We start from the raw sequence: 57,671 nt of genomic DNA on the forward strand, positions 1-57,671 counted from the left end.
CGCCCGGTCCGCGCCCGGGGCCGCCCCCGAACCCGCCCGGCCCGTCCGGCCCGCGGCCGAACCCGCCGGGGCGCTCGAAGCCACCCGGTCCGCCGAACCCGCCACCGGCCCGGCCGTGTTCCCCGCCCGTCGGCGTGCGGGTGTCGATGTCGAAGCGCGGCGCACCGCCCGGCTGCCCCCCCGGCGCACGCCCGTCGAGGCCACGTCCGTCAAGGGCACGTCCATTGAGGTGCGGTCCATCGAGCCCTCGTCCGTCATGACCGTGTCCGTCGAGCCTCGGCAGCGATCCGCGATCGGGTCCGGTCTGGAGATCCGGATGCTCGCTGCCGCGCGCGTCGATGCGCAGGCTCCGCAGGCTGAGGCGTCCGTCACGCGACGGCTCGGCGGTGACGATGGCGCGCACGCTGCCGCGGCGCGGCACACCGGAATCGGCCCGGCCCGCGACGTCGAGGCCGGAGCCGAGCCGGAGCCGTCCGGCGTCGCGCCCGACATAGGCCTCGATCGAGACCCGCCGCAGGCCCGGGACGAAGAGCGCGGGCGCCTCCTCGATCCCCGTCACGGTCAGGCCGGACCCGGCCGGCTCGCCCAGGACGACGGCGCGACGGCCCACCTGCCGAGCGTCGATGCCGAGGAGGCGCAGGTCACCGATCATCGGCGTCCCGTCGGGGCCGCGCCGGACGAGGCCGGCGACCCGCGCCGTCCCGTCCGGGCGGTGCTCGACCAGGCTGGCGACCACGATCCCGTCGGGGCGGCGCAGCCCGGCCACCGCGACCCGGTCGCCGACCGCCCAGCCCTCGCGCTGCGCCGCCGGCAGGGCGACGCGCTGCCCGAGGACGGTCAGCCCGCCCGGCCGAACCGCCTCGACCGGGCCGACGACCTCGCTGGTGACGTCGATGCGGCGGGTGGCGAGGGTCTTGCCCGCTTCCAAGGCGACCACGCGGACCACGTGCCCGATCCGCAGGTCGCTCGCGGCCGCCGGCCGTCCGTCGATCCGGACGAGGACGTCGGCCGGATAGGTGATGCGCAGGTCGTTGACGACGATCGAGCCGAACCGGCGGATCGTCCCGATCACGCCGGTGCCGCCGAGGCCGCGGTCGCCCTCCTGCTCCTGCCCGTCGCCGGGCGGGGGGCTCGGGCGGGCGCCGGTGCCGCCGATGCCCTGGTCGCGGATCGGCGGCTGCGGGTCGGCCTGGGCCGTCGATGCCAGGACGAAGGGCGCCGAGGCGAGCAGGCGCAGGGCATCGCGGCGGTTCGGTGCGCGCATGGCGGGCGCCCTCACGCCTTCGCCGCTGCGGGCGGCGCGTCCTCGGCGTAGATGTAGACGCCGAAATTCCAGCGATGGCTGCCGCCGGCATCCGTCTCGCAGGCCGCGTGGGCCTCGCGGTTGGCCTGCTGCAGGGCCTCCATGGCGATCTCGCGGGCGCGGACCTCCAGGCGCTCGGCCAGATCCTTCGACAGGCCGTCGTAATGCACCGCGCGCTCCAGGAAGCGCGGGTCGGGGGCGGTGATGTTGGCGACGCTCGCGGCGATGTGGTCGTGCAGGTTGCGGCCGAAGTAATAGAGCTGCGACTCGCCACCGCCCTTCGGGACGTAGGCCGCCTCGGCGAGGACGATGTGGCCGTCGCCATCGGCGACGACGAGCCCCCGGTCGAGCCACTCGTCGAGGACCGCGCGCGGACGCAGGTCGCGGGTCACGGCCGTGACGAGATCCTCGAAGGACGGCCCCTTCCCCTCGCCGGCCCGCGTCAGCGGCCGGGGATGGCCCTCGGCATCGGTGAAGGCGGGGTCGGCGAGCCAGCGCGCGATGATCCGGCTGCTGCGCGACACCGAGGACGGCACGGCGCTCACCGGCGCGCCCGCCCCGCGCAGGCGGCTGACCTCCTTGCGGTGGATTCCCGTGAGCAGGCTGACGCGGCTGTCGGTCTGCTCCTTGCCCGGCAGTGCGAAATCGTACTCGGCCACGTTCACGTAGAGTTCGCGCAGGAGGGTGGTCAGGGCCGGGAAGGTGATGCCGCGGGCCACGAACAGGCGCACGAGCGGCCGCAGCAGACGCGCGACGGGCGCATGCAGGTTCGCGCCCTCGGCGGGCGTCTCGGAGGAATCGACCATCGCAGGACCATAGCCATCAGCCCGTGGGACACAATCCCACGCCGTGCGCCGCCGCACAAAATCCCATGCGTATCCAATTGACGTGGGAAATTTACCCACGTATCGCTGGGCCCGCCGATCCTGCACCGGAGCGCCGTGATGGCCGAGACGAGGTTCCCGACGACGACCGGATCGCTGCCGCCGCTGCGATCGCCAGCGACGCGCGTCAGGACGATCCCGGCCGGCCGGCCCATCGCCATGATCGCCCGTGGGCTCGCGGTCGTCGCCGGCCTCGGCCTGTCCGGGCTCGGATTGCACCACGCCGGCCGCCCGGCGCCCGAGCGGATCGACGTCGCGGAGACCCCGGCTCCGATGCGGGTCGCCGCACATCGGCGTCCGGCCCTCGACCGGATGGCGTCGGCCCTCGACCAATCGCGGGCCGAGTGATGTCCGGCGCCGCGGCGCTGTCGCCCCGCCCCCGCACCCGGCGCGCCGTCCGGGAGCGGCCCGCCCTCCTCATCGACCTCCTGCTCTGTGCCGTCCCGGCCGTCGCCACGGTGGTGCTGCTCGTGCTCGCCCTGCGGGGGTGAGCGACCCGCGCCCCGGCGCTCACGATGCGTTAACCGCGCCGGCCCATCCTGGCGGCCGGACACAGCCCCAGACAGGAGGATCGCGATGTCGTCGATCTCGACCGGGCCGGCTCCGGTCTTTCCGTCACCGAAGGTTCGCGCCCACGACCGCATCGCGGCGCAGGCGGCCTCCGGTGCGATCAGCGGCACCGACCAGACCGCGCTGGATACGGCCGTCGACAGCATCGACGCCGCCCTGAAGGGGTCGGACGGCCCCGGCGCGGCCACTTCCGCGCGCCTCGACCCGGCGGACCTGAAGGCGCGGATCGACGACCTCATCGGGCAGCAGGTCCAGGGCGGGCGCCTGACGAGCGATCAGGCCGAGACCCTGAAGTCGGTCCTCGGCGGAGAGGCCGGAGGATCGTCCGGGGCGGGCCTCGCCGCCGCGCCCGCGGCCGACACCACGGCCCAGAGCACCAACGATCTCCTGGCGACCTTCGTGCGGCACTTGCAGGCGCGCCAGGACCAGACGAGCCCCTACGGCGCCGCCGGCACCCGTGCGAACACCCCTTCGGCCAGCGCCCTGCTGATGAACTTCAAGGTCTGAACCCGGTCCCGATCAGGCCCTCGACGGGGGAGCCCCGGCGGATCGGGGCGAATCCCGGCCCGTCAGCCCGGGGGCACCGTCTCGGAGAGCTTGCCGGCGATCCAGGCCTGGGCCTCGTCGAGGTCGGCGAAGATCGGCGCATGCAGGCCGTCGACGCGCCCGAACCCGACTTCGAGGAACCAGTGGCCCGCCACGGACTCGTGCTCGCTGGAGAGTTGCACGAGCACGGCGACGAGCATGCCATCCACGAAAACCAACCGGCTCTCTTGGTCCTTGCTGCCCGTCGCAATCTGAACGGGCTGGAGTTTCATGGTCATGCCGAAGCCCGCGTCCCCGGAAGCAGGTATTTCGAGTTGAATTCCGCGATGGACTTCAGACGCTGACGATCGAGAATTTTCAGGGTCCGCCCTTTGAGTTCAATCACGCCTCGGCGCCGGAGTTCCTGAAGCGAGCGATTCACGTGCACGTTCGAGAGGCCGACCGTGTCCGCGAGATCCAATTGGGTGATCGGAAATTCGTAGGAATCCTCGCTGGCGTAGCCGACGACCTGCAACCGCACGAGGAGTTCGCAGAACAGGTGCGCGATGCGCTCGATCGCGGAGCGGCATCCGACATTGACGAGCCATTCGCGCAGCGTCGCCTCGTCCACCAGCGTGGCGAGACGCAGCGCCCGGGCGATGGCCGGATGGTCTTCCAGGAGGGTCCGCACCACCTCGACCGGCAGGCGCACCACGCGGCAGGCCGACATCGTCGTGATGGTGTGGTCCATCTGAGCGAGCAGCGCCACGTCGAGGTCGCAGGTGTCGCCGGGAACGAGATAGGCGGTGATCTGGCGCGCTCCGTTCGCCCGGTGCTTCTGGCGGCAGGCGATGCCGTCCATGATGAGGATCACGCCGTCCGGCGCGTCGCCTTCGCGGATCAGGTCGACGCGCGGTCCGATGGTGTGACCCTGGCCGCTGACGCGTTCGAGCACGGCCCGATCGTCCCCGGAGAGCGGCCCGAACCCTTCCAGCTTGCGGATCAGCGGGTTGGACGCCGCGGTGGTCGGAATCTGGGAAAGAGACGGCAAGACGATGTCCGTGATCCTGGCGGCGATGTCGGGTTGCGATCGCCCGCGCCCGGCGGCGCGACGATCGGCGGTCGGGCGGGTTGTCCGGGCGGGAGGATGGCGGGCGGAACGGAAAGGAGGGTCTCGCGAGACTGGCGGCGGCGGCGCCCTCCGCCGGTCGTGAGATGTACGTCCGTTCGCCGCCCCGACACGGATTCCTGTCGCGCTCCTAACGGTCACCACCGCCGAACGGCTCCCGATTGGGCACATAATTATCGCGGACGCCGAGGAGACGTAAGATCGGGACTTTGATCCGTCCGATTCCCAACAGTTAACCTATGTTTATGCACAGCAAACGCTCGGTCTGAGTCGCGTTTTCGAGCGTTCACAGCTGCGATTGATCCAGCGCGGAACCTTCGCTATGGCCGAGACCCGGCGCGAGAAGCTTGTTTCTCTCTGCCGAGAGAGGAAGCTCTGTCGTTCTGGAATGCCGATCTCGTCGCGTAATCGTTTGCTGCGAACGCTCTCGTCGGACGACCTAGCCCTGCTCCGGCCGCGGCTGCGGCGCCTGGAACTGACCGCCCGTGAGGTACTCGTCCCCTGCGGCGCAGAGCTGGAGCGGACCTATTTCGTGGAAACCGGTCTCGTCTCGGTCATCATGCAGGGCGGGGCGACCCGGCTCGAAGTCGGGATGATCGGTCCGGAGGGGTTCGTCGGGGCCTCCACGGTCATCCTCGGGTCGCGGACCTCTCCCTACGAACACATCGTGCAGATCGGCGGCTGGGCGCTCGCGATCGACTTGCCCGATCTGCACGCCGCGATGGAGCGCAGTGAATCGCTGCGCCGCCACCTGTTCCGCTTCGTGCAGGCGGAGCTGTTCCAGGCCCGCCAGACCGCCTTCGTCAATGCCAGCTTCGGGATCGAGACCCGCCTCGCCCGTTGGCTCCTGATGTGCCACGACCGGGTCGAGGGCGACGAACTCCTCCTCACCCACGAGGTCCTGGCGCTGATGCTGGGGGCGCAGCGCTCGGGCGTGACCCTGGCCGTCCAGAGCCTCGAGGGCGCCGGCTACATCCGGGCCCGGCGCGGGCGGATCACCATCACCGATCGCGACCGCCTGCGCGCGGCGGCCGGGGGCAGCTACGGACCGGCCGAAGCCGCCTATCGGTGCCTGATGGAGGGCGGGCCGGAGGGCGACCGGCCGGAGGCCTGACGGCGAGCGGCCCGGCCGGACGCTACGGGACCAGGGTCGGCCGGTCCGCCGGCTCCTCCGGCCGCGCCGGTTCCACGTCGTCCGGGGACGGAACGTAGGCGCACCACGCACATTGGCCGGCCTCCGCTCCCCGGGGCGTATTGGCCTGGGAGCAGAGCGGGCAGACGGTCAGGCGAAGCCGGGCGCCGCGAAGAACGCCGTGGCCGCGCCCGCGAAAGGTGATCTCGCGATCCTGGGAAATGGTCGGGGTTCCGAATGCTCGTGGAGGCGGGTGCTCGTGGAGGGACTCCGAGATCGCCGGCCGGTCCGTCGGGCCGGCGAGCGGTCGGGGTAGGAGGCGGCGCCGGCGTCCGAAGGACCGGCCGGTGATCGGTCCGGTCTTCACCCGGCGACGGCCCGAGCGTTAGCGGATGTGCCGCGCCGGTGCAAAGGCGATTGCTGCAGCGCAACGTCTCGCCCGGCAAAACATTCTTTGGCATTGTCCGGCAAAGGAACGGGGTCTGGCAACCGATGGCGAGACGCACGAGATCCGACCGGCGGAACGCGAGCATGGGCCTTTGACGTCGACAGAACTCCGCTCCTGGATGCTGATCGTCCTGGGACTGGCGGCTCTCGCCGCCGCATGGTTCCTGCTGCCGGTCCAGGCCTGGCTCCAGGCCTTCGGGGCCTGGGCGGCCGCGCTCGGGCCCTTCGGACCCATCGCCTTCGCGGCCCTCTTTGTCCTGGCCACGCTGCTGGTGGTGCCGGGCACCCCCCTGACCATCGCGTGCGCCCTCGCCTTCGGCTGGTGGTCCCTGCCCCTCGTCCTCGTGTCGGCGACCATCGGCTCCGTCCTGGCCTTCCTCGCCGCGCGCGGCATCCTGCGCCAGCGGGTCGAGCGCCTCATCGCCCGCCGCCCCGCCATGGGCGCGACCATGGAGGCGGTGGGCGATGGCGGCTGGCGCCTCCTGACCCTGATGCGCGTCAGCCCCTTCGTGCCGTTCAACGTCCAGAACTACGTGCTCGGCCTGACGCGGGTCCGCATGCGGGACTTCCTCGTCTCCACCCTCCTGGGCATGGTGCCGGGCACGGTGCTCTGCGTCTATCTCGGGGTGATCGGCCGCAGCGCCGGCAATCCGGCGGCCCATTGGATTCCCCTCGGGCTCGGCCTGGTCGCGACGCTGGCGGCAATCGCGGTGACCCGGCGGCGCGTGAAGGCCAAGCTCGCCGCGCGCGGCCTGCAGCTGGCCCCGCGCGGGACGGCGCCGTCGCGCATCCACCCGCCGGACCCGCCCCACCCCGCCGCGCGCTGGCTTCGCCCGGGCCACACCTGCTGGCGCATCGAGCAGGCCGAACGGGTCGCGCTGCTCCATGACGGGGCCGCCTACTTCGCCGCGGCCCGCGCGGCGATGCTGGCCGCCCGCCACTCCGTCCTCCTGGTCGGCTGGAGCTTCGACCCGCGCCTGCGCCTCGCGCCGGACGGCAGCCACGCGCCCGAGGGCGAGACCCTGGAGGACCTGCTGCGCCGGATGCGGGCCTGCCGGCCCGACCTCGCGATCCATCTCCTGATCTGGGACATGCCCTGGCCGCTCTCGGCCGGGCGCGACCTGACGCCGGAGGCGATCCGGGAGCGGCTCGGCCCCGGCATCACCTACCGGGTCGACGCGACCCTGCCGACCGGCGCCTGCCAGCACCAGAAGATCCTCGTCGTGGACGACGCCGTGGCCTTCTGCGGCGGCGGCGATTTCGAGGCCAACCGCTGGGACACGCCCGCCCATCGCGACCGGGACCCGCGCCGGCGCCTGCCGAGCGGCGAAACCTACCCACCGCGCCACGACATCATGATGGCGGTCGAGGGACCGGCCGCGGCGGCCCTCGGCGATCTGGCCCGCCAGCGCTGGCTCGATGCCACGGGCGAGCGCCTGGCGCCCCCGCCCATGCGCGGCGACACGGCCTGGCCCGAGACCCTGACCCCGCTCCTCGTCGACACCCCGGTGGCGCTGGCGCGCACCTGGCCGGAAACCGCCCGGCGGGAGGCGGTGCGGGAGAACGCCGAGCTGTACGGCGCCGCCATCCGCGGCGCCCGCCGGGTGATCTACCTGGAGAACCAGTACCTCACGGCGCCGCTGATCGGCGACGCGCTGGTGGCGCGGCTGGCCGAGCCGGAGGGACCCGAGATCATCATCGTGGTGGCCGAGCGCAGCCCGAACGGCTTCGACCGCCTGACCATGGACAGTGCCCGGCGGGGGCTGATCCGCCGGCTCCGCGCGGCCGACCGCCACGATCGCCTGCGCATCCTGGCGCCGCACACGCCGGAGGGCCGGCCGATCCTGGTCCACTCCAAGGTCGGCATCTTCGACGACCGGCTGGTGCGCGTCGGCTCGACCAACCTCAACAACCGCTCGCTCGGCTACGACAGCGAATGCGACCTCGCCATCGAGGCGGCCCCGGGGGTGGACGACCCGATCCTGCGCACGGCTATCACCCGCCTGCGCGACGGCCTCGTCGCACACCATGCGGGCTGTCCACGGGAGGTCTTCGAAGAGGCCGTGCGCCGGCGCGGCTCCCTGCGGGCGGTCCTCGACGATCCGGCGCTCGTGGCCCCGCGACGGCTCTGCCGTGTCGTCGCCTCGCGGCGGGGCCTGGTCGCCCGCCTGGTGGAGGCCTGGCACCTCGGCGACCCCGTCGGCACCCAGGATGCCTGGCGGCCTTGGCGCCGGGGTTCGGCCCTGCAGGCCCTGCGCGGCCGGGACCTGCCCGAGACCGCGCTCGCGGCTCAGGCCCCGGAGGCGACGGCCGGCGCCTCCTGAGGCCTGTCGGCGGCGTTCGCCCCCGCCTCGACGGTCAGCGTCGCCAGGAGCGGCCGGTGATCGGAGGCGTGCCGCGCCGCGCCGTCGCCCAGCACCGAGACCCGGTCCACGGCGAGGGCGGGGCCCACGAAGACGTGGTCGAGGCGCAGCACCGGACAGCGGCTCGGGAAGGTCGCGCGGCCGGACCGGGTCCGCGCCAGGGCGCGCGCATCCGCGAGGCGCGCCGTGATCTGGCGATAGGCCCGGGACCACGGCGTCGCGTTGAAGTCCCCGGCCAGCACCACCGGCCCCGCCGCGAGGGCCGCCGTGACCCAGTCGGGGCCGAGGAGCGCGGCGAGCTGCGCCCCCCGCTCGGGCGCGACCAGACCCAGATGGGTGTTGAGGACCTGGAGCCGATGGGCGCCGACCTGGACCTCGACCCAGAGCGCGCCGCGCGGTTCGAGGCCGGGGCGCCCGGCGAGCCCCGGCAGGGCGCCGGCCCTGACGAGCCGCGAGGGCCGCGCGGTCAGGATCGCGTCGCCGTAGCGCTCCGCCGCGACGTGCAGGGCGGCGTGGAAATGGTGCCGCATCCCCAGGATGTCGGCGATGTCTCGGGCCTGGTCGGCCCCGCCGGTGCGGGCGCGGCCGAGATCGACCTCCTGCAGCGCGACGATCTCGGCGCCGCTGGACCGGATGGCGGAGGCCACACGCCCCAGGTCGACCCGCCCGTCGCTGCCGCGTCCGTGACGGATGTTGTAGGTGAGGAGGCGCAGGGGCGTCGCGGCCACGCTCAGGCCGAGGGCTCCGCGAGCCGGGTGCGGTGCCGGTCGAGGGCCGCGCGCAGGTGCGGCAGGAACGGCGAGCGGCTGTCCCAGCGCCCGACCGCCTCCTGGAGCCGGTCCAGGGCCTCGATCTGCGCCGACAGGCCCTGCGCCTGCGAGAGATAGGCCCAGATCGCATCCTCCGCCTCGCCGATATCGACGGGCTGCTCGGCGATCAGGAGGCCCTGGAAGCGCTGAAGCGTGTGCTCGAGATCGGCCATGTCCAACTCTCCGGATCTTCCCTGCCTGCGGACGGCACCGGGCGTCTCGCGCCCTGCCCGCCCGGCCGTGCCGAGCCCCTGATATGGAGCGGCGGGCGCGGCCGGGGAGGCTGGGCTACGCATCACGTCATCCCGGATTCGCGCCGGTCTCCCGCAGCAGCCGGTTCGGATCGGGGATGCGGGTTCAACCGGTCCCGGTGCCGCCCTGTTCGGCCGCGACGCCGGCGCACCCGGCTCCGACCGGGGTGGGACTTGACCGATTCGTGGCTATTGACCGATTTTTGGGCATGACGGGGCCCGGTCGGTGGGCGGCGGGGCGCCGAGCCGCATCGGCGTGGACGGCGGCGAGAACCGGGTTCGGGCTTGGCCCGATCCATGCCAAGGTGATCCGTGCCAAGGTGTCGCCAGCCGCCTGGGATGTAAGCGCGAAGAGGATGGGTGCCTTGTTGAAGTCCACGGTCAAAGCGTTCGTCTCGGCCACCGCCCTCGCCGGACTGGTCGGCCTCACCGCCACGGTGCCGGCCGCGGCCGCGAACGTCTTCCGCTTCGCCTTCCAGGGCGACATCAAGTCCCTCGACCCCTACTCCCTGAAGGAAAGCTTCACGATCGGGATGCACGGCGCGGTCTTCGACTCGCTGATCACGCGCGACAAGGATCTGAAGCTCGCCCCCATGCTGGCGGAATCCTGGGAGAATCCGGAGCCGACGCGCTGGCGCTTCCATCTGCGCAAGGGCGTGAAGTTCCACGACGGCTCGGATTTCACGGCCGACGACGTGATCTTCTCGGCTACCCGCGTGCGGGCGCCGGGCTCGAACTTCACCACCAACGTGCCGTCCGACGCCGAGTGGGTGAAGATCGACGACCACACCGTCGACATGAAGCTCAAGGGCCCCAACCCCATCGCCCTGTACCAGTTCTCCACCTGGTACATCATGTCGAAATCCTGGGCCGAGAAGAACGGCGCCGTCGCCCCCACCCTGCCGAGCGCGACTTCGACCAGCTACGCCGCCCTGCACGAGAACGGCACTGGGCCGTTCATCATCACCGAGCACCAGCCCGGCGTGCGCACGGTGTTCAAGAAGAACCCCAACTACTGGGGCAAGGTGGAATCGAACCTCGACGAGGCGGTCTTCACCACCATCCAGAACGACGCCACCCGGGTCGCCGCCCTGATCTCCGGCGAGGTCGACTGGATCGACCCCGTGCCGCTGCAGGACGCCCAACGGGTGAATGCCAGCGGCACCGCCACCGTCATGGCCGGGCCGGAGCTGCGCACGATCTTCCTCGGCATGGACCAGTCCCGCGACGAGCTGAAGGATTCGAACGTCAAGGGCAAGAACCCGTTCAAGGATGTGCGCGTGCGCGAGGCCTTCTACCGGGCCATCGACGAGGAGACGATCGCCAAGCGCGTCATGCGCGGGCAGGCCGTGCCCTCCGCCCTGCTGATCGCGCCGGTGCTGTTCCCCCGCGCCGGCGAGTTCAAGCGGCCCGACTACGACCCGAAGCGCGCCAAGGCGCTCCTCACGGAGGCCGGCTATCCGGACGGCTTCTCGCTGGGGATGGACTGCCCCAACGACCGCTACGTCAACGACGAGGCGATCTGCCAGGCGGTGGTCTCGATGCTGGCCCGGGTCGGCGTGAAGGTGAACCTCAACGCGCAGCCCAAGGCCAAGTACTTCGCCAAGGTCCTGGCGCCGGCCTACGACACCTCGTTCTACCTCGTCGGCTGGACCCCCTCCTCCCAGGATTCGCACAACATCCTGTTCGAGATCGCCGGCTGCCGGGGCGGCTCCAAGCCCGGACGCGGCAACTGGAACCTCGGCAATTACTGCAACCCGAAGGTGGACGCGCTCGCCGATTCCGTCGAGGCCGAGAGCGACCAGACCAAGCGCAACGCCGAGATCAAGGAGGGCTTCGACACCATCCAGGCCGATTGGGGCTTCATCCCCCTGCACCAGCAGGCCCTGGCTTGGGGCGTCTCGAAGAAGGTCACCCTGGTCCAGCGGCCGGACAACATGCTGATGCTGTACTGGGTCTCGAAGCAGCCGTGACATTCATGGCCGATCGGTTTCAGGATGTAGCACCGCCCCGCGTCTCCGCCCGGCGGGGACAGGGCGATCGCATCCGCTTGTGTGTCCGCCGAGATGGCTCGTGCAGCACCCTGTCATCCCGGGGCCGCACAGCGGAGCCCGGGATCCAGACACGAAGGTGGTGCAGGACTTTACACCGTCGGCGGTCCTGGATTCCGGGCTCGCCTGCGGCGCCCCGGAATGACGGCGCGCCACGTTCTGCGATCGCTCGGCGTGCCGGTCTTGGCGATGTGCACGACCGGATCGCCCGCCGATGATCGCCTTCGTCCTCCAGCGTCTGCTCCAGTCCGTCGCCGTGCTGTTCGCGGTCGGGCTGATTGCCTTCTCGATGTTCCGCTTCGCCGGCGATCCGGTGAACCAGATCGTGGGCGTCGACACGCCCTACGCGGAGCGCGTCGCCATCCGGAAGGACCTCGGCCTCGACGACGCGGTCGCGGTCCAGTTCCTGCGCTACGCCGGCAACGTGGCCCGCGGCGAGTTCGGCACCTCCTACCAGTTCCGCCAGCCGGTCTCGGCGCTGCTGGCCGAGCGCATGCCCGCCACCCTCGAACTCGCCCTCTGCGCCACGCTCTTCGCCCTCTCCGTCGGCATCCTGATGGGGGTCTACTGCGCCCTGCGGCGCGACACCTGGCTCGCCAAGGTCTTCCTTGCCATCTCCCTCGTCGGCATCAGCCTGCCGACCTTCCTGATCGGTATCCTGCTGATCTTCCTGTTCTCGGTGACGCTGGGCTGGCTGCCCTCCTTCGGGCGCGGCGACACCGTGCGGCTCGGCTGGTGGACCACCGGCTTCCTCACCGCCTCGGGCCTGCGCGCGCTGATCCTGCCCTCCGTCACCCTCGGGCTGTTCCAGATGACCCTGATCATGCGGCTGGTGCGCGCCGAGATGCTGGAGGTCCTGCGCACCGACTACATCCGCTTCGCCCGGGCGCGGGGGCTGACCACCCGCTCGATCCATCTCGGCCACGCCCTGAAGAACACCCTGGTCCCGGTCATCACCATCGCGGGGCTGCAGCTCGGCTCGGTCATCGCCTTCTCGATCATCACCGAGACGGTGTTCCAGTGGCCCGGCATGGGCCTGCTCTTCGTCCAGGCCGTGCAGAACGTCGATATCCCGATCATGGCGGCCTACCTGCTGCTGGTCGCCGCCATCTTCGTCGTCATCAACCTCGTGGTGGACGTGCTCTACACCATCGTCGATCCCCGCCTGCGCCTGTCCACGGGACGCGCCGCATGAGCGCTTCCGTGCAGGACGCTCCCCTCCTCCCGCCGGCGCCGGCCAAGCGCTCGATGCTCGCGCGCGTCCTCGATTCCGACGTCTATGCCAGCTTCCGAAGCTCGAAGCTCGCCATGGGCGCCTTCGCGGTGACGCTGGTCCTCGCCCTGCTGGCGCTGGCGGCCCCCTGGATCTCGCCGCAGAACCCCTACGACCCGGCCCAGCTCGAGCTCATCAACTCGAACCTGCCGCCGCTCTGGTACGCCGACGGCGTCGCCCCCTTCACCCTCGGCACCGACGACCAGGGCCGCGACGTGCTCTCGGCGGTGTTCTACGGCCTCCGGCTGTCCCTGGTGGTGGGCCTCCTCGGCGTCCTGGTCTCCGGCGCGCTCGGCATCCTGCTCGGGCTGGTGGCGGGCTATTTCGGCGGCTTCGTCGATACGCTGATCATGCGGATCGCCGACGTGCAGCTCACCTTCCCGGCGATCCTGATCGCCCTGGTGGTGGACGGCGTCGCCAAGGCGGCCCTGGGGAGCCAGATGGACACGAACGCCGCCATCGGCCTCATCGTGCTCTCGATCGGGCTGTCGTTCTGGGTGCAGTACGCCCGCACCGTGCGCTCCTCGGTGCTGGTGGAGAAGAACAAGGACTACGTCCAGGCCGGGCGGCTCATCGGCCTGTCCTCGCCGGTCATCATGGTCCGGCACGTCCTGCCCAACGTGCTCGGGCCGGTCTTCGTCATCGCCACCATCAACCTCGCGCTCGCCATCATCACCGAGGCGACGCTGTCGTTCCTGGGCACCGGCCTGCCCGACTCGATGCCGTCGCTGGGCACCCTGATCCGCACCGGCAACCGCTTCCTGTTCTCCGGCGAGTGGTGGATCGTCGCCTTCCCGGGCCTGGCGCTGGCCGGCCTCGTCCTGGCGATCAACCTCCTGGGCGACTGGCTGCGCGACGCCCTGAACCCGAAACTCCAGTGATCGCGCCGGCATGACACAGCTGCCATGACAGAGCCCGTCCTCTCGGTCCGCAACCTGCGCGTCGCCTTCGCGGGCCGCCGCGGCACCCTCACGGCCATCGACGACGTCTCCTTCGACATCGCCCGGGGCGAGATCCTCGGCGTCGTCGGCGAATCCGGGGCGGGCAAGTCCGTCACGGGCTCGGCGGTGATCGGCCTCATCGATCCGCCCGGCGCCATCGTTGGTGGGCAGATCCTGCTCCGGGGCGAGCGCATCGACACGCTGTCGCCGGAGGCCATGCGGCGCATCCGGGGCCGGCGCATCGGCATGATCTTCCAGGACCCGCTCACCAGCCTCAACCCGCTCTACCGCGTCGGCCGGCAGATCGTTGAGACCATCCGCACCCATACCGACCTCTCCGAGAAGGCGGCGCGCCGGCGCGCCATCGACCTCCTGGCGGAGGTCGGCATCCCGGCGCCGGAGCGGCGGATCGACGGCTATCCGCACGAATTCTCCGGCGGCATGCGCCAGCGCGTGGTGATCGCCCTGGCGCTCGCCGCCGAGCCCGAGCTCATCATCGCCGACGAGCCGACCACGGCCCTCGACGTCTCGGTCCAGGCCCAGATCATCGCGCTCCTGAAGCGCCTCGGCAGCGAGCGCGGCACCGCCGTGATGCTGGTGACCCACGACATGGGCGTGATCGCGGAGGCCGCCGACCGGGTGGCCGTGATGTATTCGGGCCGCATCGCCGAGATCGGCCCGGTGCGCGACGTCGTGCAGAGCCCGCTCCACCCCTACGCCAAGGGCCTGATGGGCGCGATCCCGACGCTCGCCCAGGAGACGGACCGCCTCGCCCAGATCCCGGGCGCGATGCCGCGCCTCTCGAACATCCCGAAGGGCTGCGCCTTCCACCCGCGCTGCCCCTCGGTCTTCGCCCGCTGTCTCGTCGAGCGGCCGGACCCGATCCCGGTCGGGGCGCACCGCGTCGCCTGCCACCTCTACGACCGCTCGGAAGCCTCCGCCGCATGAACGCGCCCGTGATGCCGCCGCCCGTGCCGGGGTCCCGCGCGGCGGACGCCCCCTACGTCGTCATCGAGGGCCTGCGCCGCACCTTCGACGTGTCGCGCCCCTGGCTCGCCCGGGTCATCGAGCGCCAGCCGCGGCAGATCCTGCGGGCGGTGGACGGCGTCAGCTTCGAGATCCGCCGGGGCGAGACCTTCGCGCTCGTCGGCGAATCGGGCTCGGGCAAGTCGACCGTCGCCCGCATGGTGGTCGGCCTGCTGCCGCCCAGCGCCGGGGACGTGCGCATCACCGGAATCTCGATGACCGACCCGCGCGAGGCCGCCGCCCGCCGCCGCCTGCGCCGCCGCATCCAGATGATCTTCCAGGACCCCTACGCGTCGATGAATCCGCGCTGGCGGGTCCGGCGGATCGTCGCCGAGCCGATCCGGGCCTTCAACCTGCTCCAGGGCGAGGTCGCCATCGCCCGCCGGGTCGGCGAACTCCTCGGCCTCGTCGGCCTGCATCCCGACGACGGGGTGAAGTACCCGCACGAATTCTCCGGCGGCCAGCGCCAGCGCATCGCCATCGCCCGCGCGCTCGCCTCGGAGGCGGAGTTCCTGGTGGGCGACGAGCCGACCTCGGCCCTCGACGTCTCGGTCCAGGCGCAGATCCTCAACCTGATGCGCGACCTGCAGGACCGCCTGGGGCTGACCTACCTGTTCATCAGCCACAACCTCGCCGTCGTCCGCCACATGGCGAACCGGATCGGGGTGATGTATCTGGGGCGCGTGGTCGAGATCGCAGACGGACGGGAACTCTTCCGTGCTCCGAAACATCCCTACACGCGCATGCTGCTCGATGCGGTTCCGGATATCGGGCTCACCGGGCGCAGGCGCATCCCCGTCTCGGGCGAGATCCCGAACCCCATCGATCCCCCCACGGGCTGCGCCTTCAACCCGCGCTGCCCCTTCGCGAACGAGCGCTGCCGCACCGAGGTGCCGGCCCTGGCCGAAGGCGTGGCCTGCCACGCCTTTCAGGAGCGGCGGCTGCCGGCCTGACGGCCGGTGGCACCCCGAAGGCCCGTGGCATGTGCGGGCGCGTTCCAGAGCCAGACCATGAACACAGACCCATCCATCAGCGCGGCCGATCCGGTGGCGGCCGCGGCGTCGGACGACGACATCCTCGGCCTCAGCGCCGTCGACCTGTCGGCCGCGATCCACGCCCGGCGCGTCTCCTGCGTCGAGGTCATGACCGCCTATCTCGATCAGATCGATCGCCTGAATCCGATCGTCAACGCCATCGTGGTCCTGCGCGACCGGAGCGAGCTCCTGGCCGCCGCCGAGGAGCGCGACGCACAGGCCGCGCGCGGCGAATTCCTCGGGCCGCTGCATGGCTTCCCCCACGCGGTGAAGGACATCGACGCGGTGAAGGGCCTGCCCTTCACGCAAGGGTCGCCGATCTTCCGCGATCGCATCGCCGCGGCCGATTCGATCATGGTCAAACGGCTGCGCAAGGCCGGCGCGATCTTCACCGGCCGCACCAACATGCCGGAATTCGGCCTCGGCTCGCAGACCTTCAACCCGGTCTACGGCGCCACCCGCAATGCCTACGATCCGAGCAAGACCTCCGGGGGCTCCAGCGGCGGCGCGGCGGTGGCGGTGGCCCTCCACATGCAGCCGGTGGCCGACGGCAGCGACCATGCCGGCTCCCTGCGCAACCCGCCCGCCTTCAACAACCTGTTCGGCCTGCGCACCGGCTACGGCCGCATCCCGATCGAGACCAAGGACGCCTTCACCCCCGGCCTCGGAGTCTCGGGTGGGATCGGGCGCTCCCCGGCCGATCTCGGCCTGCTGCTCTCGGTCCAGGCCGGCTACGACGCGCGGGTGCCCTACTCGAACACGCAGGACCCGGCCCTCTTCGCAGAGGACCTGAAGCGCGACTTCACCGGTGCCCGGATCGCCTGGTTCGATGATCTCGGGGGCTACCTGCCCTTCGAGCCGGGCGTGCTCGACCTCGACCGCAGCGCGCTTCCCGCCTTCGAGGCCCTGGGCGCCAAGGTGGAATGGGACCGCCCGCGCTTCGACATGGGCAAGGTCTGGCGCGACTGGCTCACCCTCCGGGCCTGGATGACCGCCTCCAGCCTGCGTCCGCTCTACGACGAGCCGGCCTACCGGGCCCTGCTCAAGCCGGAGGCGGTCTGGGAGGTGGAGCGCGGGCTCGCCCTCTCGGCGGACCAGGTCGCGGCCGCCCAGGAGGGGCGCACCGCCTGGTACGAGGCCGTGCGCCGCTTCCGGGAGCGCTACGACTTCCTGCTCATGCCCTCGGCGCAGGTCTTCCCCTTCGACATCGAGGAGCGCTGGCCCAAATCCGTCGGCGGCCGGGCGATGGACACCTATCACCGCTGGATGGAGGCGACGATTCCCGTCACCATGAGCGGGCTCCCCGCCCTCAACGTGCCTGCCGGCTTCGATCCGGCCGGGCGCCCCTCCGGCATCCAGATCGTCGGCCCCAACAACGGCGAGCGCGACTGCCTCCAGCTCGGCGCCGCCTACGACGCCGAGACCCGGTGGGTGACCCGGCGCCGGCCCGCGCTGCTCGACCCGACCTGATCCGTCTCCCCGATCCCTCTCCGAGCCCCCCGATGACCGATTCGCCCGCGCCGCAACACGGCCGCTACGCCTACAGCGCCCTGCCCGACCGGCCGGTCTACGACTGGCCCGGGGGCAAGCGCCTGGCGGTCTATCTCGGGCTCAACCTCGAGGGCTTCGATTTCGGGCGCGGCCTCGGCGCCGAGCTCGCGCCGGGCGGCCCGCAGCCGGACGTGCTGAACTACGCCTGGCGCGACTGGGGCAACCGGGTCGGCGCCTGGCGGATCAAGGACACCCTCGACGCCTTGGAGATGCCCGCGAGCGTGCTGGTCAACAGCCGTCTCTACGCGGACTGCCCCGGCCTGATCGAGGCGTTCCGGGCCCGCGGCGACGAGATCGTCGGGCACGGCCGCACCAACACCGAGCGCCAGGGCGACCGCTCGGAGGCCGAGGAGCGGGCCCTGATCGCCGAGGCCACCGCGATCCTGACCGCCCAGGAGGGGAAAGCCCCACAGGGCTGGCTCGGCCCGTGGATCTCTCAGAGCCACCGGACGCCGGACCTCCTGGCGGAAGCGGGCTACACCTACCTCCTCGACTGGTGCCACGACGACCAGCCGACCTGGTTCGCCACCCGCGACGGCGGCCGCATCCTGTCCGTGCCCTACCCGCAGGAACTCAACGACATCCCCGCCATCGTCGCCCGCAAGGAGACCGGGCAGCAATTCGCCGATGCCATCGTCGAGGCCTTCGACGAGATGCTGGAGCAGTCGCGCACCGCCCCCCTGGTCATGGGCATCGCCCTGCATCCCTACATCGTCGGCCAGCCGCAGCGCCTGCGCCCCTTGCGCCGGGCGCTCGCCCAGATCGCGGCCCGGCGCGACGCGATCTGGCTCACCACCGCCGGCGGCATCGCCGCCTTCGCCGCGGAGAGCGGCACCGCCCGGTAGCGGGCCGGCACCGGCCGACCGTTCAGACATCGATCAGACTGGCCCGGGTAGACAGGCGGCTCGCGTCCCCGACGACCCCCCCGAGTCCACCCATGCATGCCGACGCCTTCCTCGCCGCCGCCGAACGCCTGCCGGTCGGCGACCTCGACGCCCTGACCGACGGCAAGGGCCTCGTCGTCGTCGCCCCCCATCCGGACGACGAGAGTCTGGGTTGCGGCGGCCTGATGGCCGAGGCCCGCGCACGGGGTCGCGACGTCCGCGTCGTCATCGTCAGCGACGGCTGCGGCTCGCACACGCATTCGGCGCTCTATCCGCCGGCAAAACTGCGCGACCTGCGCGAAACGGAGACGGTATACGCCGTTGGTATCCTGGGCGTCCCGCCGGAGGCCGTGACCTTCCTCCGCCTGCCCGATGCCGGCGTCCCGAGCGCCGGCCCGGTCGCCGAGACCGCCGCCGCCCGGATCGCCGCCATCGCCCGCGACGCCGATGCCGGCGCCGTCTGCGTCACCTGGGGCCACGATCCCCATTGCGACCACCAGGCCGCCGCCGCCATCGTCCGCCTCGCGCGGGCCGATCTCGGCTCGATCCGGATTTTCGCTTATCCGGTCTGGGGTTGGACCCTGCCCGAGGGCACCGATGTCGGCCCCGCCCCGACCGGTCTGCGCCTCGACATCGGTGCCCACCGCGCCGCGAAGGCCGCCGCGATCGGCGCCCATCGCTCCCAGACCACCGACCTCATCTCCGACGATCCGACCGGCTTTCGCCTGGAGGCGGCGATGATCGACCGCTTCACCGGCCCCTACGAGATCTTCGTCGCCATGGATACGCCCGCCCCGTGATCGCCGACACCACCCTCATCACCCTCAACAAGGGCCGCGACGCCCATCTCGCGCGTCTGCTCGAAGGTGTCGCGCGTGGGCCGCATCCCGAGGCCTGCATCGTCGTCGAGATGGGCGCCGAGCCCGCGCCCCTGCCCGATCATGGCTTTCCGATCCGCCGCATCGTCCTCGACAGCACCGGGCTGCCGCTCGCGCGGGCCCGTAACGCCGGACGGCACGCCGCGACGACCGAGCGCCTCATCTTCCTCGACGTCGACTGCATCCCCTCGGCCGATCTCGTGCCGCGCCTCAGCGCCGATCTGACCGAGGCCGACGGGCTGATCTGCTGTGAAATCCGGTACTTACCAGCTGGTGCCGTCGCTGACGGCTGGACCGAGGCCGGGTTGCGCGCGGCCGGGCAGGCCCATCCCGTCCGCCACTTTCCAAGCCAGGGCCGGGTTCGGTCGGACAATCCGGGGCTGTTCTGGTCCCTGGCCTTCGGCGTCCGGGCGACGACCTTCGACCGCCTCGGCGGCTTCGATGAGGGATTCGACGGCTACGGCGCCGAGGACACCGACCTCGCCTTCCGCGCCGATGCCCTCGGCATCCCGGTTTTGTTCAGCGCCGGCGGCCAGGCCTTCCACCAGCACCACCTCTCCTGCGACCCGCCCCTGCAGCACTTTGCCGACATCGTCCGAAACGCGGCGCGCTTCCGCGACCGACACGGGCTTTGGCCGATGGACGGATGGCTCGATGCCTTCGCGGCGCGCGGTCTGGTCAATGCCGGGTGGCGGGACGATCTTCAGGTCCTGCGCCAGCCCGGCGCCGACGAAATTGCCATGACGCGGGTGCCCGCGGACCGGCCTTTCTGAGGCCTTGGCGCCTAGCGGCGCCGGGCATCGGCCCGGTCGGCCTGCTCGTCGATCAGGGCAGCCGTCGAGGCAATCACGCCCGGCCGCGCGAGGCTGCCGATCACGGCGGGATCGAGCCGAAGCCCCGCCGCGACGACGCTTGGCCACGCCGAGGGATGCGGCCAGGACTTGCACTCGATCGCCGCCCCCATCACCGCGAGCGCGCGAGCCTTCTCGACCTGCTCGTCGAAGGCCCGCGGTTCGGGCAAGCAGACGAAGCGCTTTCCGGCCCCTGCGACGGCCGACACGACCCCGTCGCCACACCCGCCGACCACCAGATCGGCTCGCGCGATGTGCGGCGCGGGGTCTGCGACCCAACCGTGCACGTGCAGATTGACCGGCGTCGGCGTACCGGAGCCCTCGACCGGGCCGACGACGTGCCAATGGCGATCGGGCACGGCCATCGCCGCAGCGGCGAGATCGGACAGCCGCCCCCCCGCGCCGCCGCGCCCAAAGATGACGAGGATCGTTCCATCCGCCGGCGGCGCATCCGGGGCGATGTCGGCCGTGAGGAGCCCGGCATAGGCCGTCTTGGCGCGCACCCAGTCCGGGGTCGCGGTCGCATCGAGTTCGGGGGGGAAGAAGGCGAGCAGACGCTCGGCGGCCCGGAACGCTTCGAGATGGGGAAGGTCGGTGCGCGCGCCGGCGAGGCGGACGACGAGGCTCGGCACCGACATCAGGCGCGCGAACAGGGCGATCTCCACCGAGACATCGACGACGAGCAGCGCCGGATCGGTCTCAGCGATCCATGCCGCGAGGCGACCCATCCGAGCGCGTACGTTGTCGGCGCCGACCGGCGCGTAGTGCAGACTGTGAGGCCGGTCCGCCGTCCCGTCCCGGCCGTCGAAGCCGGCGTCGATCCGATCGTCCGGCAAGTCGAGGACCGATCCAGACGCATCGCGGATATCGAACTCCGCGAGCGTCCCGATCAGCGTGACCGGGCGTTCGAGGGCCCGGGCGATCAGGCAGGCCCGCTGCCAATGGCCGGCGCCCTGGTGATGGACGTAGTACCCGATCGGACGCCGGCTCATGCGACCTGCGCGACGGGTACGGCCTGGCCTTCGGCGAGCATCGCATGCAGCCCGGCCAGAGCTTCGTCGAGCGGAATGGAGACGGCCAGCGGGATTCCTTCGCCGACCTGGGCTTCCACCCGCTCGATCAGGCCGATCGCATTGGGACACGTATCCAGGTCGATGGCCGCGAGATCGGATTCGGCGATGCCGAGGTCACGCAACGCGGGAGCGATGCCGGCCGGGTGCGCGAAGCATTGCCCCAACCTCCTGCGTCGCTCGATCAAGGCGCGCCAATGGGTCGCCGACGGAAGGTCGTAGCTTTCGAGACCCCCGGCGACGCGAGCGCGCCGCAGCATCTCGGTCGCCATCCCACCGGTCACACGGCCGGTGCCGCGATCGGAGACACCGATCGACACGTTCGGACAGTGGCGCACCCGCCCCCCGTGCCAGCGCACCCGTGCGACCAGAGCATTGTCCTCGCCGCATGCCAGCATCGGCAACCCGCCCACCCGACGATAGAGATCTGCCCGCAGGGCGAGGCTGGCCGCGACATGATCGCCGTGGCGCGGCGACGGGTCGTGGGCCGGAGGATCCAGCACCTCCTCGAGGCGGCGCACGGCGATCCAGTATTGCTCGATCCTCGCATGCAGGGCAGCGAGGCGTGGATCGCCGACCGCGCCATCGCCGTGGAGCACGAGGCGTCCGCCCACGAGTTCGGCATCCCGTAGCGCCCGGAGATTTGCCGTCACCCAATCCGTCGGCGCCACGGCGTCGGCGTCACTGCTGAGGAGGACGCCGTTCAGGACACCTTCCTCCTCCAGCCACGTCGCACCAGCGTCGAGGGCCCGGCGCCGAGCCGTACCCACGTGGGCGTCGGGCGGCGAGATCGTTGCCTCGATGATCCGCAGATCGAGACGCGGGATTTCCGCGTTCCGCTCCATCGTCTGCAACGATGCGACCGTGTCGTCGGTGCAGTTGTTGGCGACGACCACAACGCGCAAGCGCGCTTTGTCGCCTGCGCCTTCCTGGCGGTTCAGCGACCGGATCAGGCGCGGCAACGCCTCCGCCTCGTTGCGCGCGGGCACGCAAACAACGGCGCGACCGAGGGAGAGATCCGTCTCAGGCATTGCTGACAAGGGCGGTCGCCGCTGAACTCGCGGCACGCTGGAGTTCGAGGGCGTACAGCGCTTCGTACTGATCGGTCATCGTCTCGGCGTTGAACAGATGCTCTGCGCGGCGTCGACAATCGGCCCGCGAGAGACCGATGGCCTTTGTCACCGCGCGGCCAAGATCGGCGACGTCGTCCGCTTCCGCAAGAACGCCGCAGGATGCGTCCAGAATGTCGGGAATTGCTCCGCGCCGAAAGGCAGCCACAGGCGTTCCGCAGGCCAGGAACTCCGCGAGGACGAGACCGAACGGTTCCTCCCAGCGCGGCGTGCAGAGGGCCACGTGCGCTTCGCCGACCTGTTGCGCGAGGGCATCGTGCCCAAGATGCCCGAGATAGGTCACATCAGGACCGAGACGCGGGGCAATCTCGCTGTCCCAGTAGGCCGGGTTCGAGCGAGGTCCCGCGAACTTCAGCGGCAGGCCGGCGGCCCGAGCGGCGTCAATGGCGAGATGGGGACCTTTCTCGGGAACGAGGCGGCCCATCCAGATCGCGTGGGGCTTACCCTTGGGCTGATCCGCGTAGGCGAAGGCACCGAGATCGATGCCGTTGCCGATGACGTGCGGTTTGCCGATCAGGTTGTGCCATTCCCGGGCGAGCGATGGGGAGACGGCGGCAAAGGTCATGTCGCGCGCTCGCGCCCGCACGCCGCGGACGAACGGCTCGAAGGGGGGCGTGTGGAGAGCCGTCACCATTGGAACAGCGAGTTCGCCAGCCCGCACCAGTGGTAGGAAATGCAAGCTGTTGTTGTGAACGAAATCGTAGTTTCCCGCCGCGATCGCATCCATGATCCTGACATAGGCTGCGTGCTCCGCCGCATCGATGCGCGCCTCCGAAACGTCGTCGAAGGCGCATCCCGTGGGTGCACAGACAGTCGAAAGCCCGAAATCGCCGCCCGATCCCTCCGAAGCGTAGAGGGTTACATCATGCCCGCGAGCCTGGAGAGCGGAGGCGAGCAGGTGCGTGTGCATTTCCAGCCCACCGGAATAAGGCTGAGCGATCGGAAATTTGAGATGCGCGATGATGGCGATCTTCACAGGATGCAGGACACGAAGTTCGAGGGATCGAAGCGCCGGATTAACATCATCCGCGCCGTGACTTCCTGCACCGCGACGATGCCGGCAGGGATCACAAGGCCATCACGATCCCCAACGCCACGTGAACAAAGCGCGGGAATCGTATGTGGTGTACCACGGTAATCCCGAAAGGTCCGAAATCGCTCCAAGGAACAGTTCCACGATGATTCTCGGGTGTTCGGAGGCAGTCTTGGATAAATAATGATCTGCGAAAGCACTCGAATTCATCGAGGTATTTAGTCGATAATACCCTCACGTATCAAAGAGGTCAGGGCAAAATCGGAACAACAAAACCAACCCAATAAAGACTTGTCTAAAGCCTTATAGCAAGCAATTTTTCAATTTAATAAGGCTATATAAACCCGATTTTGAAAATTTATAAACTAAAACTCTAATATTTAAAAGCTCTAATAAATATATTTATACGTTTTTAATAGGAATATTGAAAAAATATATCTGTCAATGTACATAACTAATTGTGCGCTGGGGCGTTTTTAAGCAATAAGGATTTCTGTCCTTTTCAATGTTGCCGCAGGTCTTCCTGATGGAGGCGATCGAAATTTAGAATCTAAAAAGGATTTATCCTGCATATCCTTCGCGAAGCGAAGAGGCGGATCGATCGTCCGATGAAGCTGATTCTGATATTCGCAAGGGACAGAAATGCCGGAGCGAATCTCAATCCATGTCGTCTATCGTTCACCTATACCCCGATTGGAAAAATGAAAATATCTCTGATCAAGCAAATGGCATCGCTATGAAAAGAGTTTGTTTGTAATCTTTTTGTAGAATAAGCGTTTCTGGAGGAAGACCGGACGTCATGGCACAGGGGGCCATCTACCTGCTTACGGATCGCCCGGACCGTAGTGCAGCGTTGGAAACATTGATCAAAGCGATCGGACATTGCGAGGTCGTCGCGGCCGGCGATGACTGTCCTTCGGTCGTTCGGCCACGTGCCGTCGTATCCGATCTCACGCTGAGCCGACGGGAGTCGGTCAGTCGCCTGCGCAATTTTCTTCATTTCGGCAAGGCGACGGATATCCCTGTTGTCTGCCTGCTTCGGTCTACAACCGACCAAGACCTGCGCCATGCGCGCGATCTTGGCGCCACGATCTGTTTTCCGGCTTACACGGCCCCGCACCTCGTCGTTCAAGCACTCCGAGCGGAAATCAAAGCCGAGGAGCCGGACGCACTTTCACAGCCCGTCATCCGCAACGTCACGCGGGCAAAGGAGGTCCTCAGCGGCCTCTTCGATGGTGTGCGCGGCGGCGGTCCGGTCAACCTGAAACAAGTCGATGCGGGCCTCGATCCGATCCTCGCAGCCGTGAAGGAAGGCGGTCTGACGCGATGGCTCGAGACCGTATGGACCCACGATGACGCGACCTACCAGCATTGCCTGCTGGTGGCCGGCGTCGCTGCCCAGTTCGTCCTGCATCTCGGTTTTCGAATCGAGGATCGTGAGCATTTCGTGCGGGCCGCCTTGCTGCACGATGTGGGCAAGGCGCAAATCCCGTTGGAAATCCTGAACAAGCCCGGTCGGCTGGACGCCGACGAGTTGGTCATTATGCGGCGTCATCCGGTGATCGGCTACGATATCCTGCGCGACAGCGGCTGTGACGCAGCAACGCTCGGCGCCGTGCGCCATCACCATGAGATGCTGGATGGTTCGGGCTACCCGGATGGGCTGGTCGGTTCGGAGATCAGCGACACCGTACGCCTGCTCACGATCTGCGACATCTACGCCGCACTGACGGAGCGCCGGTCTTACAAGGCGCCGATGCCGGCCCGCGAGGCGCTGGCAATCCTTTCCGGGATGACCGGAAAGCTCGAAATGAGCCTCGTCCAGCATTTCGGCAATGCGATGCTGGGCCCGGAGGGCGCGAGCTGACACGAAGAAGCCGGGAATGTCCCGAGGGACATCCCGGCTCGAAGGGCGACGCCGGTCTACCTGGTATCCTACTCGGCAGCGTCCAAGCGCGGGCGCTCGATCGCCGAGCGTTCGCGTTTCACGAGTTCCGCCGTGAGGAATGCGACTTCCAAGGCCTGCTCCGCGTTCAGACGCGGATCGCAATAGGTGTGGTAACGATCGCGCAGGTCCTCGGCCGTCAAAGCCCGGGCGCCGCCCGTACATTCGGTGACGTCCTTGCCGGTCATCTCCAGATGGATACCGCCCGCGATGGTACCCTCTGCGCGATGGACCCCGAAGAACCCTTCGATCTCCTGCATCACCCGCTCGAACGGACGCGTCTTGAAGCCTCCGGCCGAGATCGTATTCCCGTGCATCGGATCACAGACCCATACGACCTTGCGGCCTTCGCGTTCGACGGCACGGATCAGGCCCGGCAGATGGTCGCCCACCTTATCGGCGCCGAACCGACAGATCAGGGTCAGGCGCCCAGCCTCGTTGGCCGGGTTGAGTTGATCCACGAGCCGGATCAGACCTTCCCCCGTCATCGACGGACCGCACTTCAGGCCGATCGGATTCCTGATCCCGCGGGCGTATTCCACATGGGCATGATCCGGCTGACGCGTGCGGTCGCCGATCCAAAGCATGTGGCCCGAAGTTGCGTACCAGTCGCCGCTCGTCGAATCGACGCGGGTGAGCGCCTCCTCGTAACCCAGAAGCAGGGCTTCGTGACTGGTGTAGAAATCCGTCGTGCGGACTTCCTGATGCGTCTCCGGATTGATGCCGATGGCCCGCATGAAGTCGAGTGTCTCGGTCATCCGCTCGGCGCAGTCCGCATAGCGCGAGGATTGCGGGGAATCCTTCACGAAGCCGAGCATCCAGCGGTGCGAATTCTCGAGGTTGGCATAACCGCCGGTGGCGAAGGCGCGCAGCAGATTGAGCGTCGCCGCCGATTGACGGTACGCTTCGAGCTGACGTCGCGGATCGGGCACTCGCGCCTCTTCCGTGAAGGTCAGTCCATTGACGATGTCGCCGCGGTAGCTCGGCAGCGTCACGCCCTCCAGTGTCTCGGTCGGCGAGGAGCGTGGCTTGGCGAACTGACCGGCGATGCGGCCGACCTTCACGACGGGTGAACCGCCCGCGAAGGTGAGAACCAGTGCCATCTGCAGGAAGACACGGAAGAAATCACGGATATTGTCGGCCGAATGCTCGTCGAAGCTCTCGGCGCAATCGCCTCCCTGCAGCAGGAATGCCTCGCCGGTGGAGACGCGGGCGAGTGCCGACTTCAGCTTGCGCGCCTCACCTGCAAAAACGAGGGGCGGGAAGCTCGCGAGCTGAGACTCGACCGATTCCAGGGCGGCGGCATCCGGATAGGCGGGCACCTGCTGGATCGGCAGGTTTCGCCAGGTCTTCGGTGTCCAACGCTCGGCCATGATCGTCTCCGTTCCGCCTTTCGGTCGGCTCCGCGGCATGGGAAAGCCCGCGGAAGAGCGCGGCTTATAGAGCGGTTCGTCGGCTGAGGCGAGAGAGAGACGGAAAGGAGCAGCCATACGTGCCACGCTCGGCCCACCGGATTGGCGACCTCGATGGTCAAACCCAAGTATAAGGAGAGCGCGTTCAATCGCCGGCCGGATCACCGCCCTCAATCGCGATGCCGTGCTCCGAGAGAATCCAGAAGATCGCTTCCAGGTCCTCGGCCGTTATATCCCGCGGTGGCAGTGCCTCCTCGAGATCCTCGTAGGTCAAGCGGCGTTGCCGCATCGCCTCGGCCTTGGCCAGGAGTACGTCGACCACTGTCCGCACATCGTCCGGGAGCTCGTCGTGCCGTGTGCTGCGATCGGCAGCGGCCGGACGCAACGCCTCGGCGAGCATCCGATCGATGATGATCTGACGGCGGTCATGGGCTTCATCGGAGCGTTCCATGGCCACCTTTATGGGTCGGCGCGGCCGGGCGTCGAGGGGATCGGCCCCGCAAAATCGTCAGGTATCAATCGGCGACTGCGATCGGCGTGCCTTTCCTGACGCGGACCGGGATCGCTTTGGCCGCCGGCGTCTTGGCCTGCTCGTCGTAGTGCCAGAGCGGAATCAGCGCGTTGAGCTCCGGGTAGTAGCCGCCGACGTTTCCTTCCGGGATGCCGTACTTGATCACGCGCAGTCCCTTCACCTCGCGCAGGAACTCGTCCTTGGCCTCGGCGGAAAGGTCGACGGTCTCGCCGTCTGCGAGGCCGAGGCGCTCCATGTCGTTGCCGTTCATGAAAAGGATCATCCGGGTACCTTTCACGCCCCGGAAGCGGTCGTCGTAGCCGTAAACGGTCGTATTGAATTGGTCGTTGGAACGTAGGGTGATCAGGTCGAGGACGTCGCGACTGTCGCTCCGCATGTCGGGATCGGCCTCCAGGCCCCCGGGGACGGTGAAGTTGGCCTTCCCGGTTTCCGTCTCCCACTTGCGGTTGCGGGCTGCGAGGGGCTTGTGCAGGCCACCGGGCTGGAACATCCGACCATTCAAGTCGTGAAACACATCCGGGTAGGTGGCCTCGATCGCGTGGCGGACCTGGGCGTAGTCGCCGACCCAACTGTCCCAATCGACTTTGGGGTTTGCGGGCAGCAGTGCCTTCGCGATCTCTGCGACGATCCAGGGCTCGGAGCGAACCTGATCGCTGACTGGCTTGGTCTGCCCACGCGAACCGTGAAAACAAGAGGTCGAATCCTCCATCGAGACCGCCTGTGGTCCGCTCGCCTGCTCGTCCACCTCGATTCGGCCGAGGCAGGGCAGGATGTACGACACTGCGCCGTGCACGAGGTGCGAACGGTTCAGTTTCGTGGAGATCTGCACCGTGAGGCGCAGGGACCGCCAAGCCTCTTCCATGCGGACGGTATCGGGAACGGCACGGATGAAATTTCCGCCGAGGCCGATGAAAGCCTTCACGTCGCGAGAGACGATACCTTCGCAAGCCTCGACCGTATTGAGGCCCTTCTCACGCGGCGGCTCGAAGCCGTAGAGGTCCTTGAGTTTATCGAGGGGTGCCAGTTCCGGCTTCTCCGTGATGCCGACGGTCCGTTGTCCCTGCACATTCGAATGCCCGCGCACGGGGCAGAGTCCGGCGCCGGGACGCCCGACGTTGCCGCGCAACAGCATCAGATTGACGAGCATCTGCACGCCCTCGGTGCCTCGCCGGTGCTGGGTCAGGCCCATGCCGTAGACCGCGATCACCGAACGGGCGCGCGCGTAGACCGTCGCCGCCGCTTCGAGCGCCTCTCGCGTCAGACCCGATCGGACCTCGATGTCCGCCCATTCCTGGGCATCGCAGAACGCGACGAATTTGCGGAAACCGTGGGTATGCTCGGCGATGAAGTCGACGTCGAGGATCCGCGGTCGCCCGACTTCCAGGGCCTCACGGTCGGCAGCGATCAGGACCTTACACATGCCGGTGATCGCAGCGAGGTCTCCACCCGCCTTCACCTGATGGTACTGGGTCGAGATCTCGGTCGACGTCCGCGTCAACATCTCGGTCGGCGACTGCGGATTGGTGAAGCGCTCGAGCCCCCGCTCCCGCAGCGGATTGAAGGTGATGATGGGTACGCGACGCTTCCGTGCCTCCTGCAGCGGGTGAAGCATACGTGGCGCGTTCGAGCCGACATTCTGGCCGAAGAAAAAGATCAGGTCCGTCGACTCGAAATCCTCAAGGATCGTCGTGCCGACCGGCGACCCGATCGAAGATTTCAGGCCGACCGAGGTTGGCTCATGGCACATGTTCGAGGAGTCGGGCAGGTTGTTGGTGCCGTGCATGCGCGCCATCAGCGCATACATGTACGACGTCTCCAGGGAAGCCCGGCCCGAGGTGTAATAGATCACGGAATTCGGTTCGAGAGCGCGCAGTTCGCGCCCGATCTCGGCGAATGCCTCTTCCCACGACACCGTCGCGTAGCGGTCGCTGTCCGGGTCATAGCGCAACGGATGAGTCAGTCGGCCCTTTTCCTCCAGGGCGTAGTCCGTCCAGCCGAGGAGCTCGGTGACCGTGTAGCGCTGGAAGAAATCCGGTCCGACGCGCTTGGCGGTTTGTTCCCAGATCGTCGCCTTGGCGCCGTTCTCGCAATACTCGAAGGTGTTGGGCTTTGCTGGCTTCGACCAGGCGCAGGAGGTGCACATGAAGCCGTCGGGCTTGTTCTGCTTCATCAGCAGCGCCGCCCCCGAGACCGGGATCTGCTCCCGCGTCAGGATCTCAGCCAAGGAGCCTGCCGAACCCCAGCCGCCCGCAGGGCCGTCATAGGGTTCGATCTTTGGTTCGGCCATCGGCTCGGTCATGTGTGTGTCCCGACATCTACGGTGTCAGGACAGCAATGATGCGCGGAGCCGCGGTGTTCCGGACTGCGACCGCGGGACAGCCGCAGTCCGGTTCACAGGGTCGAATTTGATCCTTGCCTCAGCGCGGCAGGATGCTCGCGCCCATCAGGGCCTCGTCGATGGACCGCGCGGCCTGCCGCCCCTCGCGGATGGCCCAGACCACGAGGGACTGGCCACGACGCATGTCGCCGGCAGCGTAGATCTTCTCGTTCGACGTCCGGTAATCGAGTTCGTTGGCAGTGACGTTGCCGCGCTTGTCCATGACAACGCCGGATTCCTCCAATAGGCCCTTGCGGACCGAGCCGGCAAAGCCGATCGCAAGGAACACGAGGTCGGCGGGCAGCGTGAACTCGCCGCCCGGAATCGGCTGGCGCTTCTCGTCGACGCGGGTGCAGACCACGCCGGTCAGCTTGCCCTTCTTGCCCTCAAGGCGAAGGGTCGCGGCCTGGAACTCGCGCTCGGCACCCTCGGCCTGGCTGGAGGAGGTCCGCATCTTGGTCGGCCAGTACGGCCAGACCGAGAGCTTGTCCTCGCGCTCCGGCGGGCGCGGGCGGATGTCGAGTTGCGTCACCGACAGGGCGCCCTGGCGGAAGGAGGTCCCGACACAATCCGAGGCGGTGTCGCCGCCGCCAATGACCACCACGTTCTTGGCTGTAGCCAGGATCGGCGCCTCGCCGTTGCCCGGCATCGGCTCGGCGCCGACCCGACGGTTCGACTGCACGAGGAACGGCATGGCGTAGTGCACGCCCTCCAGATCCTGCCCGGGCAGTTGCGGGTTGCGCGGGTCCTCGGCGCCACCGGCGAACAGCACGGCGTGGAACTCGGCAATCAGTTCGTCGAGGGGTTTGTTCACGCCGACATTGACGCCGTAATGGAAATGGACGCCCTCGGCTTCCATCTGCTTCACGCGCCGGTCGATGTGGCGCTTCTCCATCTTGAAGTCGGGGATGCCGTAGCGAAGCAGGCCTCCGGCCTTCGGCTCGCGCTCGAACACGTGGACCTCGTGGCCGACGCGGGCGAGCTGCTGCGCGGCAGCCAGGCCCGCCGGTCCGGAGCCGATCACCGCGACCTTCTTGCCGGTCTTGTGCTCGGCCGGCTCGGGCTTGACCCAGCCGTTGTTCCAGGCCCGGTCCGCGATGGCCTGCTCGATGGTCTTGATAGCCACCGGCTGGTTCTCGAGATTCAGAGTGCAGGCCTCCTCGCAGGGTGCGGGGCAGATGCGGCCGGTGAATTCCGGAAAGTTGTTGGTGGAGTGCAGGTTGCGCGCGGCCTCCTGCCAGTCCGACTGGTAGACGAGTTCGTTCCAGTCCGGGATCTGGTTGTGGACCGGGCAGCCGGTATCGCCGTGGCAGAACGGAATGCCGCAATCCATGCAGCGGGCTGCCTGCTTCTTCAGGTCATGCTCGTCGAGCGGCAGCGTGAACTCGCGGAAGTGCCGCACGCGATCGGCGGCAAGCTGATACTTCTGCTCCTGCCGGTCGAATTCGAGGAAGCCCGTGACCTTGCCCATCGTCTGATCGTCTTTCGCGAGTCTGTCTGATCCGTCGCGCGGATGGCGGCCGGATCGGCCTGTTCCGCTCTCGTCCACCGGACCGGCATCCGCGCCGATCCGCCACTTCCGTCAGTGTCGCAGGCCTTATTCGGCCGCCACCGGCATCCGCGCCATCTCCATCTCCCGCAGGGCCCGGCGGTACTCCACCGGCATCACCTTGACGAATTTGGTGCGGTAACCGGCCCAGTCGTCGAGGATCGCCTTGGCACGCGGGGAACCCGTATACTTCAGGTGATTGGTGATGAGTTGCGACAGACGCTCCTCGTCATGGCCCGACATGTCGGCGAGGATGTCGACCCGGCCCTTGGTCTCCAGGTCTCCGTCCTGGTGGAAGCGACGCATCAGGTCGTCCTCCTCCTCGACGGGTTCGAGATCGACCATGGAGAGGTTGCAGCGGGCCGAGAACGAGCCGTCCTCGTCGAGCACGTAGGCGATGCCGCCCGACATGCCGGCCGCGAAATTGCGTCCGGTCTCGCCGATCGATACGACGACGCCGCCGGTCATGTACTCGCAGCCATGGTCGCCCATGCCCTCGACCACCGCGATGGCGCCGGAATTGCGCACGGCGAAGCGCTCGCCGGCGGAACCACGGATGTAGGCCTCGCCCGCGATCGCCCCGTACAGCACGGTGTTGCCGGCCATGATCGTATGCGATCCAGGAGCCTTGAGGGCGTCGGACGGGCGGATGATCAGCTTGCCGCCCGAGAGACCCTTGCCGACGTAGTCGTTGGCATGGCCCGTGAGCGCCAGGGTGACGCCCGCCGCCAGCCAGGCGCCGAAGCTCTGGCCGGCGGTGCCGGAGAGTTCGACCCGGATGGTGTCGTCAGGCAGACCCTCGTGGCCGTAGCGCTTGGCCACGGCCCCGGACAGCATGGCGCCCGCCGTGCGGTCCGAGTTCCGGATCACGTCCTGGAGCACCACCGGTTCTCCGCCATCGAGGGCCGACTGCGCTCCGGCAATCAGGCGACGGTCGAGGACCGTGTCGATCGGATGCTGCTGCTTCTCGGTGTGGCGGATCGCGACGTGCTCGGGCACCTCCGGGCGGTGGAACAGCTTCGAGAAGTCGAGGCCCCGCGCCTTCCAATGATTGATCACCTCCAAGGTATCGAGGAAGTCGGCCCGGCCGATGAGATCCTCGAGCTTGGTGTAGCCCATGGACGCCATCAGTTCGCGCAGCTCCTCGGCCACGAAGAAGAAGTAGTTGATCACGTGCTCGGGCGTGCCCTTGAAGCGCTTGCGCAGGACGGGGTCCTGCGTCGCCACGCCCACCGGGCAAGTGTTCAGGTGGCACTTGCGCATCATGATGCAGCCGGCCGCGATCAGCGGCGCGGTGGAGAAACCGAACTGGTCGGCACCGAGCAGGGCCGCGATCAGCACGTCACGACCGGTCCGGATGCCGCCATCCGCCTGGAGCACGACGCGCCCGCGCAGGTGGCTGAGAACCAAGGTCTGCTGGGTCTCGGCCAGCCCGGTCTCCCAGGGACCGCCCGCATGCTTGATCGAGGTCAGCGGCGCGGCACCGGTACCGCCGTCGAAGCCCGAGATCGTGATGTGGTCAGCCCGTGCCTTAGCCACTCCGGTCGCCACCGTGCCGACGCCGACCTCGGACACGAGCTTCACCGAAACGTCGGCCTCGGGATTCACGTTCTTGAGGTCGAAGATCAGCTGCGCCAGATCCTCGATCGAGTAGATGTCGTGATGCGGCGGCGGCGAGATCAGGCCGACGCCGGGGGTGGCGTAGCGGACCTTGGCGATCTTGGCGTCGACCTTGTGGCCGGGCAGCTGGCCGCCTTCGCCCGGCTTGGCGCCCTGCGCCACCTTGATCTGCATCATGTCCGAATTGACGAGGTACTCCGTCGTCACGCCGAAGCGCCCCGAGGCGACCTGCTTGATGGCCGAGCGGCGCGAGCGCCCGTCCGCCATCGGCTTGAAGCGCTCGACCTCCTCGCCGCCCTCGCCCGAGTTCGAGCGGCCGCCGAACGAGTTGACCGCGATGGCCAGCGTCTCGTGCGCTTCCTTCGAGATGGAGCCGTAGGACATGGCGCCCGTGGCGAAGCGCTTGACGATATCGGCGGCCGGCTCGACGGACTCGATATCCACCGGTGCCCGGCCGAGTTCGGCCGCCTGCTTGATCCGGAACAGGCCGCGGATGGTCTTGAGGTGGTTCTCCTGCTCGTTCACCAGCCGCGCATATTCACGGTAGCGGTCGGGCAGGCCGAGGCGCACGGCGTGCTGCAGCGTCGCGACCGAATCCGGCGTCCAGGTGTGGCTCTCGCCGCGCAGCCGATAGGCGTACTCGCCCCCGACATCGAGGCTGGTCCGGTAGATCGGCGAGTCGCCGAACGCGTCGGCGTGACGCCGTGCGGTCTCTTGCGCCACCTCGGCCATGCCGATGCCTTCGATCGTCGTCGCCGTGCCGAAGAAATCGCGTTCGACGAAGGACGAGTTCAGGCCGATCGCGTCGAAGATCTGCGCACCGCAATAGGACTGGTAGGTCGAGATGCCCATCTTGGACATGACCTTCAGCAGGCCCTTATCGATCGACTTAATGTAGCGGTAGACGATTTCGTCCGGCGTGAGGTCCGGGGGGAATTCGTCCTTCATCGCGATCAAAGTCTCGAAGGCGAGGTAGGGGTTGATGGCCTCTGCGCCATAGCCGGCCAGACAGGCGAAGTGGTGCACTTCGCGCGGCTCACCGGATTCGACCACGAGACCGACCGAGGTGCGAAGACCCTTGCGGATCAGGTAGTTGTGCACGGCGGCGGTCGCCAGCAGGGCCGGGATCGCAATGCGATCCGGGCCGACGCCGCGGTCCGACAGGATGATGATGTTGTAGCCACCGCGCACCGCGACCTCGGCCCGATCGCACAGGCGATCGACCGCGCCCTCCATGGCCGCGGCACCCGTCTCGGCCGGGAAGGTCATGTCGAGCGTCTTGGTGTCGAAGCGATCCTCGAAATGGGAAATCGAGCGGATCTTCTCGAGATCGCCGTTGGTCAGGATCGGCTGACGGACCTCCAAGCGCTTCTTGCGCGACGCGCCCTCCATGTCGAGCAGGTTCGGGCGCGGGCCGATGAACGAGACCAGGCTCATCACGGCCTCCTCGCGGATCGGGTCGATCGGCGGGTTCGTAACCTGCGCGAAGTTCTGTTTGAAATAGGAGTACAGGGACTTCGGCTTGTCCGACAGCGCCGAGAGCGGCGTGTCGGTACCCATGGAGCCGACCGCTTCCTGGCCGGTGACGGCCATCGGCGCCATCAGCAGCTTAAGGTCTTCCTGGCTGTAACCGAAGGCCTGCTGGCGATCGAGGAGCGACACGTCCGAGCGTGAAGCCCGCGGGATCACGGGCTTCAGATCCTCCAGCACGATCTGGGTGTTCTTGACCCATTCGGCATAGGGATGCGCGGCGGCGAGCTCGCTCTTGATCTCCTCGTCGGAGACGATCCGCCCCTTCTCCAGGTCGATGAGCAGCATGCGGCCCGGCTGGAGGCGCCAGGATTCGACGATCTTCTCGTCGGGGATCGGCAGCACGCCCATCTCGGAGGCGAGCACCACGAGGCCGTCGTCGGTGACGAGGTAGCGCGCGGGGCGCAGGCCGTTGCGGTCGAGGGTCGCGCCGATCTGACGGCCGTCGGTGAAGCAGACGGCGGCCGGGCCGTCCCACGGCTCCATCAGGGCAGCGTGATACTCGTAGAAGGCGCGGCGCTCCTCACTCATCAGCGGGTTGCCGGCCCAGGCCTCGGGGATGAGCATCATCATCGCGTGGGCGAGCGAGTAGCCGCCCTGCACGAGGAACTCGAGGGCGTTGTCGAAGCAGGCGGTGTCGGACTGGCCCTCGTAGGAGATCGGCCAGAGCTTCGAGATGTCGTTGCCGAACAGCTCCGAATCGACGCTCGCCTGACGGGCCGCCATCCAGTTGACGTTGCCGCGCAGGGTATTGATCTCGCCGTTATGTGCCACCATCCGGTAGGGATGCGACAGGCGCCAGGTCGGGAACGTGTTGGTGGCGAATCGCTGGTGCACGAGAGCGAGCCCGGAGACGAAGCGCTCGTCCTGCAGGTCGCGGTAGTAGTCGCCGAGCTGGTCGACCAGCACCATGCCCTTGTAGACGATGGTCCGGGTCGAGAGCGAAACCGGATAGTAGGTGCTCGCGCGCTCGTCCTTCAGGCCGTAGACCTTGTTCGAGATCACCTTCCGGGCGGTGAACAGGCGCCGTTCGAAGGCGTCCTCGTCGGCCACCGTGGCGGGACGGCCGATGAAGATCTGCCGGTGGCAGGGCTCGGTCTCCCTGACCATCACCCCGAGATCGCTCGCGTCGACGGGCACATCGCGCCAGCCGAGGAAGGGCAGGCCCTCGTCGGCGAGAGCCTTCTCGACGATCTCCTCCACGAGTCCGCGCGCCTCGGCGTCCTTCGGCATGAAGAACTGGCCGACGCCGTAATGCCCGGGCTCCGGCAGGGTGATGCCGAGGGCCTCGCACTCGGCTTTGAAAAAGGCATGCGGGATCTGGACGAGGATACCGCAGCCGTCGCCCATCTTCGGATCGGCCCCGACCGCGCCGCGATGGTCGAGATTCTTCAGGATCTGAAGACCCTGCTGCACGATGGCGTGGGTACGGCGGTCATGCATGTCCGCGACGAAGCCGACACCGCAAGCGTCGCTTTCGCGGGCCGGGTCGTACAGGCCCTGGGCCTTCGGCATGGCCGCATCGCGCACGATCATCGGCGCGGTGCCGTCGCGAGTGGCGGGAATCGACGCCTGAAGCGCCCCGAACTCAGAAGATGCGACCACGTCCACCATCTTTCGCCTCCGACCTGCCCGCATGCGAGCATGTTTCATGCCCAGAGCCCGAGGGGCGTCCGGGTTTTGTCTCTCGACAGCGTCGGCTCTTGGCGGGTTCTTCGGTCAGGAAGCGCCCGCAACTCGCGGGCTCGACGCCGGCTTGGTTTCAAGCCGTGCGGGCCCGGATCGCCGCGATGGCGACCGGCTTCGAATCTCGTTTGGTCGCCGGCAACGTCACCTGAGCGAGATCCTCACAGCCATCCGGACAGGCACCTGCCGGGAATGGGACAGCTTTACTGTCCTACCGGAGGAAAGTGACAGATTTTAACCGCTCCAGCAAGGGTGCGCAGAGGCGCACACTGCGGTTTTCGCGCGCATGGTTCCCGCGCGAGCCACGTCGTCATTGCCGCAGGCGCCACCGGGTGGGAACGGGCAAAGTATTGATGTTCAGAGACCCGCAATCTTGCCCCAATCCCACGATCTATACGGCGAGCCGAGCACAAGCGGCATGCGGGGTTCCAGTGACCCGGCGGATCGTGGAGCGGAGGACCTGCGCGAACAGCAGGCCTCCGCATCGACCTCGGTTCAGATTCTCACAGCGATGGTTTCGTTTCCCAGGAAGCCCATGCGTGCATCCCCACCACGTCGCGCCCTGTCCGTCGGCTTGATCGCCGGCATGTTCGCGCTAACGGCCGTCGGCACAGCAAAGGCTCAATACGCCTACGAACCCGACCTGCTGCTTCCGCCGCGTGCCGTCGTCTGGCGCCTGAACGATCGCGGTTTCACCGATGTCACGCGGCCGCGCTTCGACGGGCGAGCCTATGTCGTCGAAGCATCCAATCCCTACGGCGACCGCCTACGCCTCTTCGTCGATGCGCGGGACGGCCGCATTCTAGGCCGCCAGCGCCTCGACGACATGGCGCCCGAAGCACCGGCTCGCCTCGTGCGTCGCGCGCCCGGCTATGGCTGGACCGAGGAAGACGAGGCTCCGCGCCGGCCGATCCGCGAGGCCGAGCGGATCGTTCCGCCGGCGGATATCCCCTTCCCGCAGGATCAGGCGCGTCGACCGCGCCCCGACTTCGCGGCGCGTCCCGACCTCGCGACCCGTCCGGATGCCGGCCTGCGGGTTGCCCCGCAGGCCCGGCCCGAGCCGGCGGATCGCAACCCCATGGGCCTGAACCCCGATGCGCGCGGGACCGAGGCCAAGCCGAAAACCGAGGCTCCCCGCAAGGTCGTGCGCCTCAACCCGCCGGCCAAGGCGGTCCCGCCTGCCGTTGTGCCGGACGCTCCGAAGCTCTCGGACGTGCCGCCAGCCGCGCCGAAGTCGGATGCCAGCTCGGCGCCGGCCAACGCGGCCGTCGCGCCACCCAAGGTCGATGCGCCCGGATCCGGCATGACGCCGGCCTCGGTGCAGCCGCCCCCGTCGGAGAAACCGGTGGCGCAGAACTGGAAGGACGTGCCCGCCGACGGCAAGCGCCCGGTCCGCGTGATCGGCGGCGCGACGATCGTCCCCGGCACGACGAAGGAGCCCGAGAAGGACTGAGTCCGAACCACGGGACCGAAATCGGAAGGGCCGTGCGGACGTCACCGCGCGGCCCGTCCCGTTCGAGGACGGACTTCTGTTGGATCAGCCGGCGTCGCTGGCTCCGGCGCCCTGCAGGTGCGGGTCGCGGGTCCCGGCACGGACCGGGCTGTCGGCCATCGGCATGTCCTGCAATGCCCGAAGCGCGAGAGGGTCGAGGCCGCTCTCCGGATGGGGTCCGTAGGCCTCGAGAGCGGAGCGCATCTTCGGGGTCCAGAACGCCATGATGTGCTTGTGGATGCCCGCTACGGCTTCCTCATCCGGATAGGACCGGAAGAACGTGGCGATCTGGTTGGCCATCCGGACCAGCTTCTCGTCGGACGTCAGGGCGCTCATGGGCTCGGAAACTCTGTCGCGAGGGAACGGGGATCGCGCTTGGTCATGGCTGCGCGGGCAGGTCGAGGCGTTCACGGCCGGTGAACACCGTCAGGGTATCGGAGCGGGCGATGGCGCAGAGCGTCATGCCGTGGAGGCGGGCTCGGTCGATGGCCAGCGAGGTCGGGGCTGAGATCGCCACCAGTACCGTGGCGCCGAGGCTCGCCGCCTTCTCCACCATCTCGAAGGAACAGCGGCTGGTGATGACGACGAAGCCGTCCGCCGGGTCGGTGTTGCGCCGGATCAGGGCGCCGATCAGCTTGTCGAGGCCGTTGTGGCGCCCGACATCCTCGCGCAACGCCAGGAGGTTGCCGTCGAGATCCGCCCAGGCCGCGGCATGGACCGCCCGCGTTTCGGCATTCAGGACCTGCGCGTCGCCCATGGCGAGCAGCGCCCGCTGGATCGCCGCTATGGTGACCCGCCCGGCGCCGTGCAGCGGCGCCTCGGACTTCGGCAACGACGCGAGGTCGTCGATCCCGCAGACGCCGCAGCCGGTGCGCCCCGACATGGCGCGCTTGCGCGCCAGATGTTCGCGCAGACGTCCGGGCACGAGGTCGACGAGAAGGCGCATGCCGCCTTCCGTCGCGTCCGCCTCGACCTCGACCTCGACCGAACGGATCTCGTCGGCCGCGGCGATGATGCCCTCCGTCAGGCTGAAACCGTAGGCGAAGTCCACGAGGTCGGCCGGCGTCGTCATCATCACCGCATAGGGCACGGTGCCGTAGACGAGGTTGACCGGCATCTCGACGGCCAGGGGCCGTGTGCCGCCTCGTGGCTGCGGATCGTCGTAGGCGACGACGAGGGTCGGGACGCGCCGGGCGGTCTCGACCGCCACGTCCCCTTTGTTCCCTTCGTTCGCCATCAGGCCGTCGTGATCACTCGGCTGCATTCAGTTGGGTCGCAATCCGGGTCAACGAGAAATCCTCCTCGAAGAACCGCGCCTGCCAGTCGGAGGGGCGGTTCGTCCGCCGGACCTGCACCGCCGTGACCTTGTACTCGGGGCAGTTGGTGGCCCAATCCGAGTAGTCGGTGGTGATCACGTTGGCGCCGGTCTTGGCGTGGTGGAAGGTCGTATACACCACGCCGGGCTGCATGCGCTCGGACACGATGGCCTTCAGGGCGATGTCGCCCGAACGGCTCTCCAGGGCGACGAGATCGCCGTCCACGATGCCGCGCACCTCGGCGTCGAAGGGGTGGATCTCCAGCACATCCTCCTCGTGCCAGCGCGAATTCTCGGTGCGCCGGGTCTGCGCGCCGACATTGTACTGCGACAGGATGCGGCCGGTGGTAAGGATGAGCGGGAAGCGCGGACCCGTGCGTTCCTCGGTGGGTACGTACTCGGTGATCATGAACTTGCCGAGGCCCCGCACAAAGCGGTCCACGTGCATCATCGGGGTACCGCGCGGGGCGGCCTCGTTACACGGCCACTGGATCGAACCGAGTTCATCGAGCTTGGCGAAGCTGACGCCCGAGAAGCTCGGGGTCAGGGACGCGATCTCGTCCATGATCTCGCTCGGGTGGCTGTAGTTCATGGGGTAGCCGAGGGCGTTGGAGAGCAGCATCGTACCCTCCCAGTCGCCGACGCCGGAGAGCGGCGGCATCACCTTGCGCACGCGGGAGATGCGGCGCTCGGCGTTGGTGAAGGTGCCGTCCTTCTCCAGAAACGACGCGCCCGGCAGGAAGACGTGGGCGTACTTGGCCGTCTCGTTCAGGAAGATGTCCTGGATGACGATGCACTCCATCGCCATCAAGCCGGCGGTGACGTGGTGCGTGTCGGGATCGGACTGCGCGATGTCCTCGCCCTGAATGTACATGCCCTTGAAGGCGCCATCGACGGCCTCGTCCAGCATGTTGGTGATGCGCAGACCCGGGTGCTGGTCGAGCGAAACGCCCCAGAGCGATTCGAAGGTCTCGCGAGTGGCATCGTCCGACACGTGGCGGTAGCCCGGCAGCTCGTGCGGGAACGAGCCCATGTCGCAGGAGCCCTGAACGTTGTTCTGGCCGCGCAGCGGATTCACGCCGGCGCCCAGCATGCCGATGTTGCCGGTGGCCATGGCGATGTTGGCCATGCCCATGACCATGGTCGAGCCCTGGCTGTGTTCGGTGACGCCAAGACCGTAGTAGATGCCGGCGGCGCCGCCCTTGGCATAGAGGCGCGCGGCGGCGCGAAGCTCGGCCGGGTCGATACCCGTATAGGTCGCCTGCGCCTCGGGGGAGTGGCGCTCGTCGGCCACGAAGCGGGCCCAGGCCTCGAAGTCGCCGAGATCGCAGCGCTCGCGGACATAGGCTTCGTCGATGAGGCCTTCGGTGACGATGACGTGCGCCATCGAATTGATGAAGGCGACGTTGGAGCCGGGCTTCAGCGGCAGGTGGAAATCGGCCTTGATGTGGGGCGATTTCACGAGGTCGATCTTGCGCGGATCGGCGACGATGAGCTTGGCCCCCTCGCGAAGGCGCTTCTTCATGCGTGAGGCGAAGACCGGGTGGCCGTCGGTGGGGTTGGCGCCGATGACCAGGATCACGTCGGAATGCGCCACGGAGGCGAAGTCCTGCGTGCCGGCCGAGGTGCCGAGCGTCGACATCAGGCCGTAGCCGGTGGGCGAGTGGCAGACGCGGGCACAGGTGTCGACGTTGTTGTTGCCGAAGGCCGCACGTACCAGCTTTTGGACGAGGTACGCCTCCTCGTTGGTGCAGCGGGACGAGGTGATGCCGCCGACCGAATCCTTGCCGTACTTGGCCTGGATGCGCTTGAATTCGCTGGCTGCGCGGTCGATCGCGACCTCCCAGGAGACTTCCTGCCAGGGGTCCGTGATCTTGTCGCGGATCATCGGCTTGGTGATGCGGTCCTTGTGCGTGGCGTAGCCATAGGCGAAGCGGCCCTTGACGCAGCTATGGCCCTCATTCGCCTTGCCGCCCTTGTAGGGCACCATGCGGACGATGCGGGTGCCCTGCATCTCGGCCTTGAACGAGCAGCCGACGCCGCAATAGGCACAGGTGGTGATCTCGGAATGGTCCGGCTGGCCGTGCTCGATGATCGACTTCTCCTGGAGCGTCGCCGTCGGGCAGGCCTGCACGCAGGCACCGCAGGAAACGCATTCGGAATTGAAGAAATCGGTCGGGCCGGCAGCGACCCGGCTTTCGAAGCCTCGGCCGGCGATCGTGAGAGCGAAGGTACCCTGGGTTTCCTCACAGGCGCGGACGCAGCGGTTGCAGACGATGCACTTCGACGGATCGTAGGTGAAGTACGGGTTCGAGATGTCCTTGGGCAGGTACTGCTCGGAGGTCGGCTTGACGTGGTTGGCCCCGTCGTAACCGTAGCGCACGTCGCGCAAGCCCACGGCGCCGGCCATGTCCTGCAGCTCGCAATCGCCGTTGGCGGCGCAGGTCAGGCAGTCGAGGGGGTGGTCGGAGATGTAGAGCTCCATCACGCCCTTGCGGAGCTTGGCGAGCTTGTCCGTCTGAGTGGAGACCACCATGCCGTTCTCCGCCGGCGTGGTGCAGGAGGCGGGCGTGCCGCGCCGGCCCTCGATCTCTACAAGGCAGAGGCGGCAGGAGCCGAAGGCTTCCAACGAATCGGTGGCGCAGAGCTTGGGGATCGCAGTGCCCGCGTGCATGGCGGCGGCCATGACCGAGGTGCCGGCCGGAACGGTGACGCTCATGCCGTCGATGGTGAGCGTCACGGTCTGCTCGTTCACCCGGATCGGGGTGCCGTAATCGATCTCTTTGATGAGGGCCATGGATCGCGCCTCCTTACTCGGCCGCGACGGACATCGGCCCGCGCTGCTGGAAATCCTCGGGGAAGTGGGTGATCGCGCTCATGACGGGCATCGGCGTCAGGCCGCCCATGGCGCAGAGAGACCCGTCGGTCATCACGTCGCAGAGGTCAGCGACGACGGCCAGGTTCTCGGTGGGGCGGATGCCCGCGATGACCTTGTCCATCGTTTCAACGCCACGGGTCGCACCGATGCGGCACGGGGTGCACTTGCCGCAGGATTCCACCGCGCAGAACTCGAAGGCGAAGCGGGCCTGCTTGGCCATATCCACGCTGTCGTCGAAGACGACGATGCCGCCGTGGCCGACGAGGCCCTTGTTGGCCGCCATCGCCTCGTAATCCAGCGGCGTATCGAGGAGGTGGTCGGGGAAGTAGGCGCCGAGCGGGCCGCCGACCTGGACCGCGCGCACCGGACGCCCGCTCTGCGTGCCGCCGCCAAAGTCCTCGATGATCTCGCGCAGCGTGATGCCGAAGGCGTACTCGATCAGGCCGCCACGCTTGATGTTGCCGGCGAGCTGAATCGCCAGGGTGCCGAGGGAGCGGCCCATGCCGTACTCGGCATACGCCTTGGCGCCGTGCTCCAGAATGTAGGGCACGGCGGTGAAGGTCATCACGTTGTTCACCAGCGTCGGCTGGCCGAGGAAGCCCTTCAGGGCCGGGATCGGCGGCTTGGCGCGAACGATGCCGCGGCGCCCTTCCAGGCTCTCCAGCAGTGAGGTTTCCTCGCCGCAGATGTAAGCGCCTGCACCGAGGCGGACCTCCAAATGGAAAGCCCTGCCCGACCCCATCACGTTCTCGCCGAGAACGCCCGCCTTAATGCCGTTAGTGATCGCCTCCTTGAGCGTCGCGAACGCCTGTGGGTATTCCGAACGCAGGTAGATGTAGCCGCGCGTGGCGCCCGTCGCGATCCCCGCGATGGTCATGCCCTCGATGAGGTTGAAGGGGTCGCCCTCCATCATCATGCGATCGGCGAAGGTGCCGGAATCGCCCTCGTCGGCGTTGCAGACCACGTATTTCTGGTGCGACTGCGCGAGCATCACCGTGTTCCACTTGATGCCGGCCGGGAAGCCCGCGCCGCCGCGGCCGCGCAGGCCCGACTCGCGCACTTCCGCGACGATGCCGGCCGCATCGAGCTTGAGGGCGGCCTCAAGACCCCGGTAGCCGCCATGCGCCCGGTAATCCTCGACCGAGACCGGATCGACGACACCGCAGCGCTGGAAGGTCAGCCGGTGCTGGCGGGCGAGATACGGGATCTCTTCCGGGGGTCCGAGGCGCAGAGGATGTGCGCCCCCCTCGAGCAGCCCAGCATCGAGTAGGCCCTCGACATCGCCGGGCGTCACCGGCCCGTAGGCGATCCGGCCTCCCGGCGTGACGACCTCGATCATCGGCTCCAGCCACAACAGGCCGCGGGAGCCCGTGCGCACGATGGTCACGTCGAGCCCGCGGCGCTCGGCGCCGGCGAACAATGCGCGGGCGACCCGGTTCGCACCGAGGCCCAGGGCGACGGCGTCGCGCGGAACGGTGATCGTGATGCTCACGACATCTTCTCCGTGAGGGCGGCTTCGAGGGAGTCGGCGGTCAGCCGCGCCAAGGGCTCGTCGTTCACGAGGGCGCCCGGGCCGTTGGCGCAGAGGCCGAGACAGTAGACAGGTTCGACGGTGACCTCCCCGTCGGCGGTGGTCCCGTGCCAGTCGACGCCGAGCCTCGCGAGGATCTGGGCGTGCAGAGCGTCCGACCCCATGGCCTGGCAGGCCTCGGCGCGGCAGAGCTTCACCTGATGGCGGCCGGCCGGGGCCCGGCGAAAATCGTGATAGAAGGTGATGCAGCCGTGGACTTCGGCCCGCGACAGATTGAGTGCGTCCGCGATCAGCGGGACGGCACCCTCGTCGACGTAGCCGAAGGCTTCCTGCAGGGCGTGCAGGATCGGCAGGGTCGCTCCCTCCAGGTGGACGTGTTCGGCGATGATCCCGGCGGCGCGGGGCTCGCTCCAGGGCTCGTTCGGCACCATTGTTCCTACCCGGACTGAGATTGTTCTCATTCCAGGGTGGTATATCGCCAATTGGGGATCAATCGCGCTGATCGGTGAAGCGACAACGGTTTTTTGTTGAATCGCTCTGTTGCGACGCAAAAATCCATGACGACGGCAGTGCGATTTGCCGCGTCCTCAAATTCTTTTCAGAGGGCGTCGATGGTCTGTGCGATCCCGCCCGCGACGTTGCGCGCTTCGACGATGAGGCCTGCGCAAAGGGGCGTCATCGGCTCGCGCTCGGGGACCACGAGGCCGACGAGATGACTGACGTCCGGGTCGACGATCGGGACGGCTCGGATGCGATCGCTCAAACGGAACGTGTCGGCGAGGACGGCCGGCATGATGCTCGCCCACTTCGCCGTACGGACGTGGGTGAGCAGCACGATCATCGAATTCGACTCGAGCAGGGGCGCCGCCTCCGTCCCCGCATTGAGCAGCTGCCGATCGATGATCCGCCGATTCTGCATGTCCGGTGTCAACAGGCAGAGGGGTAGGCCTGCCACCTCATCCCAGGTCACGGTCTCTCGCTCGCCGAGGATACCGTCGACTGCGGTCAGCAGACGGTACCGCTCCCGATAGAGCGGTACGGCCGTCAGCCGGCCGAGGGGCTCGTTCTCCAGATAGGTGATGCCGGCATCGATCTCGAGATCGGCGATCAGACGCCCGATCTCGCCCGAAGTGGTGGACTGGACCGAGAATCGTACGTTCGGGTGGCGCGCCCGGAACGGCGTGGTGAGAGCGGCGACGATCGGCGTGGCCGTCGGAATCGCAGCCAAGCGTAGGGTCCCCGAAAGGCCGCGGCGGAGACTCGTGACCTCCTCCCGCATGGCGCGGGCATCCCCGACGATGCGGCGTGCCCATTCGAGCACGCGCTCGCCCTCCGGCGTGAAGCCTTGAAAACGTGAACCCCGTTGTACCAGAAGCACACCGAGCCGTTCCTCGAGTTGCTTCACGCCGGCGGACAACGTCTGCTGCGAGACGTTGCAGACCTGGGCCGCCCGTCCGAAGTGACGCTCGCGCGCCAGGGCCAGGATGAATTCCAGTCGATCGATCACGCGCGGATCTCCGCCAGGCGAGATGCCCAGGGGCTGCGCAGCCGCTGGCATCATGAATACAGGCGGATGCATGGGCCCGCGTGCGACATTTCGATAGACCGCCAAACGCCTGAGTCGAGGTCCAAATCGGGGATGATGCGACGCTGTTGCGGTTGCGCACCTCTCGGCCTTGTGGTCTGACACGCCAATCGGCGAGACGTGGGTTCAGGCCCGCGAATGGCCCGCGATCCGCGAAACACACTTGCGATTTAGAACAAACCAAGCAAGACGCGCGGCATCGGCGATCACAATCACGGGGAGCCACGAGAGGCACATGCGGACGACGCAGGCGCAACACCGGTCATCATGGGGGCTTGCCGCGCTCGGCGCGTTCCTCGTTTCTTCGTCATCGGCTCTCGCGGCCGGCATCGGTCAGCCGGTGCCGTGGCAGATGGACCGTCAAGTCGCCGTCACCGAGAACGCGCGGGACATCCATTCGTTCGAGCACGGCATGCACTGGCTGTCGTTCGGCATCTCGCTGTTCGTGCTCGGCCTGATCCTGTACTGCGTCTTCCGCTTCAGTGAGAAGGCGAACCCGACGCCCTCGAAGACCACCCACAACACCATGATCGAGGTGGCGTGGACCATCGTCCCCGTGCTGATCCTGGTCGCCGTGGCGATTCCTTCGTTCCGCCTCCTGCGCACCCAGCTCTCGGACCCGAAGGCCGACGTCCTCGTGAAGGTCATCGGTCACGCCTGGTACTGGTCCTACGAGTATCCGGCCGTGGAGAACGGCGGCGGCTTCACCTTCGACGCCAACCTCGACGAGGACAAGCAGCCGAAGCTGCTCGGCACCGACAACGACATGGTCGTGCCGGTGAACAAGATCGTGAAGATCCAGGTCACGGCCGCCGACGTCATGCATTCCTGGGCAATGCCGTCCTTCGGCTTCAAGATCGACGCCGTCCCGGGCCGTCTGAACCAGTTCTGGTTCAAGGCCGAGCGTGAGGGCACCTATCACGGCCAGTGCTCCGAGCTCTGCGGCGCCCGCCACGCCTACATGCCGATCACGGTTCAGGTCGTGAGCGAGGAGGCCTACGCCAAGTGGCTCGCCGAGGGTAAGACCAAGTTCGCCCGCATCGACGATCCGTCGAAGTTCGCCGACGCCCGGTAAGGGCGCGGACCCCTGGAGCCGGGCCCTTGAGCGGCGCCCGGCTCCACCCATCGAGATGATCACGAGAAACCTGGACTAAGGTCTGCATCCATGGCGAACGCCGCTGCACATACGGGGCATCACGACGCCCACGACCACCACATGCCGTCCTTCTTCTCCCGCTGGTTCCTGTCGACGAACCACAAGGACATCGGCACGCTCTACCTGCTGTTCGCCTTCTGCGCGGGCATCATGGGCGCGTTCCTCTCCTTCGGCATCCGCATGGAGATGGAGGAGCCCGGGCTCCAGTATTTCGCCAATCCCGGCACCTACAACGTGTTCGTCACCGGGCACGGCCTCATCATGGTGTTCTTCATGGTGATGCCGGCCCTGATCGGCGGCTTCGGCAACTGGTTCGTACCGCTCATGATCGGCGCGCCCGACATGGCGTTCCCGCGCATGAACAACATCTCGTTCTGGTTGACGGTCGCGGGCTTCCTCAGCCTCGTCTGCTCGCTGTTCGTCGAGGGCGCACCCGGCGCGTCCGGCGCCGGTACCGGCTGGACCGTCTACCCGCCGCTGTCCAGCTCCGGCCACCCGGGCCCGGCCGTCGACTTCGCGATCTTCGCGCTCCACCTCTCCGGTGCGGGCTCGATCCTCGGTGCCATCAACTTCATCACCACCATCCTGAACATGCGCGCCCCGGGCATGACCCTGCACAAGATGCCCCTGTTCGCCTGGTCGATGCTGGTGACCGCCTTCCTCCTGCTCCTGTCGCTCCCGGTGCTCGCCGGCGCGATCACGATGCTGCTCACCGACCGCAACTTCGGCACGACCTTCTTCGATCCGGCCGGCGGCGGCGATCCGGTGCTCTACCAGCACCTGTTCTGGTTCTTCGGTCACCCCGAAGTGTACATCATGATCCTGCCGGCCTTCGGCATCGTCTCGCACATCATCTCGACCTTCTCGCGCAAGCCGGTCTTCGGCTACCTCGCCATGGCCTACGCCATGGTCGCCATCGGCGTCGTCGGCTTCGTCGTGTGGGCGCACCACATGTACACGGTCGGCCTGTCGCTCCAGACGCAGTCCTACTTCGTCTTCGCCACGATGGTCATCGCAGTGCCCACCGGTGTGAAGATCTTCTCCTGGATCGCGACGATGTGGGGCGGTTCGATCCGCTTCACGGCCGCCATGCACTGGGCGGTCGGCTTCATCTTCCTGTTCACGGTCGGCGGTGTCACCGGCGTCGTGCTGGCGAACTCGGCGGTCGACAAGTACCTGCACGATACCTACTACGTCGTCGCTCACTTCCACTACGTGCTCTCGCTCGGAGCCGTGTTCATCATCTTCGCCGGTGTCTACTACTGGTTCCCGAAGATGACCGGCCACATCATCCCCGAATGGGCCGGCAAGCTGCACTTCTGGCTCGCCTTCATCGGCGCGAACGTCCTGTTCTTCCCGATGCACTTCCTCGGACTTGCCGGCATGCCGCGGCGCTACGCCGACTACCCGGAGGCCTTCGCCGGCTGGCACAAGGTCTCCACCTGGGGCGGGCACATCTTCGCCCTCGGCATGGTGGTGTTCTTCATCGGTGTCGTCCTGGCGCTCCGCTCCAGCAAGCGCGCCGCCGACAATCCGTGGGGCGAGGGTGCGACCACTCTCGAGTGGACCCTGTCCTCTCCTCCGCCCTTCCACCAGTTCGAGACCCTGCCCCGAATCGTCGACGAGCCGGGCCACCACTGAGGCGCATCGCCGCTTCGAGGATTGCGAGGACCGCGCGAGCGGTCCTCGCTCTTTCCCGGAAGCCTCGGTCAAGCTCACGCGAGCGGTCACCGAGGCTTCCCGCAAAGGGCGGCGCCGTGCGGCGCGATCCGAAGCCCCACCGGACACGAAAACCGTATCGGGAAACCATGACGAGCCTGTCGAACAGCCTATCCGCTGGCGCCGAGCCGCAAGTTCTGTCGCCGGTCGGCGGCGAGGTTTCGGACTTCTTTGCCCTGCTGAAGCCGCGCGTGATGGTGCTCGTCATCTTCACGGCCCTCGTGGGCATGCTGGTCTCACATGTCCACATCCAGCCCGTGGTCGGCTCGATCTCTCTGCTGATGATCGCCGTCGGGGCGGGCGCCTCGGGCTGTCTCAACATGTGGTGGGACGCGGACATCGACGCGGTGATGACTCGGACGGCCAAGCGTCCGATCCCCGACGGCCGCATTCGTCCTGATGAGGCCCTGGCCTTCGGCATCGTCCTGTCCGTGGGCTCGGTGCTGGTCCTCGGGCTCGCCTCGAACTGGCTCGCCGCCGGGCTCCTGGCCTTCACCATCGTCTTTTACGCTGTGGTCTATTCCATGTGGCTGAAGCGGGCGACGCCGCAGAACATCGTCATCGGCGGCGCCGCCGGTGCCCTCCCCCCGATGGTCGGCCAGGCTGCGGTCAGCGGCACCATCGGCATCGAGTCGCTGGTTCTCTTCCTCATCATCTTCATCTGGACCCCGCCCCACTTCTGGGCGCTCGCCCTGATCAAGTCGGCCGATTACGCGAAGGCCGGAATCCCGATGATGCCGAACGTCGCCGGTCCGGAATCGACCCGGCGTCAGATCATCGCCTATTCGATCCTGCTGTTCCCCCTCGGTCTCGCGCCCGTCGCGCTGGGTTTCGGCGGCTGGCTCTACGCGGTGACGGCGCTCCTCGGTGGGCTCGGCATGCTGGCCTTCAGCGTGCACGTCTTCCGCAACCGCGAGGGCGAGCCGGAGCGCAAGGCCGCCATGGGCATGTTCGGCTTCTCGATCCTGCACCTGTTCCTGATGTTCGCGGCCCTACTGGCCGAGCAGAGCCTCGGCCTCTTCCGCGCGGTGAGCCTGTGAGCGATCGCCCCGGCCTGCCCGGAACGCCCCGTCCGCTGACGCCCGAGGAATCGCAGCGGCGGCGCAAGCGCTCGATCGCCATCGCGGCCGTGCTGTTCGCGCTGGTGACCATCTTCTACGTGCTGACGATCGCGAAGCTCGGACCACAGGTCCTCAACCGCCCGATCTGATCGCGCCGGACAACGGAGACGCTTCTGATGGCCGACCTGAGACAGGCGCCGCCCCGCGGAGCAGGCCGGCGCGCCGGCGTCACGGCCTTCGCCTGCGCGGGGCTGGCCTTCGGCATGATCGGCCTCGCCTTCGCGTCGGTGCCGCTCTACGACATGTTCTGCAAAGCCACGGGCTACGACGGAACCCCGCGCACGGGCCTCGCACCGACGGCCGCGGCGATCGACGACAGCATGGTCGTGCATTTCGACACCAACGTCGCGTCGAGCCTGCCCTGGCGCTTCCAGGCCGAGTCACCGAAGGTGGAGGCCCGCCTCGGAGAGACCAAGACGGTCTTCTTTCGCGTCAAGAACACCGGCACCACGCCCTCGACAGGCATCGCCACCTTCAACGTCCAGCCGGGCCTGATGGGCGGCTTCTTCGTCAAGGTCCAGTGCTTCTGCTTCAACGAGCAGACCCTTCAGCCGGGCGAGACGATGGATTTCCCGGTGGTGTTCTACATCGACCCCGAGGTGCGCAAGGACTCCAACACGGCGCACCTGTCGGAGATGACGCTGTCCTACACCTACTTCGCCTCCAAGAACGGGCAGCCCACGGCCGCGCTTGCGACAACGGGCGGCACGGGGACGAAGTCGAATTTTTGACGGCACAAGCGTGACAACAGCGCGCGACCCTGGGTAAGGGTTTGCCACAACAATCCGGGGCAACCCGGTCGGGACGACGCATTCAGTGGATCGAGGATCGGCGACGGTCCGGAGGTCGGGGGCAGGAGAAGAGTTCAATGGCCGAGGCGCACGCCAAAAATCACGACTTCCACATTCTCGCCCCGAGTCCCTGGCCGCTCATCGGCGCCTTTTCGGGCTTCCTGATGGCCTTCGGCGCCGTCTTCTGGATGAAGAGCCTCCAGATCGGCACCCTCACCCCCGGCCCCTATATCTTCGGCGCCGGCACCCTCGGCGTGCTCTACACCATGTTCGCCTGGTGGAAAGACGTCGTGCACGAGGCCAACACGGGCGATCACACGCGGGTTGTGCAGCTGCACCACCGCTACGGTATGATCATGTTCATCGCCTCGGAGGTGATGTTCTTCGTTGCATGGTTCTGGGCCTATTTCGAAGCCGCCCTCTACACCGCCGATCCGATCCAGGCCTCGCGCGTCGACTTCACGGGCGGCACCTGGCCGCCGAAGGGCATCGAGGCGTTCGACCCGTGGCACTTGCCGCTCCTGAACACCCTGATCCTGCTCACGTCCGGCACGACGATCACCTGGGCCCACCACGCCCTGCTGCACGATGACCGCAAGGGCCTGAAATACGGCCTCTGGCTGACGATCATTCTCGGCGTGCTGTTCTCGGCCTGCCAGGCCTACGAGTATGCCCACGCCCATTTCGGCTTCTCGGGCAGCATCTACTCGTCGACCTTCTTCATGGCGACGGGCTTCCACGGCTTCCACGTCATCATCGGCACGATCTTCCTCGCGATCTGCCTGTACCGCGCCTATCTCGGCCAGTTCACGACCCGGCAGCATCTCGGTTTCGAGTTTGCCGCCTGGTACTGGCACTTCGTCGACGTGGTGTGGCTGTTCCTGTTCGCCTCGATCTACGTCTGGGGCGCCGGGGCCGGTCACGCGGCTCACTGAGCCCGGCCTGCACCGCATGCCAGTGTTGAAGAGGGCGGCGCGAGCCGCCCTTTTTCATGGTCGTGCCTGAAGAGCCCCGTTGCCATTCCCATATGGGATCCGACGGCACGGCGCCGTACGAGGAGTTATCGATCTTGGACGCATCGCGGCCGAAGCCACCCCCCATTTCCGCCGGTCTGCGCGGCCGCTGCCCACGCTGCGGCGAGGGGCACATGTTCGACGGATTCCTCACCTTCCGTCCCTCCTGCGAGGTCTGCGGGCTCGATTACGGCAGCTTCAATTCCGGCGATGGGCCGGCGTTCTTCGTCATGTCGATCGTGGGCATCATCGTGGTCGGGCTCGCCCTCTGGATGGAGATCACCTACGAGCCGCCGATCTGGGTCCACGCCCTGGTGGCCGGCTCGCTGTCGATCGGCCTCAGCCTCCTGCTGGTACGACCGCTCAAGGGCATCCTCGCGGCCCTCCAGTTCACCAACAAGGCCGAGCAGGGACGCTTCCGCTAGTCATGGCTTCGACCCTTCGCCCTGGCGCCTGGCGCAGCATCCTCGCGCCCGGTCTCGTCTCGCTGGCCTGCCTCGCGATCCTCCTCGGCCTCGGGGTCTGGCAGCTCGAGCGCAAGGGCGAGAAGGAGGCTTTGATCGCCCGCATCCTGGACCGCTCCAAGGTCGAGCCGCCGGCACCCCTTCCGGTGCCGCAGGATTGGAACCCGTCCCGGGACGAATTCCGTCGGGTCCGCGTCACGGGCACGTTCCGGCACGATGCCGAGACGCTCGTCCACGGCTTGGCGGCGGGCGAGGTTCCGGGGCGGGCCCTCCAGGGCTACTACGTCCTGACACCCTTCCAGCTGCAGGAGGGCGGAATCGTCCTCATCAACCGCGGTTTCGTGCCGACGGAGCTGAAGGCGCCAGTGAACCGCGCGGCCGGTCAGGTCGACGGCGTGACCACCGTTACCGGCATCCTGCGCGGCTCGGAGCTGCGGACGATGTTCGTGCCGGCGCCGGACCCTGTCCGCAACGATTGGTTCAACCGCGACATCGCCGGCATCAGCGCGTCGCGCGGGATCGCCGATCCCCGCCCCTACCTCGTCGAGGCGGACGGAACACCCAATCCGGGAGGGTGGCCGAAGGGCGGACAGTTGCGCGTCGACCTGCCGAACAACCACCTGCAATACGCCTTCACCTGGTTCGGCATCGCCGCATGTCTGCTCGGTGTCTTTGGGGTCTTCGCTTGGCGCAGACTTCACGAGGAGGCCGCACCGACGTGATCGTGACGAAAACGGCCGAGAACTTGCGTCGCCCGGCCGAATGATCCAGCCTACCTTCGGGTAGCTGGTCACGATACGGAGTGGGCCCCATGCGCACCGTTCTCTTCGTCCTCACCCTGCTGATGGTGCCGTCGGCGGCCCTCGCCGCCGATGCCGCGGCCCGGGACGCCGCCAAGGCGACGGTGGAACGCCAGATCGAGGCCTTCCGCCGCGACGACGCCGCCACCGCCTATGCCCAGGCCGCCCCGGCGATCCAGAGCATGTTCCCGTCGCCCGAAACCTTCATCGCGATGGTCCGCGAGGGCTATGCCGCCGTCTACCGCGCCCGCCGCTACAGCGTGGACCGCATCGAGGAGGCCGGCGATGACGGTCTGGCCCTCGGAGTCACTTTGCAGGACGCGGACGGCACCGACTGGGCCGCGCTCTACAGTCTGGAGAAGCAGGCGGACGGTGCCTGGCGCATCACCGGGTGCCGCCTCGTCAAGGCGCCGGGCAGCACCGCGTAAGCCGGCCCAAGCCTTCGACACCCCTAAGCCTTTCGACACCCCTAAGCCTTTCGACACGCCCGCCGACATCGTGTAGACGGAGCGCCTTCCCGGAGGCCCCCTTGCTTCACGTTTCGACCCGCGGCGCCGCGGCGCCCCTGAGCTTTTCCGATGCCCTGCTCGCCGGCCTCGCCCGCGACGGCGGTCTCTACGTGCCGGAGAGCTGGCCGCAGATCGCAAAGCCGACGATCGCCGGGCTGGCAGGCATGCGCTACGCCGATGCTGCCAAGACCGTCCTGCGTCCGCTCATCGACGGGGAGATCGCGGACGCGGACCTCGATCGGATGATCGAGGAGGCCTACGCCACCTTCCGGCATCCGGCGGTCTGCCCGCTGACGCAACTCGACGACAATCTGTTCCTGCTGGAACTCTTTCACGGCCCGACGCTCGCGTTCAAGGACGTGGCGATGCAGCTTCTCGGCCGCCTGATGGATCACGTCCTGCGGGCGCGGGGCGCCAGGGCGACCATCGTGGGCGCCACTTCGGGCGATACCGGCAGCGCAGCGGTCGAGGCCTTCCGCGGCCTCGATCAGGTCGACATCTTCATCCTGTTCCCCGAGGGCCGCGTCTCCGAGGTCCAGCGTCGGCAGATGACCTCGGTAGGGGCGCACAACGTCCACGCCATCGCCATCGACGGCAATTTCGATGATTGCCAGAACATCGTCAAAGCGCTGTTCCAGCACGCGGATTTCGCCGATGACGTGCGGCTGTCGGGCGTGAATTCGATCAACTGGGCCCGGGTCGCTGCCCAGGCGGTCTACTACTTCACCTCGGCGGTGGCCCTGGGCGCACCGCACCGCCCGGTCTCCTTCGCGGTTCCGACCGGCAATTTCGGCGACATCCTCGCCGGCTGGGTCGCCAAGCGCATGGGCTTGGGCATCGAGCGCCTGATGATCGGCACCAACGCCAACGACATCCTGGCCCGCACCCTGGAGCACGGTGCCTATGAGGTCCGTGGCGTCCAGCCGACCACCTCGCCGTCCATGGACATCCAGATCTCCTCGAATTTCGAGCGCCTGCTCTTCGAGGCGCTCGACCGCGACGCGTCGAGCCTCGGGCGCCTGATGGCTGGCCTCAAGCAATCGGGCGGCTTCCACCTCGATCCGCAGGTCCTTGAAACCGTTCGCGCGGAGTTCGACGCCGCCGCCGTCTCCGAGCCGGCCGTGATGGCCGAGATCGCCCGCACCCATGCCGAGACCGGACACGTCATCGATCCGCACAGCGCCATCGGCGTGCATGCCGCGCGCAAGCTCCTGCGCCAGGATCCGCACACCCCCGTGGTGGCCCTCGCCACCGCGCACGCCGCCAAGTTCCCCGATGCGGTCGCGAAGGCGATCCGGGGGCGGCGCCCCGAACTGCCGCCGCACCTCGCCGACCTGATGGACCGCAAGGAGACCTTCTCGCGCGTGGCCAATGATCAGGCTGCGGTCGAGACCTTTATCCGCGAGCGCGCCCGCATCACCAAGGGAGCGTGACCGCTCATGAATCAACACTTCGCCACGCACGGCGCCTCGCCCGATCTCAAGATCACCAAGCTCGACAACGGGGTCACCGTGGTCACCGAGGCGATGCCGGGTGTGGCGACGGCGACCCTCGGGGTCTGGGTCGGCGCGGGTTCGCGGCACGAGCGCGCCGATGAGGGCGGCCTCAGCCACCTCATCGAGCACATGGCCTTCAAGGGCACAAAGACCCGTACCGCCCGCCGCATCGCCGAGGACATCGAGAATGTCGGCGGCGACATCAACGCCGCCACCAGCGCCGAGGGCACGAGCTACACAGCGCGCGTCCTCGGCGAGGACGCCGGCGTCGCCCTCGACGTCATCGGCGACATCCTGACGGATTCCGTCTTCGACGCCGGCGAGCTCGCCCGCGAGAAGAGCGTGATCCTGCAGGAATATGCGGCGATCGAGGATACCCCCGACGACGTCGTCTACGAGGCCTTCACCGAGGCGGCGTTCCCCGATCAGCCGATGGGTCGGCCGATCATCGGCACGCCCGAGACGATCAACAGTTTCGACCGGAACGCGATCGAGGCCTACATCGCGCGGGAATACACACCCGACCGCATCGTGCTCGCCGCCGCAGGCGCCATCGGGCACGACCGTATCGTGGAATCCGCAGAGCGCTACTTTGGCGGGATGAAGCCGAACCGGGCACCCGAAGCGGTGCCGGGTGTCTATGGCGGTGGCGAGAAGCGTCTGCCGAAGAAGCTCGAGCAGGCCAATGTCGTCCTCGGCCTGCCGGGCCTGTCGTTCCGCGACGACGACTACTATGCCCTGCACATCTTCGCGCAGGTGCTCGGTGGCGGCCTGACCTCGCGCCTGTGGCACGAGGTGCGCGAGACCCGCGGCCTGGCCTACGAGATCCAGTCGTTCCATTGGGCATTCTACGATTGCGGATTGTTCGGCATCGGCGCCGGCACGTCCGCGGGCGACCTCGCGGAGCTGATGGACGTGACGCTCGAGGCGACCATCCGTGCAGCCGCCGACGCCGATACCGTCGAGGTGGCTCGCGCCAAGGCGCAGTTGAAGGTGGCGCTCCTCTCCGCCCTGGAGACGCCCGGCGGACGGATCGAGCGCAACGCCCGGCAGATCCTGGCCTGGGGCCGGGTGATCCCCGCGAGCGAAGTCATCGCCAAGGTGGATGCGGTGACGGTGGACGACGTGCGTCAGGCCGGCCGACGCCTCCTGAGAGGCGCACCGACCCTGGCGGCGATCGGTCCGATCAAGAAGCTTCCGAGCCTCGATCGCATCAAAGCGACGTTGAAGGCGGCATGAGCCCGGACCGTGCGGCTTGTTTTGGCCGCAAAGGCGGGCGATCGAAATCCCTCGGCGTCACGGTTCAGAAACGGTGAACGCCGTCGCGCAGGGCGGCCCGTCGCCTTGCTCGCTGCGGCCCCCACCGATACGACTGGATGCAAAGCTGAGCCGTATCCCTTCGCCTGCTTCCGTCGATCATGCCTCGCCCGGCCGGAACACTCGCCCGTTGCGTAGAATCGCCCTCGTCCTCGCCGTCTTCATCCCGGCCCTCGTCGCGGCGCTGCTCTCCGCGCTGATCGTCAGCGGCCCGGCGCAGGCCGTCGAGGCGGTGCGCGTCACCCTCGACGCGCCCGCCATCGACCTCACGCCGATGATCGAGCGCTATCGTTCCGACGGCGATCTGATCCAGATCTCCACGGCGCCGGGTAAGGACGGCATCGTCCGGCGCATCGTCGTGAAGGCCCGCGAGACGGGTGCCCGTCCCGACTGGATGGTCTTCGCCCTCACCAACGACACCGACGAGCAGGTCGACCGTGTCCTCGTTGCCCCGCATTTCCGCCTCGTCGGCTCGGGCGTAATCTGGCCGGATCTCGGCGGCTCGCGCATCGCCGCCATCACGGCGAGCCAGGGTATCAGGCCCGAACGGGACGAGAACCCGGAGGCGGACCAGTTCGTCATCACACTCGACCCCGGTGCGACGGTCACCTACGTCGCCGAGCTGCGCGGCCCCAACATCCCGCAGGTCTACCTCTGGGACCAGGAAGCCTATCGTAAGAAATCGACCGGTCTGACGCTCTACAAGGGCATCATCATCGGCATCGCCGGTCTTCTCGCCCTGTTCCTGACGATCATCTTCGTGGTGAAGGGGGCGATCATCTTCCCGGCGGCCGCGTCCCTGGCCTGGGCCGTGCTCGCCTACGCTTCCATCGATTTCGGTTTCCTGCAGCGTGTCTTTCCGATCACCGAAGTGGCCGAGCGCGTCTATCGCGCCTCCACCGAGGCGGTCCTCGGCGCGACGCTGCTGGTCTTCCTGTTCGCCTATCTCAACCTCAGCCGCTGGCACGTGCGCTACAGCCACGTGGCGATCATCTGGCTCCTGTTCCTCGCCTGCCTCGTCGGCCTGGCGGTGTTCGACCCGCCGGTCGCGGCCGGCGTGGCCCGAATCTCGATCGCAGCCGTGGCCGGCGTCGGCCTGCTGCTGATCGTCTACCTCGCGGCGCATAACGGCTACGACCGCGCCATCCTGCTGGTGCCGACATGGTGTCTCCTTCTCGTCTGGGTCGTGGCGGCGGGTTTCGCCATCACGGGACAGATCGGCAGCGACCTCGTGCAACCCGCCCTGATCGGCGGCCTCGTCCTCATCGTCATGCTGATCGGCTTCACCGTGATGCAGCACGCCTTCGCGGGCGGCGGCCTGACCCATGCCCTCGTTTCCGATACCGAGCGCCGTGCCCTCGCCCTCACCGGCGCCGGCGACGTGGTGTTCGATTGGGACGTGCCGGGCGACCGGGTCTTCGCCGGGCAGGAAATCGAAGGACAGCTCGGCCTGAAGCGGGGCGCCCTCGAAGGGCCTGCCGCCAATTGGCTCAATCTCGTCCATCCCTTCGACGTCGAACGCTACTCCGCGGCCCTCGACACGGTGATCGAGGAGCGGCGCGGCCGCATCGTCCACGACTTCCGCCTGCGCTCCACGGCCGGGCCGTACTACTGGTACCGTCTCAAGGCCCGGCCGGTGATCGGCTCGGACGGCGAGGTCATCCGGGTTGTCGGCACCATCAGCGACGTGACCGAGGTGAAGACGGCCGAAGAGCGACTGCTCCACGACGCGGTCCATGACAGCCTCACCGGCCTGCCGAACCGCGAACTCTTCTACGACCGCCTCGATGCGGCCCTGGCCTTCGCCAGCCAGGACCCCCGCCTGCGTCCGACGACGATCGTCCTCGACATCGACCGGTTCAAGGCGATCAACGACGCCATCGGCCTGTCCGCGGGCGACTCGATCCTGCTGACACTCTCGCGTCGGCTCGGCCGCCTGCTCAGGCCGCAGGATACCCTGGCCCGGGTCGCCGGCGACGAATTCGCGCTGATCCTCCTGTCCGAGCGCGAGCCGGATCGGATCCTGGCCTTCGCGGAGATGATCCGCAAAGCCATCGCGACGCCGATCACCTACGCCGATCGCGAGATCTTCCTGACGGTGTCGGTCGGTCTCGCTCTCTACGAGGGGGGCGCCAACCTCAAGCGCGAGGAGGTGTTCAAGAACGCCGAGATGGCGATGATCCAGGCCAAGCGCGGCGGCGGCGACCGAACGGAGGTGTTCCGCGCCACCATGCGCAACGAGCGCAGCGACCGGCTGATGCTGGAAGCCGACCTGCGGCGTTCGCTCGACCGCAACGAGATGAAGGTGCTGTTTCAGCCGATCGTCCGCCTGGAGGACCGCACGGTCGCCGGCTTCGAGACGCTGCTGCGCTGGGACCATCCGAAGCTCGGCCGCCTCGGGCCCGCCACCTTCCTGCCGATCGCGGAAGAATGCGGCTTCATCGTCAATCTCGGCATCTTCGCCCTCGAGCGCACCGCCCTCGAACTCGCCGCCTGGCAGCGTTCCCTCGATGTGGAGCCGCCGATCTTCGCCTCCGTCAACGTCTCCTCGCGCCAGCTGCTGCGCCACGACCTGCTGCACGACGTGAAGACGATTCTCGCCCGCTCCGGCGTCATTCCCGGCTCCCTGAAGCTGGAGATGACCGAGAGCCTGGTCATGGAGAACCCCGAATACGCGGCGCAGATGCTCCACCGCATC

General features: G+C 68.0%; 48 protein-coding genes (1 of these 48 running past the window's edge). 28 read left to right on the forward strand and 20 right to left on the reverse strand.

Annotation, left to right across the window (positions count from 1 at the left end; translation table 11 throughout):
- Both AC3WLN_RS02225 and AC3WLN_RS02230 read right to left on the reverse strand, forming a co-directional pair.
- A partial coding sequence (locus AC3WLN_RS02225) for a DUF5666 domain-containing protein (protein WP_492479266.1) occupies nt 1–1,264 on the reverse strand: 1,264 nt, incomplete at its 3' end.
- An 11-nt stretch (nt 1,265–1,275) separates the two neighbouring features.
- Nucleotides 1,276–2,109 carry a DUF6502 family protein gene (locus tag AC3WLN_RS02230; RefSeq protein WP_492479267.1) on the reverse strand — a complete coding sequence of 278 codons (834 nt, stop codon included), beginning with the start codon at nt 2,107–2,109 and terminating at the stop codon, nt 1,276–1,278.
- A 138-nt stretch (nt 2,110–2,247) separates the two neighbouring features.
- On the opposite strand from AC3WLN_RS02230, the gene AC3WLN_RS02235 reads away from it, so the two are divergent.
- From AC3WLN_RS02235 to AC3WLN_RS02245, 3 genes are all read left to right on the forward strand, one after another.
- Nucleotides 2,248–2,535: a hypothetical protein gene (locus AC3WLN_RS02235; protein ID WP_492479268.1), complete on the forward strand. Its 288-nt coding sequence runs from the start codon at nt 2,248–2,250 to the stop codon at nt 2,533–2,535.
- Nucleotides 2,535–2,678 carry a hypothetical protein gene (locus tag AC3WLN_RS02240; protein WP_492479269.1) on the forward strand — a complete coding sequence of 48 codons (144 nt, stop codon included), beginning with the start codon at nt 2,535–2,537 and terminating at the stop codon, nt 2,676–2,678. Before AC3WLN_RS02235 ends, AC3WLN_RS02240 begins: the two co-directional genes overlap by 1 nt.
- Nucleotides 2,679–2,763: 85 nt before the next feature.
- Nucleotides 2,764–3,264 carry a hypothetical protein gene (locus tag AC3WLN_RS02245; protein WP_492479270.1) on the forward strand — a complete coding sequence of 167 codons (501 nt, stop codon included), beginning with the start codon at nt 2,764–2,766 and terminating at the stop codon, nt 3,262–3,264.
- A 62-nt stretch (nt 3,265–3,326) separates the two neighbouring features.
- Here the strand turns inward: AC3WLN_RS02245 and AC3WLN_RS02250 are convergent, their stop codons facing one another.
- Complete coding sequence (locus AC3WLN_RS02250) at nt 3,327–3,503, reverse strand: hypothetical protein (protein WP_492479271.1); 177 nt, start codon at nt 3,501–3,503, stop codon at nt 3,327–3,329.
- A gap of 74 nt (nt 3,504–3,577) precedes the next feature.
- Nucleotides 3,578–4,333 carry a Crp/Fnr family transcriptional regulator gene (locus AC3WLN_RS02255; RefSeq protein WP_492479272.1) on the reverse strand — a complete coding sequence of 252 codons (756 nt, stop codon included), beginning with the start codon at nt 4,331–4,333 and terminating at the stop codon, nt 3,578–3,580.
- 610 nt (nt 4,334–4,943) lie between these two features.
- On the opposite strand from AC3WLN_RS02255, the gene AC3WLN_RS02260 reads away from it, so the two are divergent.
- Together AC3WLN_RS02260 and AC3WLN_RS02265 are read left to right on the forward strand one after the other, a co-directional pair.
- A complete protein-coding gene (locus tag AC3WLN_RS02260) occupies nt 4,944–5,525 on the forward strand; it encodes a Crp/Fnr family transcriptional regulator (protein WP_492479273.1) in 582 nt (193 codons plus the stop codon).
- A 584-nt stretch (nt 5,526–6,109) separates the two neighbouring features.
- Nucleotides 6,110–8,314, forward strand: a complete 2,205-nt coding sequence (locus AC3WLN_RS02265) for a VTT domain-containing protein (protein WP_492479274.1) — start codon at nt 6,110–6,112, stop codon at nt 8,312–8,314.
- On the opposite strand, the gene AC3WLN_RS02270 is transcribed toward AC3WLN_RS02265, so the two are convergent.
- Entirely contained in the window at nt 8,281–9,081 is an 801-nt protein-coding gene (locus tag AC3WLN_RS02270; protein WP_492479276.1) for an endonuclease/exonuclease/phosphatase family protein, read from the reverse strand. The two genes, AC3WLN_RS02265 and AC3WLN_RS02270, sit on opposite strands and share 34 nt — an antisense overlap.
- Nucleotides 9,082–9,083: 2 nt before the next feature.
- Entirely contained in the window at nt 9,084–9,335 is a 252-nt protein-coding gene (locus AC3WLN_RS02275) for a hypothetical protein (RefSeq protein WP_492479277.1), read from the reverse strand.
- 443 nt (nt 9,336–9,778) lie between these two features.
- Here AC3WLN_RS02275 and AC3WLN_RS02280 point away from each other — a divergent pair, with 443 nt between their 5' ends.
- From AC3WLN_RS02280 to AC3WLN_RS02320, 9 genes are all read left to right on the forward strand, one after another.
- Nucleotides 9,779–11,386 carry an ABC transporter substrate-binding protein gene (locus tag AC3WLN_RS02280; RefSeq protein ID WP_492479278.1) on the forward strand — a complete coding sequence of 536 codons (1,608 nt, stop codon included), beginning with the start codon at nt 9,779–9,781 and terminating at the stop codon, nt 11,384–11,386.
- Between the two features lie 292 nt (nt 11,387–11,678).
- On the forward strand, nt 11,679–12,659 hold the full coding sequence (locus AC3WLN_RS02285; RefSeq protein WP_492479279.1) for an ABC transporter permease: 981 nt from the start codon (nt 11,679–11,681) through the stop codon (nt 12,657–12,659).
- Complete coding sequence (locus tag AC3WLN_RS02290) at nt 12,656–13,618, forward strand: ABC transporter permease (protein WP_492479281.1); 963 nt, start codon at nt 12,656–12,658, stop codon at nt 13,616–13,618. Before AC3WLN_RS02285 ends, AC3WLN_RS02290 begins: the two co-directional genes overlap by 4 nt.
- Nucleotides 13,619–13,642: 24 nt before the next feature.
- A complete protein-coding gene (locus tag AC3WLN_RS02295; protein WP_492479283.1) occupies nt 13,643–14,626 on the forward strand; it encodes an ABC transporter ATP-binding protein in 984 nt (327 codons plus the stop codon).
- A gap of 11 nt (nt 14,627–14,637) precedes the next feature.
- Entirely contained in the window at nt 14,638–15,657 is a 1,020-nt protein-coding gene (locus AC3WLN_RS02300; RefSeq protein WP_492479386.1) for an ABC transporter ATP-binding protein, read from the forward strand.
- Nucleotides 15,658–15,714: 57 nt separating this feature from the next.
- Nucleotides 15,715–17,208, forward strand: coding sequence for an amidase (locus tag AC3WLN_RS02305; protein WP_492479284.1), 1,494 nt, complete (start codon nt 15,715–15,717; stop codon nt 17,206–17,208).
- Between the two features lie 32 nt (nt 17,209–17,240).
- Entirely contained in the window at nt 17,241–18,134 is an 894-nt protein-coding gene (locus AC3WLN_RS02310; protein ID WP_492479285.1) for a polysaccharide deacetylase family protein, read from the forward strand.
- A 92-nt stretch (nt 18,135–18,226) separates the two neighbouring features.
- Nucleotides 18,227–18,973 (forward strand): PIG-L deacetylase family protein, encoded by a 747-nt coding sequence (locus AC3WLN_RS02315; RefSeq protein ID WP_492479286.1) that lies wholly within the window; start codon nt 18,227–18,229, stop codon nt 18,971–18,973.
- Complete coding sequence (locus tag AC3WLN_RS02320) at nt 18,973–19,824, forward strand: glycosyltransferase family 2 protein (RefSeq protein WP_492479387.1); 852 nt, start codon at nt 18,973–18,975, stop codon at nt 19,822–19,824. Before AC3WLN_RS02315 ends, AC3WLN_RS02320 begins: the two co-directional genes overlap by 1 nt.
- Nucleotides 19,825–19,835: 11 nt before the next feature.
- Here the strand turns inward: AC3WLN_RS02320 and AC3WLN_RS02325 are convergent, their stop codons facing one another.
- The 3 genes from AC3WLN_RS02325 to AC3WLN_RS02335 are packed head-to-tail and all read right to left on the reverse strand — an operon-like array spanning nt 19,836 to nt 23,078.
- Complete coding sequence (locus AC3WLN_RS02325) at nt 19,836–20,894, reverse strand: glycosyltransferase (RefSeq protein ID WP_492479288.1); 1,059 nt, start codon at nt 20,892–20,894, stop codon at nt 19,836–19,838.
- A complete protein-coding gene (locus tag AC3WLN_RS02330; RefSeq protein ID WP_492479289.1) occupies nt 20,891–22,003 on the reverse strand; it encodes a glycosyltransferase family 2 protein in 1,113 nt (370 codons plus the stop codon). The genes AC3WLN_RS02325 and AC3WLN_RS02330 overlap by 4 nt, the downstream gene beginning before the upstream one ends.
- Complete coding sequence (locus tag AC3WLN_RS02335) at nt 21,996–23,078, reverse strand: glycosyltransferase family 4 protein (protein WP_492479291.1); 1,083 nt, start codon at nt 23,076–23,078, stop codon at nt 21,996–21,998. Before AC3WLN_RS02335 ends, AC3WLN_RS02330 begins: the two co-directional genes overlap by 8 nt.
- An 856-nt stretch (nt 23,079–23,934) precedes the next feature.
- On the opposite strand from AC3WLN_RS02335, the gene AC3WLN_RS02340 reads away from it, so the two are divergent.
- Nucleotides 23,935–25,002 (forward strand): HD-GYP domain-containing protein, encoded by a 1,068-nt coding sequence (locus AC3WLN_RS02340; RefSeq protein ID WP_492479292.1) that lies wholly within the window; start codon nt 23,935–23,937, stop codon nt 25,000–25,002.
- Nucleotides 25,003–25,070: 68 nt separating this feature from the next.
- On the opposite strand, the gene AC3WLN_RS02345 is transcribed toward AC3WLN_RS02340, so the two are convergent.
- From AC3WLN_RS02345 to gltB, 5 genes are all read right to left on the reverse strand, one after another.
- Nucleotides 25,071–26,453, reverse strand: a complete 1,383-nt coding sequence (locus tag AC3WLN_RS02345; protein ID WP_463775283.1) for a class II 3-deoxy-7-phosphoheptulonate synthase — start codon at nt 26,451–26,453, stop codon at nt 25,071–25,073.
- A gap of 184 nt (nt 26,454–26,637) precedes the next feature.
- A complete protein-coding gene (locus AC3WLN_RS02350; RefSeq protein ID WP_492479293.1) occupies nt 26,638–26,943 on the reverse strand; it encodes an RNA polymerase sigma factor region1.1 domain-containing protein in 306 nt (101 codons plus the stop codon).
- Between the two features lie 64 nt (nt 26,944–27,007).
- Complete coding sequence (locus AC3WLN_RS02355) at nt 27,008–29,311, reverse strand: FdhF/YdeP family oxidoreductase (RefSeq protein WP_492479388.1); 2,304 nt, start codon at nt 29,309–29,311, stop codon at nt 27,008–27,010.
- Nucleotides 29,312–29,441: 130 nt separating this feature from the next.
- On the reverse strand, nt 29,442–30,872 hold the full coding sequence (locus AC3WLN_RS02360) for a glutamate synthase subunit beta (protein ID WP_492479294.1): 1,431 nt from the start codon (nt 30,870–30,872) through the stop codon (nt 29,442–29,444).
- 126 nt (nt 30,873–30,998) lie between these two features.
- Nucleotides 30,999–35,714 (reverse strand): glutamate synthase large subunit, encoded by a 4,716-nt coding sequence (gltB, locus tag AC3WLN_RS02365; protein WP_492479295.1) that lies wholly within the window; start codon nt 35,712–35,714, stop codon nt 30,999–31,001.
- Nucleotides 35,715–36,072: 358 nt separating this feature from the next.
- Here gltB and AC3WLN_RS02370 point away from each other — a divergent pair, with 358 nt between their 5' ends.
- Nucleotides 36,073–37,239 (forward strand): hypothetical protein, encoded by a 1,167-nt coding sequence (locus AC3WLN_RS02370; protein WP_492479296.1) that lies wholly within the window; start codon nt 36,073–36,075, stop codon nt 37,237–37,239.
- Between the two features lie 84 nt (nt 37,240–37,323).
- On the opposite strand, the gene AC3WLN_RS02375 is transcribed toward AC3WLN_RS02370, so the two are convergent.
- The 6 genes from AC3WLN_RS02375 to AC3WLN_RS02400 all read right to left on the reverse strand — a co-directional run bounded on the left by AC3WLN_RS02375 (nt 37,324) and on the right by AC3WLN_RS02400 (nt 44,509).
- Complete coding sequence (locus tag AC3WLN_RS02375; protein WP_492479297.1) at nt 37,324–37,614, reverse strand: formate dehydrogenase subunit delta; 291 nt, start codon at nt 37,612–37,614, stop codon at nt 37,324–37,326.
- 43 nt (nt 37,615–37,657) lie between these two features.
- On the reverse strand, nt 37,658–38,515 hold the full coding sequence (gene fdhD, locus AC3WLN_RS02380) for a formate dehydrogenase accessory sulfurtransferase FdhD (RefSeq protein ID WP_492479298.1): 858 nt from the start codon (nt 38,513–38,515) through the stop codon (nt 37,658–37,660).
- Nucleotides 38,516–38,528: 13 nt separating this feature from the next.
- Nucleotides 38,529–41,390 carry a formate dehydrogenase subunit alpha gene (gene fdhF, locus AC3WLN_RS02385; RefSeq protein WP_492479300.1) on the reverse strand — a complete coding sequence of 954 codons (2,862 nt, stop codon included), beginning with the start codon at nt 41,388–41,390 and terminating at the stop codon, nt 38,529–38,531.
- A gap of 13 nt (nt 41,391–41,403) precedes the next feature.
- A complete protein-coding gene (locus tag AC3WLN_RS02390; protein WP_492479301.1) occupies nt 41,404–42,963 on the reverse strand; it encodes a formate dehydrogenase beta subunit in 1,560 nt (519 codons plus the stop codon).
- The gene (locus AC3WLN_RS02395; protein WP_492479303.1) at nt 42,960–43,433 is read right to left on the reverse strand and encodes a formate dehydrogenase subunit gamma; all 474 of its coding nucleotides are present in this window, start codon (nt 43,431–43,433) and stop codon (nt 42,960–42,962) included. The genes AC3WLN_RS02390 and AC3WLN_RS02395 overlap by 4 nt, the downstream gene beginning before the upstream one ends.
- Nucleotides 43,434–43,600: 167 nt before the next feature.
- Nucleotides 43,601–44,509: a LysR family transcriptional regulator gene (locus AC3WLN_RS02400; RefSeq protein WP_492479304.1), complete on the reverse strand. Its 909-nt coding sequence runs from the start codon at nt 44,507–44,509 to the stop codon at nt 43,601–43,603.
- Nucleotides 44,510–44,822: 313 nt separating this feature from the next.
- Between AC3WLN_RS02400 and coxB the strand changes: the two genes are divergently transcribed.
- The 12 genes from coxB to AC3WLN_RS02460 form a co-directional block, all read left to right on the forward strand.
- Nucleotides 44,823–45,662 carry a cytochrome c oxidase subunit II gene (gene coxB, locus AC3WLN_RS02405; protein ID WP_055954876.1) on the forward strand — a complete coding sequence of 280 codons (840 nt, stop codon included), beginning with the start codon at nt 44,823–44,825 and terminating at the stop codon, nt 45,660–45,662.
- Nucleotides 45,663–45,752: 90 nt separating this feature from the next.
- Complete coding sequence (ctaD, locus tag AC3WLN_RS02410) at nt 45,753–47,384, forward strand: cytochrome c oxidase subunit I (protein ID WP_463775242.1); 1,632 nt, start codon at nt 45,753–45,755, stop codon at nt 47,382–47,384.
- A 167-nt stretch (nt 47,385–47,551) separates the two neighbouring features.
- Nucleotides 47,552–48,502 carry a heme o synthase gene (locus tag AC3WLN_RS02415; RefSeq protein ID WP_463775240.1) on the forward strand — a complete coding sequence of 317 codons (951 nt, stop codon included), beginning with the start codon at nt 47,552–47,554 and terminating at the stop codon, nt 48,500–48,502.
- A complete protein-coding gene (locus tag AC3WLN_RS02420; RefSeq protein ID WP_463775237.1) occupies nt 48,499–48,672 on the forward strand; it encodes a cytochrome c oxidase system small membrane protein in 174 nt (57 codons plus the stop codon). The genes AC3WLN_RS02415 and AC3WLN_RS02420 overlap by 4 nt, the downstream gene beginning before the upstream one ends.
- 27 nt (nt 48,673–48,699) lie before the next feature.
- Nucleotides 48,700–49,314, forward strand: a complete 615-nt coding sequence (locus AC3WLN_RS02425; protein ID WP_492479307.1) for a cytochrome c oxidase assembly protein — start codon at nt 48,700–48,702, stop codon at nt 49,312–49,314.
- A gap of 137 nt (nt 49,315–49,451) precedes the next feature.
- Nucleotides 49,452–50,309 (forward strand): cytochrome c oxidase subunit 3, encoded by an 858-nt coding sequence (locus tag AC3WLN_RS02430; RefSeq protein ID WP_108039586.1) that lies wholly within the window; start codon nt 49,452–49,454, stop codon nt 50,307–50,309.
- Between the two features lie 92 nt (nt 50,310–50,401).
- The gene (locus AC3WLN_RS02435; RefSeq protein WP_492479308.1) at nt 50,402–50,812 is read left to right on the forward strand and encodes a DUF983 domain-containing protein; all 411 of its coding nucleotides are present in this window, start codon (nt 50,402–50,404) and stop codon (nt 50,810–50,812) included.
- A 2-nt stretch (nt 50,813–50,814) separates the two neighbouring features.
- Nucleotides 50,815–51,573: an SURF1 family protein gene (locus AC3WLN_RS02440; RefSeq protein WP_492479309.1), complete on the forward strand. Its 759-nt coding sequence runs from the start codon at nt 50,815–50,817 to the stop codon at nt 51,571–51,573.
- Nucleotides 51,574–51,662: 89 nt separating this feature from the next.
- On the forward strand, nt 51,663–52,079 hold the full coding sequence (locus AC3WLN_RS02445; protein ID WP_492479310.1) for a DUF4864 domain-containing protein: 417 nt from the start codon (nt 51,663–51,665) through the stop codon (nt 52,077–52,079).
- A gap of 101 nt (nt 52,080–52,180) precedes the next feature.
- Entirely contained in the window at nt 52,181–53,593 is a 1,413-nt protein-coding gene (gene thrC / locus AC3WLN_RS02450) for a threonine synthase (protein WP_492479311.1), read from the forward strand.
- A gap of 6 nt (nt 53,594–53,599) precedes the next feature.
- Complete coding sequence (locus tag AC3WLN_RS02455) at nt 53,600–54,895, forward strand: M16 family metallopeptidase (protein WP_492479313.1); 1,296 nt, start codon at nt 53,600–53,602, stop codon at nt 54,893–54,895.
- A 208-nt stretch (nt 54,896–55,103) separates the two neighbouring features.
- Nucleotides 55,104–57,671, forward strand: partial view of an EAL domain-containing protein gene (locus AC3WLN_RS02460; RefSeq protein ID WP_492479315.1) — the 5' portion only. The gene runs 330 nt beyond the window's last position; 2,568 of the gene's 2,898 nt are visible here — the first part of the coding sequence; the start codon lies at nt 55,104–55,106; the stop codon falls past the right edge of the window.

The organism is Methylobacterium sp. FW306-05-D, assembly GCF_058782155.1.

Excerpts from the sequence above, each read along its gene's own strand:
- AC3WLN_RS02230 (WP_492479267.1), bottom strand. The coding sequence starts at position 2,109 with ATGGTCGATTCCTCCGAGACGCCCGCCGAGGGCGCGAACCTGCATGCG.
- AC3WLN_RS02235 (WP_492479268.1), top strand. The coding sequence starts at position 2,248 with ATGGCCGAGACGAGGTTCCCGACGACGACCGGATCGCTGCCGCCGCTG.
- AC3WLN_RS02240 (WP_492479269.1), top strand. The coding sequence starts at position 2,535 with ATGTCCGGCGCCGCGGCGCTGTCGCCCCGCCCCCGCACCCGGCGCGCC.
- AC3WLN_RS02245 (WP_492479270.1), top strand. The coding sequence starts at position 2,764 with ATGTCGTCGATCTCGACCGGGCCGGCTCCGGTCTTTCCGTCACCGAAG.
- AC3WLN_RS02250 (WP_492479271.1), bottom strand. The coding sequence starts at position 3,503 with ATGCTCGTCGCCGTGCTCGTGCAACTCTCCAGCGAGCACGAGTCCGTG.
- AC3WLN_RS02265 (WP_492479274.1), top strand. The coding sequence starts at position 6,110 with ATGCTGATCGTCCTGGGACTGGCGGCTCTCGCCGCCGCATGGTTCCTG.
- AC3WLN_RS02275 (WP_492479277.1), bottom strand. The coding sequence starts at position 9,335 with ATGGCCGATCTCGAGCACACGCTTCAGCGCTTCCAGGGCCTCCTGATC.
- AC3WLN_RS02285 (WP_492479279.1), top strand. The coding sequence starts at position 11,679 with ATGATCGCCTTCGTCCTCCAGCGTCTGCTCCAGTCCGTCGCCGTGCTG.
- AC3WLN_RS02290 (WP_492479281.1), top strand. The coding sequence starts at position 12,656 with ATGAGCGCTTCCGTGCAGGACGCTCCCCTCCTCCCGCCGGCGCCGGCC.
- AC3WLN_RS02295 (WP_492479283.1), top strand. The coding sequence starts at position 13,643 with ATGACAGAGCCCGTCCTCTCGGTCCGCAACCTGCGCGTCGCCTTCGCG.
- AC3WLN_RS02300 (WP_492479386.1), top strand. The coding sequence starts at position 14,638 with ATGCCGCCGCCCGTGCCGGGGTCCCGCGCGGCGGACGCCCCCTACGTC.
- AC3WLN_RS02305 (WP_492479284.1), top strand. The coding sequence starts at position 15,715 with ATGAACACAGACCCATCCATCAGCGCGGCCGATCCGGTGGCGGCCGCG.
- AC3WLN_RS02310 (WP_492479285.1), top strand. The coding sequence starts at position 17,241 with ATGACCGATTCGCCCGCGCCGCAACACGGCCGCTACGCCTACAGCGCC.
- AC3WLN_RS02315 (WP_492479286.1), top strand. The coding sequence starts at position 18,227 with ATGCATGCCGACGCCTTCCTCGCCGCCGCCGAACGCCTGCCGGTCGGC.
- AC3WLN_RS02325 (WP_492479288.1), bottom strand. The coding sequence starts at position 20,894 with ATGAGCCGGCGTCCGATCGGGTACTACGTCCATCACCAGGGCGCCGGC.
- AC3WLN_RS02330 (WP_492479289.1), bottom strand. The coding sequence starts at position 22,003 with ATGCCTGAGACGGATCTCTCCCTCGGTCGCGCCGTTGTTTGCGTGCCC.
- AC3WLN_RS02340 (WP_492479292.1), top strand. The coding sequence starts at position 23,935 with ATGGCACAGGGGGCCATCTACCTGCTTACGGATCGCCCGGACCGTAGT.
- AC3WLN_RS02345 (WP_463775283.1), bottom strand. The coding sequence starts at position 26,453 with ATGGCCGAGCGTTGGACACCGAAGACCTGGCGAAACCTGCCGATCCAG.
- AC3WLN_RS02350 (WP_492479293.1), bottom strand. The coding sequence starts at position 26,943 with ATGGAACGCTCCGATGAAGCCCATGACCGCCGTCAGATCATCATCGAT.
- AC3WLN_RS02355 (WP_492479388.1), bottom strand. The coding sequence starts at position 29,311 with ATGGCCGAACCAAAGATCGAACCCTATGACGGCCCTGCGGGCGGCTGG.
- AC3WLN_RS02360 (WP_492479294.1), bottom strand. The coding sequence starts at position 30,872 with ATGGGCAAGGTCACGGGCTTCCTCGAATTCGACCGGCAGGAGCAGAAG.
- gltB (WP_492479295.1), bottom strand. The coding sequence starts at position 35,714 with ATGGTGGACGTGGTCGCATCTTCTGAGTTCGGGGCGCTTCAGGCGTCG.
- AC3WLN_RS02370 (WP_492479296.1), top strand. The coding sequence starts at position 36,073 with ATGGTTCCCGCGCGAGCCACGTCGTCATTGCCGCAGGCGCCACCGGGT.
- AC3WLN_RS02375 (WP_492479297.1), bottom strand. The coding sequence starts at position 37,614 with ATGAGCGCCCTGACGTCCGACGAGAAGCTGGTCCGGATGGCCAACCAG.
- fdhD (WP_492479298.1), bottom strand. The coding sequence starts at position 38,515 with ATGGCGAACGAAGGGAACAAAGGGGACGTGGCGGTCGAGACCGCCCGG.
- fdhF (WP_492479300.1), bottom strand. The coding sequence starts at position 41,390 with ATGGCCCTCATCAAAGAGATCGATTACGGCACCCCGATCCGGGTGAAC.
- AC3WLN_RS02395 (WP_492479303.1), bottom strand. The coding sequence starts at position 43,433 with ATGGTGCCGAACGAGCCCTGGAGCGAGCCCCGCGCCGCCGGGATCATC.
- coxB (WP_055954876.1), top strand. The coding sequence starts at position 44,823 with ATGCGGACGACGCAGGCGCAACACCGGTCATCATGGGGGCTTGCCGCG.
- ctaD (WP_463775242.1), top strand. The coding sequence starts at position 45,753 with ATGGCGAACGCCGCTGCACATACGGGGCATCACGACGCCCACGACCAC.
- AC3WLN_RS02415 (WP_463775240.1), top strand. The coding sequence starts at position 47,552 with ATGACGAGCCTGTCGAACAGCCTATCCGCTGGCGCCGAGCCGCAAGTT.
- AC3WLN_RS02425 (WP_492479307.1), top strand. The coding sequence starts at position 48,700 with ATGGCCGACCTGAGACAGGCGCCGCCCCGCGGAGCAGGCCGGCGCGCC.
- AC3WLN_RS02430 (WP_108039586.1), top strand. The coding sequence starts at position 49,452 with ATGGCCGAGGCGCACGCCAAAAATCACGACTTCCACATTCTCGCCCCG.
- AC3WLN_RS02435 (WP_492479308.1), top strand. The coding sequence starts at position 50,402 with ATGGGATCCGACGGCACGGCGCCGTACGAGGAGTTATCGATCTTGGAC.
- AC3WLN_RS02440 (WP_492479309.1), top strand. The coding sequence starts at position 50,815 with ATGGCTTCGACCCTTCGCCCTGGCGCCTGGCGCAGCATCCTCGCGCCC.
- AC3WLN_RS02445 (WP_492479310.1), top strand. The coding sequence starts at position 51,663 with ATGCGCACCGTTCTCTTCGTCCTCACCCTGCTGATGGTGCCGTCGGCG.
- AC3WLN_RS02455 (WP_492479313.1), top strand. The coding sequence starts at position 53,600 with ATGAATCAACACTTCGCCACGCACGGCGCCTCGCCCGATCTCAAGATC.